Source organism: Anoxybacillus suryakundensis (assembly GCF_001418025.1).
GTDB lineage: Bacteria > Bacillota > Bacilli > Bacillales > Anoxybacillaceae > Anoxybacillus > Anoxybacillus tengchongensis.
Genome location: NZ_LIOK01000015.1, coordinates 1 through 56932, shown reverse-complemented (window position 1 = coordinate 56932; position 56932 = coordinate 1). Strand labels below are relative to the sequence as shown.

The 56932-nt window shown below is 41.8% G+C and carries 42 protein-coding genes; 28 read left to right on the top strand and 14 right to left on the bottom strand.

Features of this window, described 5'->3' with window-relative positions; genetic code table 11:
- The first annotated feature begins 41 nt into the window (after nt 1–41).
- From ASC42_RS10515 to tagU, 7 genes are all read left to right on the top strand, one after another.
- Nucleotides 42–1481: a PTS fructose transporter subunit IIC gene (locus ASC42_RS10515; protein ID WP_280790533.1), complete on the top strand. Its 1440-nt coding sequence runs from the start codon at nt 42–44 to the stop codon at nt 1479–1481.
- A 74-nt stretch (nt 1482–1555) separates the two neighbouring features.
- A complete protein-coding gene (locus ASC42_RS10510; RefSeq protein ID WP_055441720.1) occupies nt 1556–3505 on the top strand; it encodes a BglG family transcription antiterminator in 1950 nt (649 codons plus the stop codon).
- Nucleotides 3506–3519: 14 nt separating this feature from the next.
- On the top strand, nt 3520–3978 hold the full coding sequence (locus ASC42_RS10505) for a PTS sugar transporter subunit IIA (RefSeq protein ID WP_055441719.1): 459 nt from the start codon (nt 3520–3522) through the stop codon (nt 3976–3978).
- A 19-nt stretch (nt 3979–3997) separates the two neighbouring features.
- The gene (gene manA, locus ASC42_RS10500) at nt 3998–4957 is read left to right on the top strand and encodes a mannose-6-phosphate isomerase, class I (protein ID WP_055441718.1); all 960 of its coding nucleotides are present in this window, start codon (nt 3998–4000) and stop codon (nt 4955–4957) included.
- 27 nt (nt 4958–4984) lie between these two features.
- Entirely contained in the window at nt 4985–5863 is an 879-nt protein-coding gene (locus ASC42_RS10495) for an ROK family protein (protein ID WP_055441717.1), read from the top strand.
- A gap of 239 nt (nt 5864–6102) precedes the next feature.
- Nucleotides 6103–6345, top strand: a complete 243-nt coding sequence (locus ASC42_RS10490; protein WP_141653520.1) for a hypothetical protein — start codon at nt 6103–6105, stop codon at nt 6343–6345.
- Nucleotides 6346–6851: 506 nt separating this feature from the next.
- Entirely contained in the window at nt 6852–7763 is a 912-nt protein-coding gene (gene tagU, locus ASC42_RS10485) for a polyisoprenyl-teichoic acid--peptidoglycan teichoic acid transferase TagU (protein ID WP_425339076.1), read from the top strand.
- 74 nt (nt 7764–7837) lie between these two features.
- Here the strand turns inward: tagU and amyS are convergent, their stop codons facing one another.
- Nucleotides 7838–9679 carry an alpha-amylase gene (gene amyS / locus ASC42_RS10480; RefSeq protein WP_055441714.1) on the bottom strand — a complete coding sequence of 614 codons (1842 nt, stop codon included), beginning with the start codon at nt 9677–9679 and terminating at the stop codon, nt 7838–7840.
- A gap of 219 nt (nt 9680–9898) precedes the next feature.
- On the bottom strand, nt 9899–10489 hold the full coding sequence (locus tag ASC42_RS10475; RefSeq protein ID WP_055441713.1) for a plasmid pRiA4b ORF-3 family protein: 591 nt from the start codon (nt 10487–10489) through the stop codon (nt 9899–9901).
- Between the two features lie 142 nt (nt 10490–10631).
- Here ASC42_RS10475 and ASC42_RS10470 point away from each other — a divergent pair, with 142 nt between their 5' ends.
- From ASC42_RS10470 to ASC42_RS10460, 3 genes are all read left to right on the top strand, one after another.
- On the top strand, nt 10632–11933 hold the full coding sequence (locus tag ASC42_RS10470) for a UDP-glucose dehydrogenase family protein (RefSeq protein ID WP_055441723.1): 1302 nt from the start codon (nt 10632–10634) through the stop codon (nt 11931–11933).
- A gap of 70 nt (nt 11934–12003) precedes the next feature.
- The gene (galE, locus tag ASC42_RS10465) at nt 12004–12975 is read left to right on the top strand and encodes a UDP-glucose 4-epimerase GalE (protein WP_055441712.1); all 972 of its coding nucleotides are present in this window, start codon (nt 12004–12006) and stop codon (nt 12973–12975) included.
- Nucleotides 12976–13068: 93 nt separating this feature from the next.
- A complete protein-coding gene (locus ASC42_RS10460) occupies nt 13069–16125 on the top strand; it encodes an efflux RND transporter permease subunit (protein ID WP_055441711.1) in 3057 nt (1018 codons plus the stop codon).
- Nucleotides 16126–16242: 117 nt separating this feature from the next.
- Here the strand turns inward: ASC42_RS10460 and ASC42_RS10455 are convergent, their stop codons facing one another.
- Nucleotides 16243–18939, bottom strand: a complete 2697-nt coding sequence (locus ASC42_RS10455) for a DEAD/DEAH box helicase (RefSeq protein ID WP_141653521.1) — start codon at nt 18937–18939, stop codon at nt 16243–16245.
- The gene (locus tag ASC42_RS10450) at nt 18939–20579 is read right to left on the bottom strand and encodes an SWIM zinc finger family protein (RefSeq protein ID WP_055441709.1); all 1641 of its coding nucleotides are present in this window, start codon (nt 20577–20579) and stop codon (nt 18939–18941) included. The genes ASC42_RS10455 and ASC42_RS10450 overlap by 1 nt, the downstream gene beginning before the upstream one ends.
- Before the next feature lie 139 nt (nt 20580–20718).
- Between ASC42_RS10450 and ASC42_RS10445 the strand changes: the two genes are divergently transcribed.
- A complete protein-coding gene (locus tag ASC42_RS10445) occupies nt 20719–21138 on the top strand; it encodes a VanZ family protein (RefSeq protein WP_055441708.1) in 420 nt (139 codons plus the stop codon).
- A 29-nt stretch (nt 21139–21167) separates the two neighbouring features.
- Here the strand turns inward: ASC42_RS10445 and ASC42_RS10440 are convergent, their stop codons facing one another.
- The 3 genes from ASC42_RS10440 to ASC42_RS10430 form a co-directional block, all read right to left on the bottom strand.
- The gene (locus ASC42_RS10440) at nt 21168–22217 is read right to left on the bottom strand and encodes a Fic family protein (RefSeq protein ID WP_055441707.1); all 1050 of its coding nucleotides are present in this window, start codon (nt 22215–22217) and stop codon (nt 21168–21170) included.
- Nucleotides 22218–22316: 99 nt separating this feature from the next.
- Nucleotides 22317–23309: a Gfo/Idh/MocA family protein gene (locus tag ASC42_RS10435; protein ID WP_055441706.1), complete on the bottom strand. Its 993-nt coding sequence runs from the start codon at nt 23307–23309 to the stop codon at nt 22317–22319.
- Nucleotides 23306–24163 carry a CvfB family protein gene (locus ASC42_RS10430; RefSeq protein ID WP_055441705.1) on the bottom strand — a complete coding sequence of 286 codons (858 nt, stop codon included), beginning with the start codon at nt 24161–24163 and terminating at the stop codon, nt 23306–23308. The genes ASC42_RS10435 and ASC42_RS10430 overlap by 4 nt, the downstream gene beginning before the upstream one ends.
- Before the next feature lie 126 nt (nt 24164–24289).
- Between ASC42_RS10430 and ASC42_RS10425 the strand changes: the two genes are divergently transcribed.
- On the top strand, nt 24290–25399 hold the full coding sequence (locus tag ASC42_RS10425; protein WP_055441704.1) for a YecA family protein: 1110 nt from the start codon (nt 24290–24292) through the stop codon (nt 25397–25399).
- A gap of 19 nt (nt 25400–25418) precedes the next feature.
- Here the strand turns inward: ASC42_RS10425 and ASC42_RS10420 are convergent, their stop codons facing one another.
- Nucleotides 25419–26171 carry a hypothetical protein gene (locus tag ASC42_RS10420; RefSeq protein WP_055441703.1) on the bottom strand — a complete coding sequence of 251 codons (753 nt, stop codon included), beginning with the start codon at nt 26169–26171 and terminating at the stop codon, nt 25419–25421.
- 208 nt (nt 26172–26379) lie between these two features.
- Here ASC42_RS10420 and ASC42_RS10415 point away from each other — a divergent pair, with 208 nt between their 5' ends.
- Complete coding sequence (locus ASC42_RS10415; protein WP_055441702.1) at nt 26380–28638, top strand: S-layer homology domain-containing protein; 2259 nt, start codon at nt 26380–26382, stop codon at nt 28636–28638.
- A 23-nt stretch (nt 28639–28661) separates the two neighbouring features.
- On the opposite strand, the gene ASC42_RS10410 is transcribed toward ASC42_RS10415, so the two are convergent.
- On the bottom strand, nt 28662–29219 hold the full coding sequence (locus ASC42_RS10410) for a hypothetical protein (protein ID WP_055441701.1): 558 nt from the start codon (nt 29217–29219) through the stop codon (nt 28662–28664).
- A 138-nt stretch (nt 29220–29357) separates the two neighbouring features.
- On the opposite strand from ASC42_RS10410, the gene ASC42_RS10405 reads away from it, so the two are divergent.
- The 10 genes from ASC42_RS10405 (at nt 29358) to ASC42_RS10360 (ending at nt 40675) form a co-directional block, all read left to right on the top strand.
- Nucleotides 29358–30092, top strand: a complete 735-nt coding sequence (locus ASC42_RS10405) for a WecB/TagA/CpsF family glycosyltransferase (protein ID WP_055441700.1) — start codon at nt 29358–29360, stop codon at nt 30090–30092.
- Nucleotides 30089–31621, top strand: coding sequence for a putative polysaccharide biosynthesis protein (locus ASC42_RS10400; RefSeq protein WP_055441699.1), 1533 nt, complete (start codon nt 30089–30091; stop codon nt 31619–31621). Before ASC42_RS10405 ends, ASC42_RS10400 begins: the two co-directional genes overlap by 4 nt.
- Nucleotides 31618–33486 carry a DUF5693 family protein gene (locus tag ASC42_RS10395; RefSeq protein WP_245191189.1) on the top strand — a complete coding sequence of 623 codons (1869 nt, stop codon included), beginning with the start codon at nt 31618–31620 and terminating at the stop codon, nt 33484–33486. The genes ASC42_RS10400 and ASC42_RS10395 overlap by 4 nt, the downstream gene beginning before the upstream one ends.
- Nucleotides 33483–34565, top strand: coding sequence for a polysaccharide pyruvyl transferase CsaB (csaB, locus tag ASC42_RS10390; protein ID WP_055441697.1), 1083 nt, complete (start codon nt 33483–33485; stop codon nt 34563–34565). The genes ASC42_RS10395 and csaB overlap by 4 nt, the downstream gene beginning before the upstream one ends.
- Nucleotides 34566–34670: 105 nt before the next feature.
- Nucleotides 34671–36767 carry a methyl-accepting chemotaxis protein gene (locus ASC42_RS10385; RefSeq protein ID WP_055441696.1) on the top strand — a complete coding sequence of 699 codons (2097 nt, stop codon included), beginning with the start codon at nt 34671–34673 and terminating at the stop codon, nt 36765–36767.
- Between the two features lie 88 nt (nt 36768–36855).
- Complete coding sequence (locus ASC42_RS10380) at nt 36856–37332, top strand: competence protein ComK (protein WP_055441695.1); 477 nt, start codon at nt 36856–36858, stop codon at nt 37330–37332.
- Between the two features lie 46 nt (nt 37333–37378).
- Nucleotides 37379–37807, top strand: a complete 429-nt coding sequence (locus tag ASC42_RS10375) for a DUF1284 domain-containing protein (RefSeq protein ID WP_055441694.1) — start codon at nt 37379–37381, stop codon at nt 37805–37807.
- A 49-nt stretch (nt 37808–37856) separates the two neighbouring features.
- A complete protein-coding gene (locus ASC42_RS10370) occupies nt 37857–39203 on the top strand; it encodes an aspartate kinase (RefSeq protein ID WP_055441693.1) in 1347 nt (448 codons plus the stop codon).
- A 60-nt stretch (nt 39204–39263) separates the two neighbouring features.
- Nucleotides 39264–40187, top strand: coding sequence for a processed acidic surface protein (locus ASC42_RS10365; protein WP_055441692.1), 924 nt, complete (start codon nt 39264–39266; stop codon nt 40185–40187).
- Nucleotides 40169–40675 carry a class D sortase gene (locus tag ASC42_RS10360; protein WP_055441691.1) on the top strand — a complete coding sequence of 169 codons (507 nt, stop codon included), beginning with the start codon at nt 40169–40171 and terminating at the stop codon, nt 40673–40675. The genes ASC42_RS10365 and ASC42_RS10360 overlap by 19 nt, the downstream gene beginning before the upstream one ends.
- A 6-nt stretch (nt 40676–40681) precedes the next feature.
- Here ASC42_RS10360 and ASC42_RS10355 read toward each other — a convergent pair whose 3' ends face one another.
- Nucleotides 40682–41089: a YwpF-like family protein gene (locus tag ASC42_RS10355; RefSeq protein ID WP_055441690.1), complete on the bottom strand. Its 408-nt coding sequence runs from the start codon at nt 41087–41089 to the stop codon at nt 40682–40684.
- Between the two features lie 370 nt (nt 41090–41459).
- Here ASC42_RS10355 and ASC42_RS10350 point away from each other — a divergent pair, with 370 nt between their 5' ends.
- Nucleotides 41460–41852: a coiled-coil domain-containing protein gene (locus ASC42_RS10350; protein ID WP_055441689.1), complete on the top strand. Its 393-nt coding sequence runs from the start codon at nt 41460–41462 to the stop codon at nt 41850–41852.
- Between the two features lie 241 nt (nt 41853–42093).
- Here ASC42_RS10350 and ASC42_RS10345 read toward each other — a convergent pair whose 3' ends face one another.
- A complete protein-coding gene (locus ASC42_RS10345; protein WP_055441722.1) occupies nt 42094–42507 on the bottom strand; it encodes a helix-turn-helix domain-containing protein in 414 nt (137 codons plus the stop codon).
- A gap of 191 nt (nt 42508–42698) precedes the next feature.
- On the opposite strand from ASC42_RS10345, the gene ASC42_RS10340 reads away from it, so the two are divergent.
- Nucleotides 42699–43148, top strand: coding sequence for a hypothetical protein (locus tag ASC42_RS10340; protein ID WP_055441688.1), 450 nt, complete (start codon nt 42699–42701; stop codon nt 43146–43148).
- 173 nt (nt 43149–43321) lie between these two features.
- Here the strand turns inward: ASC42_RS10340 and ASC42_RS10335 are convergent, their stop codons facing one another.
- Together ASC42_RS10335 and secA2 are read right to left on the bottom strand one after the other, a co-directional pair.
- Nucleotides 43322–44191 carry an accessory Sec system S-layer assembly protein gene (locus ASC42_RS10335; protein WP_055441687.1) on the bottom strand — a complete coding sequence of 290 codons (870 nt, stop codon included), beginning with the start codon at nt 44189–44191 and terminating at the stop codon, nt 43322–43324.
- A gap of 17 nt (nt 44192–44208) precedes the next feature.
- The gene (gene secA2 / locus ASC42_RS10330; RefSeq protein ID WP_055441686.1) at nt 44209–46545 is read right to left on the bottom strand and encodes an accessory Sec system translocase SecA2; all 2337 of its coding nucleotides are present in this window, start codon (nt 46543–46545) and stop codon (nt 44209–44211) included.
- Between the two features lie 237 nt (nt 46546–46782).
- On the opposite strand from secA2, the gene ASC42_RS10325 reads away from it, so the two are divergent.
- Nucleotides 46783–50223: a S8 family peptidase gene (locus ASC42_RS10325; protein ID WP_055441685.1), complete on the top strand. Its 3441-nt coding sequence runs from the start codon at nt 46783–46785 to the stop codon at nt 50221–50223.
- A 111-nt stretch (nt 50224–50334) separates the two neighbouring features.
- Nucleotides 50335–51927: an S-layer homology domain-containing protein gene (locus tag ASC42_RS10320; protein ID WP_425339075.1), complete on the top strand. Its 1593-nt coding sequence runs from the start codon at nt 50335–50337 to the stop codon at nt 51925–51927.
- Nucleotides 51928–51950: 23 nt separating this feature from the next.
- Here the strand turns inward: ASC42_RS10320 and ASC42_RS10315 are convergent, their stop codons facing one another.
- A complete protein-coding gene (locus tag ASC42_RS10315) occupies nt 51951–52916 on the bottom strand; it encodes a C40 family peptidase (RefSeq protein WP_055441684.1) in 966 nt (321 codons plus the stop codon).
- Between the two features lie 377 nt (nt 52917–53293).
- On the opposite strand from ASC42_RS10315, the gene ASC42_RS14280 reads away from it, so the two are divergent.
- Nucleotides 53294–56740, top strand: a complete 3447-nt coding sequence (locus tag ASC42_RS14280) for an S-layer homology domain-containing protein (protein WP_055441683.1) — start codon at nt 53294–53296, stop codon at nt 56738–56740.
- Nucleotides 56741–56932: the final 192 nt, after the last annotated feature.

Genomic DNA, 56932 nt, shown 5'->3' with positions numbered 1-56932 from the left:
AAAAGTTTAGGCACTTTCAATCATAAGGGAGGTAATGAAAATTGGAAATCAGGTGGCTCATTTTTTATGTGATCGAACCCTTCAAAAGTGGCTCAATTTTAAATTATCAAATACATACGTACATGGCTGCAGAAAAGTTAGCGGAGGCAGCTGAACGGATGGGACATGAAATGAAGGTGGAAACTCAAGGTTCCATTGGTGTGGAAAATGAGTTGACACGAGAAGATATTGAACAAGCCGATGGGGTGATTATTGCGGCGGATAAGCAAGTGGATAAAAGTCGCTTTCGAGGGAAACGGGTGTTGGAAGTGTCGGTTACGGATGGCATTCGTCGTCCGGAGGAGTTGATTGCACGCTTTGAGCGAAACGAAGTGCCGGTATATGAAGTGGTAGAGAAGCTGAAGAGTGTAGCGGAAGCGAAAAAAGAGCGAAATGAGAAGCAAAATCCTATATATCGAAATTTGATGAATGGTGTTTCATATATGATTCCGTTTGTTGTGATCGGCGGATTGCTTATTGCGCTTTCGCTTGCGATCGGAGGAGAGCCAACGGCAAAAGGGCTAGTCATTCCCGAAGGTTCGATCTGGAATCGTATTTTAGACGTCGGTGTAGCGAGTTTCACATTTATGGTACCAATTTTGTCAGGTTTCATTGCGGTTAGTATTGCTGACCGGCCAGGGCTTGCGCCAGGGATGGTTGGCGGTTACATTGCGGCGAACGGTAGTTTTTATGGTAGTGATGCAGGAGCTGGATTTATTGGCGGTATCATTGCAGGATTTTTAGCAGGGTATATCGTAAAAGCCATTAAGCGTATTCGTGTTCCACAAATGATTCAGCCGATTATGCCGATTTTAGTCATTCCTATTATATCTTCACTGCTTGTAGCGGCTTCATTCATTTTTGTTATTGGGCAACCGATTGCGGGAATCATGGAAGGATTAACGTCGTGGTTAAACAGTATGCAAGGGGCAAGTAAAGTTGTTTTGGCGATGGTTTTAGGTGCGATGATTGCTTTTGATATGGGAGGACCAGTAAATAAAGTGGCGTTTTTATTCGGTTCAGCGATGATCGCAGAAGGACATGCGAACATTATGGGGGCGATCGCGGTAGCTATCTGCATTCCACCTCTTGGCTTAGGTTTGGCAACGTTATTAGGGAAGGCGAAATATACAGACGAAGAACGTGAGGCAGGCAAAGCAGCGCTTGCGATGGGACTTGTAGGAATTACAGAGGGAGCAATTCCGTTTGCGGCACGTGATCCGTTGCGGGTTATTCCGAGCATTATGATTGGTTCTATGGTTGGGGCAGTCGTTGCGATGTTAAGCAATGTTGCAGATCATGTGCCGCATGGGGGACCGATTGTTGCTGTGTTTCGTGCGGTAGATAATGTGCCGATGTTTTTCATTTCGATTGTTATTGGTATGATCGTGACAGCATTGCTTGTAAATGCAGTGAAAAAGCCGGTAGATGGAGAAAAGTGATAGAGGAAAGGACGGAATCTCTCGCATGAGCATTCCTCCTTTCTTTGTAAATTTTAAGGGATGGTGGTGACAGGATGATTGCTCGGTATAAAAGAATAATAAAAGCGCTATTAGATGCGAATGATTATGTATCTGTCACTTCACTTGCCGACGATTTGCATTGTTCCGAGAAAACCGTCCGTAATGATTTGAAGGTGTTAGATCAATGGTTGAAACGGTATCCGACTTTAACGATCGAACGAAAGCCGAGTGTAGGGGTGTGTCTGAAGGGGGATGATGAAGCAAAAGAGAAGTTGCTTCGAGATCTTTTACATATAAGCGATGAGGAAGAACGGCAACTTCAGTTGTTGAAACGGTTATTAATGACGGGCAAGCCGATTACGATGCAACAGTTGGCAGATGAGCTGTATACGAGCAAGTCTACTATTCATCAAGATTTAGAGCACATTGATCGTTGGTTGCGTCCGTTTCATTTACAACTTGTTCGTAAGCCGAATTTAGGCTTGAGGGTTGAAGGGGAAGAGAAAAATTGGCGTATGGCGTTGGCAAAGTTGGTAGAGGGATTAGTTGACCACGCTTATTATATGTTAAATGAGCAACAGTTGAACATGGTCGCTGATGTATTGCAGCCGTATGAATTAGCTTTTATTGAAAAGGAAGTTCAAGAGATGGAAGCTGTGTTACCGTTTCCGTTAACCGATGAAGCAAAGATTAGTTTAGCCATTCATATTGCTATTGCGGTAAAGCGCATAAAACAAGGATGTCGTATTCAAATGAATGCAACCCAATTGCATGAGTTAAAGAAAAAGAAAGAGTATGAGTTAGCTAAGCAGTTAGCGCAAAAAATCGAGGTATGGTTAGCGATTAAAATTCCTGATGCAGAAGTGGGATATATGGCGTTACATTTATTAGGCGCACGCATTCGTTATGACCAAGTACATATAAAGGACGGGGTTGAGCCATTTTTCCGTGAAATAGATGAGGAAGCGTTGCGATTGGCGCGTTTATTGATCGAGTATATGTCGAATCATATAGATGATCGATTACTCAATGACCAAGAGTTACTATTTGGATTGACAATTCATCTCCATTCTACGTTGAATCGTTTGCGAAATGGATTGGCGATTACAAACCCGATGTTGTGGGAAATTAAACGGATGTATCGCTATGCATTTGAAATGGTGCTCTCTTTTATGGAACAAATGGAGAAAGATATACAGTTAACAATTCCAGAAGATGAAATTGCGTATATTGTTTTGCATATCCAAGCAGCGCTTGAACGCATGCATCATAGAAAACACGGGCGCAAGAAAGTACTTATCGTTTGTACGACGGGATCAGGGACGTCACGTTTTGTAGAGGCAAAATTTGCGGCTGCTTTTCCTGAAGTGGATGTGGTCGGGATTGCTTCCATTTCTCAGTTATATAAAGCGATGGAAGAAAAAAAGCCTGATCTTTTAGTTAGTACGGTGCCGTTGCCATCTCATACAAACGTACCAACGGTCATCGTAAGTCCTTTGCTTCGTGAGCATGAGTTAGAAATGGTTAAAGATCAGCTGTTTCATTTGCGAGTCAAACAAAAAGAAAAACCATCATACAGAACGATTAAAGCGTTAGTGGATGAACAATTGATTTTTCTCGATTTACCATTTAAAACGCGTGAACATGTTATTACTTATTTAGGGGGGCAGCTGTATGAACAAGGATATGTAGATCAGTTGTACAAACAAAGTGCGAATGAGCGAGAAAGTATCTCTTCCACGTATATTGGTAACGAAATGGCCATTCCCCACGGAGAAGTGCGTTTAATTCACCAATCGGCTATTGCGATTGGACGTTTGCAAACGCCCATTGATTGGGGAGGAGAGCGTGTGAGGCTTGTCTTTATGATGGCTAATGGTATACAAGACAAAGAGCGCGTGAAGCAATTATTTCAAGAGTTAGTTGCCCTATCGGAAGATGAAGAGCTGCTGAAGCAGTTGAAACAAGCGAAAACAACGAGTGAATTTTATCAATGTTTATAAAGGAGTCGAGTAGGATGACAGTGACACAATTAATGACGAAGCAATTAGTAAAATTACAGTTAGATGGAACAACGAAAGACGAGATTATGGAAGAAATGATTGGATTGATCGATGGAGCAGGGGGGTTAGTTGATCGAGAACAATATAAACAGGCGTTATATGATCGGGAAAGAGAGGGGAGTACTGGAATTGGATTTGGAATTGCGATTCCTCATGGGAAAAGTGATGCAGTTAAACACCCTTGTTTAGCATTTGGTATGAAGCATGAGGGGGTAGATTGGGATAGTTTAGATGGGGAGAAAGTGAAACTTATTTTTATGATTGCAGTGCCTGAACAATATGCAGGAAATGAGCATTTGAAAATTTTGCAATTGTTAGCGAGAAAGCTGATGGATGAGACGTTTAGGGAACAGATATTAACTGTACGAAAAGTGGAAGATGTTTTACAATTATTTGAGACGTTTCAATCTTAATGGGGGAAGGAGATGAATCATGAACATACCTCTTTTTTTCGCACCTGTGTTTCAAGAACGAATTTGGGGTGGAAATCGTCTTCGTGAGCAGTTTGGATACGATATTCCTTCAGAGCAAACGGGGGAATGTTGGGCAATTTCTGCACATCCGAACGGGCAGACGACTGTCATAAACGAACCATTTCGAGGTAAGACGTTAGGTGAGTTATGGGACGATCATCCAGAGTTATTTGGTCATTTTCCATCGGATCGTTTCCCATTATTGACGAAAATTTTAGATGCGAATGCTGATTTATCGGTGCAAGTGCATCCAGACGATGAATATGCTCGTACATATGAACATGGAGAATTAGGAAAAACAGAGTGCTGGTATATCATTGACTGTAAAGAAGGAGCAGAGTTAATATACGGGCACCATGCCAAAACAAAAGAAGAGTTACAACAAATGATGGAAGAAGGCCGGTGGCATGACTTGCTTCGGAAAGTGCCGATTCGTCCTGGGGACTTTTTTTACGTCCCAAGTGGTACGGTACATGCGCTTTGCGAAGGAACGCTCGTACTCGAAACACAGCAAAGCTCGGATACGACGTATCGGATGTATGATTACGATCGTGTAGATGAGCATGGAAACAAACGGGAATTACATTTAGCAAAAGCGCTCGATGTTATTACCGTTCCACATGTCGATATGTATTATGAACCACATGTGATCCAAACAACAGGGGCAAAAATTACAACATTTGTTCAAAACGAGTATTTTACCGTACAAAAATGGGATATTGAGCATAAATGGAATATTGAACAAACGGATTATTTTTTATTAGTTAGTGTTCTGGATGGAAAAGGGGAGCTTTGTACAGCACAAGAGACATATCCGTTACAAAAAGGAGACCATTTTCTCATTCCCCATTCGTTCGATCGTTTTACTATACAAGGGAATTTGCAATGTATTGTTTCTTCACCAACATGGGGGAAATAATGTTGATGAAAAGCAAGGTGAAAAGAAATGTATTTAGGGGCGATTGAAGCGGGTGGCACGAAATTTGTTTGTGCTGTTGGTGACAGTGGAGGAAATATACATGAACGTGTCCAGTTCCCAACGACTGCGCCAGAAGAAACGATGCAAAAGGTTATTGACTTTTTCAAGAGCTATTCACTAGACGCGATTGGGATCGGAACATTTGGTCCTGTCGATTTAAATCGGAAAAGCCAAACATATGGCTACATTACAAATACACCGAAACCCCATTGGACCAATTTTAATTTTGTTGGCACGATTCAAAAATATTTTCACGTCCCTATCGGATTTGATACGGATGTAAATGCAGCAGCGTTAGGAGAATTGTTTTGGGGAAGAGCAAAAGGAAAAAACAGTTGCATTTATATGACGGTGGGGACAGGCATTGGTGTTGGGGCGATCGTCGAGGGACGTCTCGTTCACGGATTATTGCATCCGGAGATGGGGCATATTGTTGTACGTCGTCACCCAGATGACACGTTTGTAGGTAGTTGCCCGTTTCATGGCGATTGTTTAGAGGGATTAGCTTCGGGGCCTGCGATCGAAAAGAGATGGGGGAAGCGAGGCGCTGACCTTTCTGAACAAGATGAAGTGTGGGAACTCGAAGCTTTTTATTTAGGGCAAGCGATCGCACAGTACATTTTAGTTTTATCTCCGGAACAGGTGATTATTGGGGGAGGGGTAGCGAAACAATCCACCTTGCTACCTCGTATTCACCGTCACGTTTTAAATCATCTAAACGGATATGTACAACATGAGGTGATTTTAAAACATATTGATCATTACATTACGCTCCCAGGATTAGGAGATAACGCAGGGATATGTGGAGCTTTAGCGCTTGCGAAACAGGCGTTGGGGGATAAATAACAATGTTATTCAAAAGATGTCCTATACAATGGGCATCTTTTTTGAAATATATACTTGATTTGGAGGCATATGTTTTTTGGATAAAATAAACTGAATATTCAATATTTTAAGTTAGTAAAAACCATATTATACAAATAAGTATCATATTTACAAAAAAGTCATTTATCCAGAAGAAATAGAGAGAAGAGTTATCGAAATGATAAATGAGAAAAAATTTTGAAGATCGGATGGTGAAGAAAGTGAAGGCACCTCATTGGACAAGAGAAGAAAATCTTTGCATTTATTACTACCTCGATTGTTTCTCAGAAAAAAGTGATAAAGAAATTGCAGAGCTCATTAAAACGCATGAGCAGTCTAGTACCATTGCTCGTCGTAGTGAGAGTGCCATTTATCAACATGTTGCTCAATTGAGGGATCGTCAAGCAGATTTAAACGTACCAGACCCTGTGCATAATCCTAATCGGGGTTTTAATCATTATTAATTACGAATTGGAATTTGGGACATTGGAGAATTTAGCGATGCAATTTATGCATGTTCGAGATGAATGACAGGGGAACGCTTCTTGTCTCCCAACCATAAGTATTAATTTAGTTAGTAGTTCTGAAACTGACTTTATAAAATGTTCAATTGTAAAATTAACATGCGTTTTTCTTCTAATTGTAGGAACTTACTCACACTACTTCTTCCTCTTAATGAATAATGGTTATAATCAATATGTACCGCTCCATCCTAAAAATCAATAATTTAACAAAACAGACCGATGCTTGTATCCTGTCCACAAGGTGATTGAAACATGTGAAAAAGTCATAACGCCCCTTGAAATACACCAATGTTGATCTGTTTTATCGCATGCTCACAAAAAATGTTTGCCGAGTTGATTTGGAGAGTGAAATGTTTTCTTGAGGAAATGACAAAACATTCCTTGTCTTTTTTCAAGCTGTATGCTACGCTTCACATGAAAATATCCATGAATAAAGGAAGATGCAAATGACACCGAAGCGAAAAAAACGTATATGGATCGGAGCAATTGTCTTATGTCTTGCGTTGGTAGGGACATACGTGTTTTCCGTTTATTACAAACTACAACAAACGATGAATGAAATGCATGAGCCGATTGGGCGAGAGAGGTCAGAGAAACGCCCAGAGGAGCTATCGTTTACAGAAAAACAACCGATCTCGATTTTGCTTATTGGGGTAGATGAACGAAAAAATGATCGCGGTCGGGCAGATTCGTTAATCGTTATGACAGTGAACCCGAAAAAGCAGTCGATAGAAATGGTAAGCATTCCGCGAGATACACGCACATTGATTGTCGGTAAAGGGAAAGAGGATAAAATTAACCACTCGTACGCTTTCGGTGGAGTAGAAATGACGCTTGCGACGGTCGAACAATTTTTAGACATTCCAATTGATTATTACATTAAAGTGAACATGGAAAGCTTTAAAGATATCGTAGATGCCGTTGGCGGTGTAACGGTAAATAATTCTTTTGCATTTGAATATGAAGGAGAGTCGTTTCCGAAAGGAGAAATTACGTTAAATGGGGAAAAAGCATTAAAGTACACTCGTATGCGCTATGATGATCCACGTGGCGATTTTGGCAGACAAGATCGCCAAAAACAAGTCATTGAAGCCATTATTAAAAAAGGAGCTAGCTTCTCTTCGCTTACAAACTATGGTGACATACTTGAAGCGATAGGAAAAAATATAAAAACAAATTTGACATTTGACGACATGAAACAAATTCAAGCGAACTATAAAGAAGCACGACGTCATATCGAGCAGCTACACATACAAGGAAAAGGTCAAAAAATAAACGGGATCTACTATTTGATTGTACCAGAGGAAGAACGTATAGCCATTTCGCAACGGTTGAAGGAGCATTTAGGAATAAAGTAAGGATGTCTCGGGGGACATCCTTTTTCTTTACAACTACACAAAAATGTATGTTTTTCATGTGAATGAACATATGCTTATGGCACATTCCAACTAGCGGTGTATGATCCGGTTGATGAGAAAGGAACAGTATACGTTCGATTAGAAATGCTTTCCCATATCACATTTCCAGCTTGGTCTTTCTTAATAAACTTAAATTCAATTGCTTTTCCTTGTGGAAGCGCTATCGTTGCTTTCCACGTCGGATAGGAAGATGGATTCATTTTAATCGCATTGGCGGTGTTCCAATTGCCTAGCTCTGGAATGTTGCCGACAACGTATACACTTTGGCCACTAGTTGTTGTTGCATTATTAACTGTAAAGGTAACTTGTGATGTTTTAGCCACCCAAATAGAAACGGAGCCGCCGTTTACTTTAAACTCTCCCCAGCCATCAGCGTTAATCGTTACTGTGTCACTTCGATTGCCAGTTAAATCATAAAATACTTTTCCGGCATGTTTTTTGCCGACATACATCCATTTACTGCCACCAGGACCGTCGGTAATTAAAGCCGCAAGCCCCGAATTTGGCTTCGCGTCAATTCCTTCACGTGTCCATCCGATAATATCTTGATGATCAATATAATCACGTTGCGTTCCATATGCGTAGTCCCGACGAGCAATTAAAAGCGGGTCAATTTTACTTTTTAATCCCGAGATATTGTATTTCGGGATTCCGTAATAGTCACCGTAAAATACGCAAGGATATCCTTCTTGTCTCGTTAAAATAAAGGCATAAGCAAGTGGTTTGAACCAAGGTTCGACCCACGATTGTAAAGATTGCCCTGGCTGCGTATCATGGTTATCGACAAGTGTAACAGCTAATGAAGGTTGATCTTTCATTAACGTATTGTTTAATAAATAACGCATGTCAAAATATCCAATTGATTTGGAAGCGATATAAAAATTGTTATGCAAAGGAGCATCAAATAACGACATGGATCCGTTTGTTTTTGTAATATAGTTATGCAACTTATTGACGTCATAGCTCCAAAATTCTCCGACTGCAAACAAATTTTTCTTCGTTTGGTTGCGTACGTATGTTAGCCAGTCAGGGAAAAAGCTATATTTAATATGTTTCACGGCATCTAAACGAAATCCATCGACATTTGTCGTATTCACGTACCATGTTCCCCAGTTTTTCAATTCGGTTACAACTTCAGGGTGATCCATATCTAAATCAGCGAACATTAAATAATCGTAGTTTCCGTTTTCTGTGTCGACCTCCCAATCCCATGCTTTTCCTGTGCCGCGGAATTTGTAAATACGATTTAATTTTCGGCTTTCATCCCAATCTGTACCGTCAAAATGATACCAGCGCCATTTAAAGCTGGAGTATGTGTTCCCACGACTAGGGAAATCAAATTTTGTCCATGCTTGAATTTGATATGTGCCTGACACTTCTTGGTTTCGATTAGAGGCGTTTACTTCAACCGCATCGACAAACTCTGTACCGTCAGCCCCAGCTTTATGGTTAAACACGACATCAGCATATACTTGCATACCAGCGCTTTTTGCCGCTTGAATGGCTTGAATATATTGTGTTTTTGTTCCGTATTTCGTTCGGATCGTTCCTTTTTGATTAAATTCCCCAAGATCATATAAGTCGTACACGCCATATCCAACATCGCTTTGGCTCGTTCCTTTGTATGCAGGTGGTAACCATAACGCAGTAACACCTAAAGAAGAAAGAATGCTTGCTTCATTTTTTACTTTTGTCCAAAGCGTTCCGTCATTCGGTAAATCCCATTCGAAATATTGCATCATTGTTCCGTTAACAGGTGCAGTATTGGCTTGTGCTGTTGAAAAAGGCGTAAGAAAGGAAATAATTAGCGCTGCAATGAGAATGTAATACACCCAAGCTTTTTTCCAATTCGCCATCGTCAAACACCCTTTCTTTTATAAAAAATGACAACATTCATGCAAACGTTTGCATTCTTGTATAAACGCGTTTGAGGTTATTATAATGACAAATGTTAACGCTTACAAATATATTTTTTATTTTCATATGTTTAAACAACGAAGAATGATTCATGATCATTTTATATGGAGAAATGTATAAAGGGCTGCTTTCTTGCCAAGCAGCCCTAAAAAATGCATTTATTTTAATTTGATCGTCGCCAATCGACTATTTACTTCCTCTATGTCAAAGTGTTCTGGATTAAAATCATCTCCGTACCATTCATCATACCACTCGAGAAACTCTTCCCGTTCTTGTTTTCGTGTATCGTTTTGCATGATGTCGATGACATCTTGGTATCCCCAAACGCCGCCAACATCTTCTGGGGGGCACGCTCGTTTTCCTTTGATGCAAATAGGATGTGTCAACGGTTCCATTCTTTTTTCAATCTTTTCTAATGTAATGATATGATCCCAATTGTCTCCAAAGTCATACGTATATAAAACTTTGTCCTTTTCTTCGCTTAAATATGCTTTAATCCGTATTTTTCGAGAATCGAGCATATCTTTCCGAGGGTGTGAAAAATCATCCAGAGGATGTGGTACATCGATGATCGCATCGCCTGTTTCGAATTGATATAAGTGATAGTTTTTCCAACCCATCGCTTCTTGAATAATGAGGTGGAGTTGATCAAATGTAATGTTGCTTGGAACAAGTACACGTCGCCAAATGGGTGGTCGAATGCCTCGTAACGTAATTTTTAATTGATAAACAGTTTCATTTTTTCGCAAGGTGTTTCCTCCTTTCTTTACTATAATGATAGACAAATTTCTATGTTTTTATAAGAGGGATGTTTCCTTTTCTTTCGATAGTTGTATCGTGCAAAAATGCTCACATTTGTGTAAACTGAAAGAAAAAAGCACGGAGGTTGTTATGAACATTGTCGTCGTCGGAACAGGATATGTCGGTTTAGTGACGGGTGTGGCGCTTGCGCATATCGGTCATCGGGTCGTATGTGTGGATGTCGATGAGGCAAAAGTGGAGCGGATGAGACGGGGCGTCTCGCCGATTTATGAACCGGGCATTGAGCCGTTAATGAAAGAAAATATGGAAGCGAATCGTTTGTTTTTTACGACAGATGGTGCGCGTGCGTATCGAGAGGCGGATGTCATTTATATTGCGGTCGGCACACCTGAAAAGGAAGATGGTTCTGCGAATTTGACGTATTTGAAACAAGCAGTCAAAGATATTGCTTCATCGGTGACGAAAGATGTGATCGTCGTGACGAAAAGTACGGTGCCGGTCGGAACGAATCACGAAATAAAGCGCATGTTTGAGCAGCTGGCTCCACATGTGCGCATCGACGTCGTATCCAATCCTGAATTTTTGCGTGAAGGGTCGGCGATTCATGATACGTTTCACGGTGACCGCATCGTCATCGGTGCGGATGATGAGCGAGCAGCGGCCGTTGTGGCGGACATTTATCATCCGTTTGGCATTCCGATTTTTCAAACGGATATTCGCAGCGCAGAAATGATTAAATATGCGTCAAACGCTTTTTTAGCGACGAAAATTAGTTTTATTAACGAAATTGCGAACATATGTGAAAAAGTAGGCGCAGACATTGAACAAGTAGCAGCGGGGATGGGGATGGACGAACGCATCGGTTCCTCGTTTTTACGTGCAGGCATCGGTTACGGGGGCTCTTGTTTTCCGAAAGATACGAAAGCGTTAGCGAAAATTGCGGCAAATATTGATCACGATTTCGAATTGTTGAAGGCGGTTATTGAAGTAAACAATAAACAACAACGCAAATTAATTGAAAAAGCGAAAAAAAGATTTGGGCATTTAGCAGGAAAAAAAATCGCCCTTCTCGGTTTATCGTTTAAGCCAAATACGGATGATATGCGCGAAGCCGCATCGCTTGTTGTTGCACGTGAGCTTGTGGCTGAACAGGCCATCGTTGTTGCTTACGATCCGATTGCGATGAACAAAGCAAAACGTGTGTTACCGAAAGAAGTAATATATGCAAGCCATGTCGAAGAGGCGCTAAAAGATGCCGATGCGGCGATGATTTTAACCGAATGGGATGAGTTTCGCCAACTTGACTTATCTGTATATGTCAAACAAATGAAAACGCCAATTATTTTTGATGGGCGCAATTGTTACGCCCTTGACGATATAAAAAAATATGACATCGAATATGATTCGATCGGGCGAAAGCCGATAAAATAAGGAAAAAGTGATTCTCGATTTTTCCATATATGTTAATATGGTAGTATATTCGACTGAAAGGAGCTTCTATATGATTTTAGTCGTTGGTGGAGCGGGATATATCGGTAGCCATGTCGTCAAACAATTAGTTGAAACGAAACCGGTCGTTGTGCTCGATAATTTATCGACAGGGCATCGGTATGCAGTCGATAAACGAGCGGTGTTTGTGCATGGTGATTTAGGCGATCGGGCGACGCTTGTGCGCATGTTTGAAAAATATCCGATCGATGCGGTGATGCATTTTGCGGCAAATAGTTTAGTAGGTGAGTCGGTTGCCGAACCGATGAAATATTATAAAAACAACGTTGCTGCGACGTTAACGTTGTTAGAAACGATGATGGAATATGGCGTAAAGCGATTTATTTTTTCATCGACAGCTGCTGTGTACGGTATTCCAAACGTTGATGTCATTACGGAACAATGTCCAACGAATCCGATTAATCCATACGGCCGTTCGAAATTGATGATTGAACATATGCTTGCTGATTTTGCGTCAGCGTATGATTTACGCTACGTCGTCTTGCGTTATTTTAATGCGGCCGGTGCGCATGAAAGCGGTGAAATCGGGGAAGATCATCACCCGGAAACGCATTTAATTCCACTTATTTTGCAACATTTGCTCGGATTGCGTGATAAAATTTCGGTGTTCGGTACAGACTACGATACACCAGATGGCACATGTATTCGCGATTACATTCACGTGACGGACTTAGCAGAAGCTCATATTGTTGCGTTGCAAGCTCTTCTTTCTGGCGAGAAAAAGACGGCAGTATACAATTTAGGCAATGGGCTCGGCTATTCGGTTAAAGAAGTGATCGATATGTGCGAGCGCGTCACAGGGAAAAAAGCAACGATTGAATATACGGCGCGCCGTCCGGGAGACCCTGCGCGACTTGTTGCGTCATCGGAAAAAATTGCGCATGAGCTCGGTTGGCAAGCGACCCGTTCGTTAGAAGACATTATCGGAAGCGCATGGCGTTGGCATGCATTCAAAAGGGGTTGATTATCAACCTCTTTTTTCGTTTGTTTCCAAATTTGACAACGAATTTAACCCTTCGTTACTCTATTATTAGAACAAACATGGGGGGACAAAGTGATGAACATTAGTCATTTTTCGATTCGGCGACCGGTATTGACGTTTGTTTCGATGATCATCGTCATTCTTTTAGGAGTGGTATCGTTATTCAATATTCCGATGAAACTCATCCCCGATATTCAGCCTCCTGTTGGCGTTGTTGTGGCGACATATCCGGGAGCGGGGCCAACAGAAGTGTTTGAAAAAGTGACGAAACCGTTAGAAAGCAGCTTAGCGACGCTACCGGGATTAAAGTCGATGACATCGACATCGCAAGAAGGATCGACGCTTATTTTACTCCAATTCTCATGGGCGACCGTCATTGATGACATGCAAAATGACGTCATGCAGCGAATCGACCAAACCCCGTTGCCAGATGATGTACAAAAACCGAGATTTTTAAAGTTTGACCCGTCGCAGTTTCCTGTCATTCAACTGACATTAACGAGTAAAAAAGGAACAGACGAGTTACAAACGTTAGCGGAACAGTTAAAAGCAGAGCTGGCCAAAGCGGAAGGTGTAGCGAGCGTGAATGTATCAGGAACGTTGACAAAACGAGTGCGAGTGCTCGTGGATCAAAATAAACTGCGCACGTATCGGCTTTCCCAACAAGACATCGCGAATTTCATTTCAGCGAATAACGTATCGTTGCCGGGGGAAACCGTTGTCATTGATGAGCGACAACTATCGACGCGCATTTTAAGTACTGTGCAATCAGTCGATGAATTAAAAAAACTCGTGATTACGATTAATCCATTGACAAATGAACGCATTCGCCTCCAAGATGTAGCGAAAGTTGAACTCGTTTCAGACGAACAACAAACGATTACACGAACGAATGAACAGCCGTCTGTCTTAATGAGTGTACTGCAAAAAGCAGATGCCAATACAGCAGAAGTGTCAAAAGCGTTTCAAAAACAGTTAGACAAGTTATTGAAAAAAGAGCAGTTTCAAAATGTCCGTGTAAATATATTATTTGACCAAGGGGAGTTTATTGAACGAACGATTCGCAATATCGCACAGTCGCTCGTGTTAGGCGGGGCGTTTGCGATGGCGGTGCTGTTTATCTTTTTACGGAACATCAAAAGTCCAATCATTATTGGCATCGCCATTCCGTATTCTGTTATTGTGACGTTTGTGTTAATGTATTTTTCCGATTTTACGTTAAACATTATGACGCTCGGTGGACTAGCGCTCGGAATCGGGATGCTTGTCGACAATTCCATTGTCGTTATTGAAAATATTTCCCGCCATTTAGCGATGGGGAAAGAGCCGAAAGAAGCGGCAAAAGATGGGGTAAGCGAAGTTGGAAGTGCTATTGTTGCTTCCACGTTAACAAGCGTTGCCGTATTCATTCCTGTGTTATTTATTACTGGATTAATCGGTGATTTATTTACCGAATTTGCGATGACGATCGCATTTAGTTTACTTGCGTCATTATTTGTGGCGTTAACGGTCGTACCGATGCTTGCGAGCCGTTGGTTGCGTCCGCGCAGACGTTATCGTGAAGAGGCGCGGTTATCTTCTGCCCCGATGCGCGCGCTTGAACGAAGTTTACGTTGGTCATTGCGCCATCGTTTCGTTGTGTTGTTGGTGGCCGTTAGTTTGTTCGGTGTTGGCGTTGTCGGGTTAACACATGTCGGGATGCAGTTTTTGCCGAATACAGATGAAGGATTTTTCTCCATTCGTGTGCAAACAGATGACGGTTATTCTTTACAGGCGACAGAGCGTGTCGTCAAGGCGATTGAACATGAATTAAAACGAGTCGATGATATTGAAACGTATGTAAGCCTCATCGGTTCGACGCAAGAACAGTCGTTTCGTGGAACGACACAAAGTAACGTAGCTGAAATATATGTAAAAATGAAGCCGAAAGATGAGCGCAATCGCTCGGTGTTTGTCGTCGTTGATGAATTAAAATCCCCTGTGCAACAAGCGGTGAAAAAAGTGAACAAAACTGCAGAAGTGTCGTTTAACTTGCAAGCATCGACAGGAAGTGCGCCAAATACGTTAACCTTTAGTGTAAAAGATACGGATGAACAACGGCTTAAACAAGTCGTTCCTCAAATTGAAAAACGATTAAAGTCGTTAAAAGAAGTGAAAGAAGTGACAACAGATTTGTCGGAAACAGTTGATGAAATTCAAGTCAACATCGATCAGGAAAAAGCGTTGCAACATGGGCTTACACCAGCGCAAGTCGCCATCGTTGCGGAACAAATGACGCGCGGAATGACAGCGACACGTATGATTGATGCGAGCGCAAACGTGTACGATGTGACGGTAGAATACGATCGAAACGTGAAAAATTCCGTTAACGATTTAAAACAATTGCTCGTGAAAAAACCGGACGGATCGTTTGTGAAACTTGGCGATATCGCATCTGTTTCAATCGGAAAAAGTCGCGTCCAAATTCAACGGGTGAATGAACAAAGCGCCGTTCAGTTTACGGTGAAATATAAAAATTCTGTTACGCTTGGCGACATATCGGCGCTTGTTGATCGTGAAATCGAAAAGCTCGATCTCCCGTCAGAAACAGATATCGTCTTTAGTGGCGATCGGGAGTTGCTTGAGTCGTCCATTGATGACTTAGCATTAGCCTTTGCGTTAGCGGTGACGTTCGTCTATCTTGTCATGGCAGCGCAATTTGAATCGTTTAAACATCCGTTTATTATTATGTTTACAATTCCACTCATGATCATCGGTATTGCAGGTGGATTATGGCTAACACAAACGCCGATGAGCGTCATGGTCATTATCGGTGGCATCGTTCTTGCGGGGATTGTCGTCAACAATGCGATCGTTCTTGTCGATTATATGAATCAATTGCGTGTCCGCGGAGAGCGAGATATGATTGTCACTGCGGTTAAACTTCGCCTTCGTCCGATTTTAATGACGGCGTTGACGACGATTTTAGGTTTATTGCCGCTCGCCTTTGGCATCGGTGATGGAGCAGAGCTTAATCAGCCGATGGCGATTACTGTGATCGGCGGATTAATTAGCAGCACCTTTTTAACGTTGTTCGTTATTCCGATTGTGTATAGCTTTACGTTATCGAGAAAGTTTTATATCCAAAAATAAACAGCCGACATTAGCGGCTGTTTATTTTTCGTTGTTCTAGCTTTTTCATCATTTGCTCAAGTAGTTTTTCCCATAATGTTTGTTGTTTCGTTCCTTTTTTCTTCGCCATGTGTCACCTCATGAAAGGGTAAATAGTTCGCGCAATTGTTCGTTCGACAGTTCGGTAATCCACGTTTCGCTTTGAATGAGCTGCTCATTGAGCGCTTGTTTTTTCTCAAGCATATCATCAATTTTTTCTTCAATTGTGCCAGTTGTAATGAGTTTATGCACGTGGACGAATTTTGTTTGCCCGATGCGATACGCCCGGTCTGTCGCTTGGTTTTCAACGGCCGGGTTCCACCAACGGTCGAAATGAATGACATGGTTGGCGGCTGTTAAATTGAGCCCTGTTCCCCCTGCTTTGAGCGATAAAATGAATATATGAAACTGACCATTTTGAAATTGTTCAATCATGTCATCACGCGTTTGTTTCGGTGTGCTTCCGTTTAAAAAGACGACGTTTTCTTTCAAATGTGTAGAAAGAAGATATTGCATCATTTCGCCCATTTGGATGTATTGTGTAAAAACTAAACAGCTTTCTCCATTTTCGCGAATTTGTTCGACAAGTTCAAGCAACTTTTCGACTTTATGGGATCGTTCAACAATTTGTTTTGGCTCTTTTTCTTTTAAATAAAGGGCAGGATGGTTGCATAGTTGTTTTAAACTATTTAACATTTGTAAAATGATGCCGCGACGCGCCAATCCGTCCACTTGTTCAAGCTTTTCAAGTGACTGTTGTACAATTTGTTCATATAATGATGCTTGCTCGACGGTAAGCGGGCAATATTCTTTTTGTTCGAGTTTATCCGGTAAATCGAGCGCAATGCGTTCATCTGTTTTCGTTCGGCGCAGTAAAAATGGGCGAATCAATTTTTGTAGTTTTTCGGTTGCTTGTGCGTCTCCGTTTTTCTCAATTGGCGTTCCAAAACGGCGTTGAAAATCTGTTTGCGAACCTAAATAGCCGGGATTTAAAAATTGAAAAATGCTCCAAAGTTCATTTAGTCGGTTTTCAATCGGTGTGCCGGTGAGCGCAATTTTATGCCGTCCTTTTAGTTTACGAATGGCACGCGCTTGTTTCGTTTGGGCATTTTTAATGTTTTGCGCTTCATCTAAACAAATGACATCCCAAGCGATGTTTGAAAGGTCGTCGAAATCTAAATGTGCTAAGCTGTATGATGTAATGACGACATCGGCTTCGTTTACAGCAGCAAAAAACGCTTCTTCTTTTGCCCGCGCTTGTCCGTGATGAACGTAAACACGTAGCGATGGAACGAATTGCTGACATTCTTTTTGCCAATTGCCGATGACGCTCGTTGGACAAATGAGCAGGGCAGGTCCGTTTCGTTTCTCGTTTTCTTTCACATAGGCGAGATAGGCTAGCATTTGTACCGTTTTTCCAAGCCCCATATCGTCTGCTAGACAGCCGCCAAAGCCGAGTTGGCGTAAAAAGATGAGCCAATCGACGCCTCGTTGCTGATATGGGCGCAACGTGCCGTGAAACGTTGTTGGAACAGTGACCGTTTGGATATGGTCAATGTTTTTCATTTTTCGTACGAGTGTGGCAAACGAGCGATTTAGTTCAATGTCAATCGCTTCATCGTCTTCATGTTGTTCGTTTGTTTTTTCCGCGAGCGTTTGCATAAGTACGTCGCGAATCGATAAACCTTCTTGTTTGGCTTGTTTCATTAGTTTTTGCACGTGTTGAATCACAGCTGGATCGAGTTGCACCCATTGGTCGCGAATGCGGACAAGACGACGTTTTTGTTCAACAAGCTCCGCAAATTGCTGTTCCGTTAGTTCGATTCCATTTGTAGCGATGCGCCAATCGAAATCGACGAGCGCATCAAGTCCGAATACAGATGTTGCGGATGATTTCACACGTGCTTTCACGCGAAGTTTTGTTTGTTTGACGATTTCCCACCATTCTGGAACAATAACGCGCACACCCGCTTCGGTGAGTTCGGTTGTCGCTTCCACTAAAAAGCGCCATGCTTCTTCTTCGTTTAGTTGCGTGCGCAACGTATCGTTTTCGCTTAGCCATGGAACGATCGTTTGCCATCGTTGCTGTGCTCGTTCGATATGGCTAACGTACGCCTCCCAAGCTTTTGGCATATGCGGATAAACGGTGAAGTCGTTTGTTGTTGCGTCGATGAGCACCGTTTCAAGCGACCATGCTTTACCATCTTCCTCTGGTTCATTTAAGCGGATGGCGACGATAAACGGTGGGCGGTTTTTATCCCAGCCAATTTCGGTGAGCCAGTCATGCTCGTCCATGAATGAAGCGCTGTCGCTTGTCAGTATCGGATACGTTTCAGCGATTTGCTGCCACGTTTGTTTGAGTTCCACGTCCAATTGAATCCAGTCGTTTATTGCTTCAGATCGCCAGACGGAAATAAACGGATGCTCATCTTCTGTCGTTCTTTTCCATCCGAACCATCCTTGTTTCCACGCGTCAAAATCAGGCATGAATTGTTTTTGTTCAATGTCCGCTATGATTTGTTTTGCCCATATTTGAAATTGTTTACTTTGTTCGTCCCATATCGTGTCGATGAATGCGCTTGTCGATGGATAAGCAAAAAACGTAAGCGCCTCCCAAGGCGAAAGAAGAACGCCAATATGGTTTCCGATCGTATCGACTGTCGCAAATGTCCCGTAAAACGTTTCTTCATGCCAACAAAAGACGAGCTCTTTCCACTCATCTGGGTCCGCATCATCACTATAAATAAAAAACTGTTTTTGTTCATCGAGCCAACGGCTTTTTAGTTCAAGTTGCATCATATGAATTTTCCTTTCCGTAATAAATCTTGAAAGGCACGTAACCGTTTCGTTTGTTCAGCTAATGTTGCGATATATGCTTCCCAGCGAGGCATTTGTTTTAATGCTCGGTAATGGGCGCGCAGTTTTCGTAAATGTTTCATTGCTTGTTCGTATGCGCTGCGATTTTTTTGTTCAATATAATGCATAATCGTTTGGTGATACAAAGGAAGAACGAGCGAACGGTCCGCTTGTTCGACTGCTTTTAAATGGAACGGATGAATCATATCGACGTTTGCTTTTTCGAGCATATATAATTCAATAAGTTCTTTCCATTTTTGCTCGTCGAACAAGTAGTCAATGTACGTATAAAAACTATACGGAAGCAACCTTCGAAGAAGCTGTTCGTATCGTTCGGTTTGTTCGTTTTTTGTAGCGATACGATATTGGACATAGGCAGATAATACATGTTGAACAAACCACTCACGGTCGGTGATATGAAGCGAATATAAGTATGTTTCCACATTTTGTTCGAGACGATGAAACCACTCTACTCCACGTTGAATTTGTTTTTTTGCAAATGACATATGCATGAAACGGACGATATGTTCCGTTGCTAAGTATGGAAACGGTTCAATGAGCTGATATGCACGATGATCGTTTCCAAGCAAAAACGACACGTACGAAGCTGCGCCGATAAATGGTATTTTTTCTTCTACGGTTTCCTTTTTATTTAACTGTTCAATCGCCCACTTACATTCTTCTTGGCGATATGTTTCGTCGGTCAATACGGTTGTCCATATCATTTCATATACATCTAATATGTGTCTAAAGTACGTTAATTCGCCTGACAATACGTTTCTTACGTATGGAATGGTAGCGTATAAAAGCTGTTCATGCATTTTTGTACGCGGCTTTTTTGCTAAATTTGTGAGCGCTTGTTGTACAGTTGAAGAAAATTGTTCTACATGCCGCTCTTGCATGATAGCGAAGTAGCCCCATGATTGTTTCGGAATGTGAACTAGTTTAATAAAGGTAAACAAGGCGGCATGGACATAATATAAATGATCTAAAAACGGTGCTTTTGACTTCGGTCGCTCAAAAGTTGGGAAGAATGATTGAATGAGCCTACGCATATGTTCTTCTTCTGTTACATTGTATAGCGGGATGCGACGATATTTCTCTTCAAACAATTTCCACCATGTGTCAATGATATTTTCGTTGTTTGACGTGTTGCTCCCATCTTTCTCGTTTGGCTTCTGCTGATGAACGGCTTGTTGTTTTACTTGTATGTCTTTTTGTTTTTCATTTTGTTTTTTCGCTGGCTCTTTCCATGTTCTAATCAAATTCCCGACTGCATCAATTTGATTGTATGCATATAAAAATAACGCAACATTGTGCGGACATAGACCGACGGCTGTGCAAGTGCATGATGAACCCGCCGCCTGCTTTAACCGAAAAGATGGCTCATATGTATGTCCCTTATCTGTTACTTTCCCTTTTAGCACATTGTCCTCAATTGTCACGTTATACACATGCCCAGTACGGTACAATTGCCATGCTCGTTTAATGATGTCGCTATGTTTTTTGTAAGGCAACAGCTTCATCAAGCGTTCAGCCGCTTTTGTCATCACTTCGGACGATAGCATCGTCTGCAACATATGTAAATTACCCCTTTTCGTTCATTTGTTCTCATTTTAGCATGCTACCCTTTTGTTTACAAATAGAACAAATCACTCGTATAAAAGGGACGAAAGTAGTAAAATGATGTGTAGATTTCCATATATAGAAAGGATTTAAATGATGAAAACAAATCGTGTCATATGGTGGGGGCTTGTCGTTGCATGGTGTGCACTTATTTACTATTTCACCGAGTCTCCGCTATTTACCGGGGAAAAAACGGCACAATGGATTCGCTATTGGCTTGAATATGTTGGCATTCATACGAACCGTCCGGTGAGCGACGGATTATTTTCATGGAATTTTATTGTTCGAAAAAGTGCGCATATGACGGTATTTGGAACGTTTGCGTTTTTTGCATGGAAAGCGACAGCTTCCTACCGCTTCGCTTGGTTATTGACGCTTGGTTGTGCGATGTTTGATGAATGGCATCAATCGTTTCAACCGAATCGAACAGCATTGTTTTCTGATGTCATCATCGATATGATCGGGGCGACCATTGTGTTATGGATGGTTTGGAAGACGAATAAGCGAGCATAAACGACGAATAAGCGAGCATAAACGCTCGCTTATTCGTTAGTTTTTTTCCACTTTGCGCTTCTTCCTTTACCAATTGGGATGATTTTTTTTGCTTCTTTTAATTCGTTTAATACGCGATTGATCGTTGCTTCACTAATGTCAGGACAGGCATGGCGAATATCTTCTTTTGTAAAGTATCCCATGCTCCCTTCAATAAAATCTTTAATGCGCTTTCGTTTATTTCCGCGACTTGTTTCTACATAGCCGACACGTTCTTCAAGTTTTTTATAGGCGGCAACAATAACTGATAAAAAGTAATGTAACCAGGGGAAAATGTCGTTTTTCCCTTCATGCCAGTGGATCGATGAGCGTTTGAGAACGTCGTAATATGTTTCTTTACTTTCTTCGATAAGCGTTTCTATACTAATATAACGGCCGACTTCGTATCCAAATTTGTATAATAAAAGAAGCGTTAATAAACGTGACATCCGTCCATTGCCGTCGTGGAATGGATGAATGCAAAGGAAATCTAAAATGAAGATTGCAATTGCGATCAATGGATGTACGTCACCTTTTTGAACTGTATCTTGAAAAGTCATACAGAGAAGACGCATGTGCTCATCTGTTTGAAAAGCAGGTACGGGAATGAAACGAATAAACTTTTCCCCATTCGGCAACGTTTCGCTAATATAGTTATCTTGATTTTTCCATTCTCCTCCTTGTGAAGGGACATACTCGTATAAATCACGGTGTAGTTGTTTGATGATAGAAGGGGATATCGGAATGGCATCAGATGAGGCGTGGATCAGTTTTAACACGTTCCGATACCCAGCAATCTCCCCTTCTGATCGATCCATCGGTAACGTCTGTTCTGCCATAATGCTTTTCAGCCGTTTATTTGTAATGATAATTCCTTCAATCGCGTTTGATGATTTTGTTGATTGAATGATGGCTACATTTTTAAGTGTTTCGAGTATTTGGGGGGATTGTTTCTTATACAAATCTTGCTTCCCTTTGTATTCATCAATTTTCGAAAGTAATTGAAGAGTTTCCATCGAATAAGAGAGATGTTTCAGCAACTCGTAATTATAGATGCGCATTATATCACCTCATGTGCAAATGATTATATTAAATTATAGCACATCCAATTATTTTTTATAAAAATATATTCATGAAATAAAAAAAGAGAACATTCCGCTTTAGGCGAAATGTTCATCGGCAGGAAATACAATTCTCGTTTGTTTTCGTGCTTCGTCCATAATTTTCATTGTTGCAAGTGAACGGGCGTGTGAATTGATCGTTGATTGTTTCTCACCATGTTCAATGAGCGTTATAAACTCGAGCGCTTCGTAATACATTGGCTCATACGGTTGCGGAACAGTAATATCTTCCATACGTCCGTCACGGTAATGAATATGTACACGCGTTGGAGTATGAATCGCATCGATGACAATCGTTCCTTCTTCTCCTTGAATTTCCGCAGGAGCATACGAGTTGGTGATTTTTGAATACATGACAACGGCATCCATATCGCCATAATCGAGCATGATGCTTCCTTCGCCGTCAACTCCTGACGATAAACGGACGCTATGCGCTTGAATGGCTTTTGGCTCACCAAATAGGACGACGAGCGGATATAAGCAATATACGCCAAGGTCCATCAATGCACCACTTGAAAAGGCAAGGTTAAAGGCGTTTGCGATCGTTCCTTGTTTAAACGCATCGTAGCGTGAAGAATATTGGCAATAGCTTGCGACGTAGCGACGAACGCGTCCGATTTTTGCGAGATGACGTTGAATCGCTTGAAAATTTGGTAAACATGTTGTTTTCATCGCCTCCATCAACACGACACCATTTTTTTGTGCCGCCTCAATCATTGCTTCCACTTCTTTGACATTAGAAGCGAGCGGTTTTTCACATATGACGTGTTTACCGCGATTCATGAGCATGATCGCTTGTTCGGCGTGAAAACAGTTTGGACTTGCGATATATACGGCATCGATATGTTCGCTCGCTGCAAGCTCATGTAAGTTTGTAAACGTTTCGGTTGCGCCTGTTTTCTCCGCAAAGGCGTTTGCGGTTTCTTGTTGACGAGAATATACAGCTTGTAAATGAAACGAAGGCACTTGTTTTGCGGCGCGAATAAACGCCTCCGTAATCCAATTCGTTCCGATTGTCGCAAAGCGAATCATTCATGTTCTCTCCCTTTGATATATGTCCAACCGTCTTGTTGGTACACTTTCTTTTCTTTCATTAATCGTCCAAGCGCTCGTTTAAATGCGGCTTTACTCATATGAAACCGAGCTTGAATGTCCTCGGGATCGCTTTTGTCGCTATACGGCATCGCGCCACCACGGCTTTCAATATAACGGAAAATGGTTTCTGCATCTGTTTGTAAACTTTCTTGTTTTCGCGGAAGTAGTGATACGTTGATCGTTCCGTCTTCTTTCACCACGATGACGCGCCCTTCGATAAGTTCGCCAAGGCGTGGCTCACGTCTTCGTTGCGATTCGTGAATAAATCCGACATAGCCAACGTCTGTAATGAGAAACGACCCCGCTTTAATTAAACGATAAATGCGTCCGCGCACGTTCGTGTTAAACGCAGAAGCGGGGGCGGGAACGCTTATTTGTTTCATTGTTTCTTCGTCCGCAAGTTTCGCAAGCAGTCGCCCGCGTTTATCTACTTGAAGCGAACAGTACAATTGATCGCCTTTTTCCGGCCAAAGCGTCGGAAGCGGCGGTAAGTCATCCATCGATAATAACACGTCTTTTTCAATGCCAATATGAACAAAAACGCCGAGTTGTGGAACGACATCGACCACTTCAACCCATCCGTACGATGATGTTGTGATGAGTGGTTGTTTCATCGTCGCCCGCATGCGTCCGTCGTGGTCGTGATATAGAAAGACACGTACGTCTTCACCCACTTGTAATGCACCTTCACATTGACTTTCATGAAGCAAGGCGCTTTCTTTTCCATTTGTGACGATGTAACCGAACGGTTTTTGTTCTTTCACTTGCCATGTAACTATTTGTCCAATCATGTATCTCTTCCTTTTTTATCAGTAGTTTATTTTTCATTGTACACGATAAAAATGAAAGAAACAAAGGATGTATCTTCTTTCATTTTGGCGTGTTACAATGGAAGAAAAAGCATGGAGGTGAAAAGGATGAGCAAAGTAGCACGAAATGCGTTATGTCCTTGCGGAAGTGGGAAAAAGTATAAACAATGTTGCGGCAATAATGTCGTTTCCATTCATGAACTTGTCGATCAAGATGTCGTCCAACATATGCATGATTTCATTCGTTACGCAGCATTTGAACATGAGTCGTTTTTATATCGAACGGTTCAAGAACATATGATTGTTGAACAAACGGATGACGATGAAATATCTGTTTTCCGCTTTTTCATTAGCATGTGGGTCATGTTTTTTAAAAAAGATACAAACGGAATGACCATTTTCGATTATTATTTGCGCACAATTCGTAAACAGGCTGTTCGTCCAACCGTCTATAGCATCATTCAGTCGTGGCGTCAAGCGTTCCCAACGTTCGTTTGCATTGATGAATTAAGGGATTCGTATGTCGTTGTAACAGATTTATTAACTGGGGAAACGAAACATATGAAACTACTCGATATGCCGGACGAGTTCGATTTGGAAGAAGGACAAGCGTTGGCAGGAATTTTTGTACCACATGGTCAATATATCGCTTGCTTCGGGACATTTTTCCCTCTCCCTGTCGTTTTAACTCATCCGTTGTACGTATACATACAAGATGTTTGGAAAGCATGCGACGAACAGTATGAACAATGGATTGAGGCGTATCCAGAAACGTTTCAAAAATCATTACGTTTAACGATGTTTGACGTCGAAAGTTTATCGCCAACACAAGAACAAGTGTTTACATTATTCGAACAAAACTTTCCACAAAAAGATTTGTCCATTTTAGATACCGCTCGTCTCATTTGGGTGGAATATTGTCGGCTCAACAATCCGACGATTCGAAAACCTGAAGTGTATGCGGCGGCACTTCATTACATTATGGCTGATGCGATTTTACATGAATGGATTCCACAAAAACAACTCGCTGAGCAATACGGCATATCAGTTAGTGCACTATCGAAACGAATCGATGTGTTTTACGATATATTTGAAGACATTGCTGGGCGAATTGATGAGCAATTAAGCGAACTGTTTGACGACTGGGATGATGACGACGATTGGGACGATACGGATACGATATTTGAAGTATGCGAAGACTGTGATGAAGAGGAGTAAAGGGAGCTGCTGGCTCCCTTTACAGTTTACTCAATGCTTTTTTTAGCAACGTATTTCTTTGTGCAGATTTTTGTTGTTCATATGTTTCACGAAATTCTTTTGCATGACTTGGACTAAAGCCGTTTTTTTTCAGTTCGTTTTCTAGGGCGCTATAAATGATGTTAAATGCTGCATCTGTTTTCGCTTCAAGCTCTTGCGCTGCAGTGTTGTACTTGGCGAAGAAATAATTAAACGATACAGATTGTCCACTCTCTTTTCTTTCACGATATTCTGCAATGGCATGATCGACGAGAGCATCAATTTTTGCATTAGCTTGCTGTTGCAGATGCTCAAACGACGGGCGATATTTTTCTTTAATGCTTGCAACGGTGATCTGTTCGACCGGCTTGTTTGATGTGTTTGTTCCGTCTTGCTCAGTTTTTACAGTTTGTCCAGTTGTGTTATTTTGTTTATTCGTTTCACCTTGATGATTTGTTGCTTTTTCATTTGGTGAAGACGACGGTTCGTTTGTTTTGTTAAGGTGTGTCTGATTGCTACTTGTTTGATTTGTATCGTTTTGTTTTGTTGAAGGTGTTTGTTGGGCTTTCTCTGATTGAGTAGATCCATTGTCATCAGGCAATAAAATCTCGTACTCTTCTTCCACAATTTCAGCTACTTTTTCATCTTCTTTTTTCAAGTCTACTTTTTTATTTGTAAGAAAATAATAATAGCTCCCTGCACCTCCAAGAAGCAAAACAACGATGCTAAGCGAAATGATAAGCCACTTCTTCACTCGAATGATCTCCTTTCTATTGGTTCCCTATGTTTTATCATACACGATTCCATAGGAGAATGAACATAGGAAAATGAGATGAAGTGAAAAATGGAAATGCATCTTGATATCGTCATAGAATTGAAGTACTATGAACTTATGGAAATAAAAGAGAGATTACATGAGTGTAAATTTTTTATATTTACATATATTCAAATGAGGTGATGGAATGAAAAAGTATCCATGGAGTCAAAAGGCGTTACGTGCTATGATTGCCACAGCGGTTGCTTTCACACCAGCCGTTGCAATTGGTGGAAAAGCTACACATGTTGAAGCAGCACAAACAGTTGATCAAAAAATTGATCAGCTAGCTAATCGATTTTATATTTTTTACAAAAATGCTGATGCGACGACTTTGCAAAATGCAAAGAATAATATTAGTACTATTCAATACTCTCATATTTCAAACGCTGTTAGTGGGCTATCATTAAGTGAAACGAATAAACAAAATGCACTTGTTGAACTTATTAAAGGTGTAGCCAATGTCATTTATACGAAACATGCGACTTCGGCTGATCTTGCGCAGGCGGTAAAAAACTTCCGTGCAAATTATGCGGATGAGTTTAATACGTTATTTGATGAAACAAACAACGTCACAGCAGATCAAATCATTGATTTCGTATTAGCCATGGAGTCTAATTTAGAAACTGCTATTATACAAAATGCGGCGAGACCAAATGTGTCGTATTCGTCAATCATTCAAACTGCTGTGCAGAACACATTAAACACAGGGAGTTTTTCTACTTTACAAGGTAAGCTTAATTCTGTTGGTTTGTCTGTTGAAAAGTTATTCCAATTGCAATCGAATTTGAATGATCAAGTTATTGATACAAATAAACAAGCGCGTTCCACGATGCTTCAAAGTGCATTTACAGAGAAGGGCGCGACAATTGCTAATATAGGAAATGAATATGAACTGCGTGTTCCAATTGTTCAAGGAAGTACCACAACAGTTAGCTTAACAACATCTATTCAATGGGAAACATCGAACCCAACGATTGCAACATTTAGTGGTAATGTCTTGACTGTTCGTCAAACAGGGACGATTGATGTTTTTGCTAAAATTGACGGGATAACAATCGCCAAAAGGATAGTTTCAGTTACAGCTGGTAGCACAGGCGGTGGTGGCAGCACAGGTGGCGGTAATACAGGTGGTGGTTCTGTTGTAACCCCTCTACCAACTACAGGAGCAGAAAATGGTAAAGTGATCGTTGGCCAAGATGCGGTAACGACAAGGGAACAAACAAACGACAAAGGTCAAAAAGAAAAGGTAACAGAAGTGAAAGTAGAGAAGATTGCGGATATTGTCAATCTTGTTTCAGCGCAAAATAAAGAAATCGCGTTAGGTGTTGGTACGCTTGTAGCGAATGAAGTTGCGAAAGCAGTGATTCCGGCAAAGTTATTTGCGGATGTATTTGCGAAAGAGGCAAAGGCAGTAGTGAATGTTCAAACGGATCGGGCATCATATAAGTTGCCAGTGGCAGAAATCCAAGCGAAACTTGCGCAAGTTGCACAAAAATTAGGTTCAAGCATAGACAACGTTAAAATTGCAATTGAAATCACAAAAGTAAATCCACCTCAAGGAATATCTGCGGTATCGGATGCGTTGGAGTTTCACATCGTTGCTACAGCGAACGGAAAAAGCGAGGCAATTACACGGTTTACACAATATGTGGAACGTGAATTAAAAGGTTCGAAAGTGTTTATTCCGCATCGTTCGGTCGCGGTACGGGTTGATGCAAACGGCAAGCTTGTATCTGTACCAACCGTATTTAACGGCGATCAAGCAACGGTAAAATCATTAACAAACTCCACGTATGTCGTTGTTGAAAATAATAAAACATTCGCGGATGTAGATGGTGGAAAAACATGGGCGGAAGCGTATATTGAGGCACTTGCATCGAAATACATTATTAAAGGGAAAACGGAACAAACCTTTGCGCCGAGAGAAAATATGACACGTGCGCAATTTGCTGTTTTACTTGTTCGTGCCCTCGGTTTGCCAAGTGAATCGTATGATAAACGGTTCAAAGATGTCAAAGGAACAGAATGGTTTAACGAAAATGGCGAGCTTGCTGCTGCAGTGAAATATGGCATTGTTCAAGGAAAAGGAAACGGTCTATTTGCACCAAACGCACCAGTTACTCGTGCAGAAGCGGCAGTCATGTTCAAGAGAGCACTAGAGCTTTCATTCTTGAATTATGATCAAACACAGTTAAATACAGCGAAAAAAGTGACAGATTTTAAAGATGCTGCCCAAATTCAAGCATGGGCGAAAGACGGCGTCGAAAAAATGTACCAAGCTGGTATTTTCACAGGACGGGAGAATAATCGTTTTGTGCCAGGTGGCTACATGAAGCGTGCAGAAATCGCAAAGGCGTTGGCGGAGTTTTTAACATCTGCCAAATTAATGAATAAAGTACAATAAAAAGGGAGCTGCTGGCTCCCTTTTTATATGAGTTCGATGCCTTCTAAAATCATGCTAGAGAAAAAGCCGCTAATATGATGAAGCGCTTCTAGCACCGCTTTTGGATCGGCGTCAAAAAAGTCTTTCATCATCGGTTGGTTTTGTTCGTGAATGAAAGCGAAAATGAAATCTGTTTTAATTCGATTGCTTAACAATACCGGGCAATAGCTTAGTTCAAGCTTTCGTTTTATATTTTCCTCGTCACCGAAATGTTTGCGATACACCTCACGCAACGTTGGCAATTGTTCTTGAATTTTTTCATGCGCATCTGTTAACCATGCTTGCACGGCTTCAGCAGGTGGAAATTGTTTATGAAGTAAAATGAGTTCAAAAATTTTGTTTAATGCAAAGCTTGACTCTGTCGCAAAAGCAACGTTCGTTAGTAGTAACGAAACATACTCTTCCTCCGTTTTCGTTTCTAAACGCATGTTCATAAAAATTTCCAATATTTCTGAATGTACTTTTGTTTTCGTCCAATCTTTTGTTAATTGTTGAACGAGCGCCATGACAGCTCGATTAACCGTATCGTTTGTCCATTCCATCGCGAATACAATCCTTTCTTTTGCGTATATGATACCATTAGTTTACCAATGTTATGACGAAGAAGAAATAGTCAATGTTATATTCATGTGATATGATTAATAGTGTTGTCGAACAATTGAATTAAAGGAGCGTTTTGTATGTCGTTTCAAACGGTTCACATACTTGGAGTTCCGTTTGTACGTGCGACGATGGATGAAGTGGTTTCTGTCATTCACGCGCACGTCAAACAACAAAAGCCGTGCTTTATCGTGACGGCTAATCCTGAAATTGTCATGAAAGCAAATGAAGAACCTACATATATGGAAACGATCCAACAAGCCGATTATGTCGTTGCCGACGGCATCGGGGTTGTGAAGGCGGCTGAATGGCTCGGAACACCGCTGCCAGAGCGTGTCGCTGGTTACGACGTGTTATGTCGTTGTTTACAACTTGCTGATGAGCATCAATATCGCGTATATATGATTGGCGCGAAAGAAGAAGTCGTACAAGCGGCAGCACAACATATTCGCCATCGTTATCCAAATGTTCGTTTAGTCGGAGTACGTAACGGTTACTTTGACTGGAACGACAAGACGATTGTAGAAGAAGTGAAGCAAGCCGCGCCGGATTTTGTATTTGTTGCGCTCGGTATGGGAAAACAAGAACAATGGATCGCTGAACATATGCATACAGTCGGACGCGGTGTATGGATGGGCGTTGGCGGAAGCTTCGACGTGCTTGCTGGAGTGGTTAAGCGAGCACCAGAACTATGGATTCGCCTAAATCTCGAATGGTTGTATCGCTTAGCAAAGCAACCGACGCGAGCAAAACGAATGTTAGCATTGCCACGCTTTGCGTGGACCATTTTAAAACAAAAGGTTGTCGGAAAATGAACCAGTCATTCGTAAAAGGAACGATGATTTTAACGATTGGCACGATCATTTCGAAAGTGCTCGGCAGCATTTTTCGCATTCCGCTACAAAATATTGCAGGAGATAAAGTGCTCGGCATTTTTAGTCTCGTTTATCCGCTTTATATGGTCGCGTTAATTTTATCTGTTGCAGGCATTCCGATTGCCGTTTCGAAATTGATTTCTGAAGCGCGTGCGCAACAAAAAGAAGATGAAGTGGCGCGCCTCGTGCAGACGGCAAGCATATTGGCGTTTAGTTTCGGAGTGCTCAGTTTTTCGCTTCTTGCAGGTGGTTCGTCGTGGATTGCGAAAGCACTTGGCGGTACGGAAGCGCAATTTGCGATTATCGTCGTAGCGACAACGTTGCTCATCTCGCCATATATGGCGGTATATCGCGGTTTTTTTCAAGGGCTTGAAGATATGAAGCCGACTGCCGCATCCCAAGTGCTCGAACAATTCGTGCGCGTCGCTTTTATTTTACTTGTCGCTTTTTATATGGTACAAGCTGCATATGCCGATGATATGATCGCTGGAGGAATTATGATCGGGTCACCGCTTGGGGCACTTGCTAGTCTCATATACTTACGTGCCTTGTATGCTCGCTCTCCTTACCGTCCGAAGCGCGTAAGGCTTTCGCGTGTGCAATGGATGCAGACAAGTAAAACGATTTTATCTTTGTCGATTCCGATTGCGTTTGGTGCGCTTGCGATGCCATTTTTAAATTTAGTCGATTCACTCTCCGTGCCACTTGCTCTTCATTGGCATGGGACAGAAGCAGGTGAAACGAGCTATTTATTCGGACTATATAGTCGTGGAACTGCGCTTGTGCAAATAGCTACGGTGTTTTCATCGTCCCTTGTTCTTCCGCTTATTCCTTTGTTAAGTAAACAAATGGCAAAAGGGGAAGCGAGTTTAGCGCAGCAAACGATTCAAAAGTCGTTCGAGCTATCGCACTTTTTATCATGGCCAATCGCAGCTAGCTTAGCCGCTCTTGCTGTTCCGTTAAACATCGCTTTATTTACAAATAATGAAGGAAGCGCGACGATGGCAGTCGTGTTGGCAAGCTCGGCATTTACGTCCCTTGCATTGCTTGGAACAGGCATTTTACAAGGGATTGGCGATTCGAAACGCGCTGCAGTCATCATTTTAATCGGCTGTTTCGTAAAATGGGGAACAAACGTCTTGTTTATTTCATGGTACGGATTAATTGGTGCTGGTATTTCGACGCTTGTGACATACGCGTTCATTACATGGATGAATCATGTTGCCATTCGCCGTCGTATGTCGCTCGTCTTTTGGAATCGGAAAGTGTTCGTTTATTTGTTTGCCTCTTTTGTTATGGGGGTAAGTTTATTTTTCATTTCTCCGACGTGGGGAAGAATGGCTTCTCTTGTTTATGCAGCTATCGCAACGATCGGTGGCGGTTTGTTTTATTTTGGAATTGTACTCGCGCTCGGTGGGGTAACGCTTCAAGAGCTTCGCCAATGGTTGAATCAAAAGAAGAAAGGATGAAACGTGTGAAAAAATGGTTGCTGATTATCATCGCCATGTCGCTTATGCTAATCGCCCCTGCACTGAGTAAACGGCATGAAGCAGAGTGGAACAATCGAACGTATGAAATGATCATGCCATACGATGAAATCGAAGTATGGCTGCAAGAAGAAAATGAAACAGATGTATGGAAGCAACTGAAAGAAGCAGGTTTGACAACAGTTAGCGTGGAAGCAGAAACGCTCGATTCACTTGAAAAATCAGGTCATGTCCTGTTGTTAAAGATGGATGAATTTAAACATACACTCGTTTTATTGAATGAAACAGTCGATCATATTCCATCGCGTGGGCTTGTCGTTTATCCGCTTGATCAGACGTTCCCGATCGTTTCATCGCTACAAGCAACGTTTGGTGACGATGTCAAAGCCGTACAAGTAAATGGAAAAACGTATTATATAATTGAAGGAAATGCGAAAAAAATTGAACGCGTTCCACTCGGATACGATGAAATGAAAATGGCTCGTCTTATTGGACAAGGCTTGATGGTCGTGCTCCGTATTCCAGATGCGCGTGATATGAACGAGGCGAATGTGCGTGTACTCCAACAAATTGAAACGCTCAAAAATGAACATACATTTAAACTGCTGCCGACGGGAGAAGAAGTGGCTGGGTATCCGACCGATGTCGAAAAATGGGGAAAAAGATGGAAGAAAGCAGGATATGCGTTGTTGTCCACCGAGTTTTATGAAGCAAAAGGATTGACGACATTAGCGAAAGCAATGGATGTAAATGTCGTTCGTTTACATAGCTTGAACTTAGAACAACGAAAACCAAATGAAGCGGTGGATGTCGCTATTCGTGCAATCAAAGAACGAAACATTCGCGCGTTATTTATTCGTCCGTATACATCCGCAGAGACAGTACAAAATATTGAAAAAACAGTCGCTGTGATGAAACAAATTTTTCAACATATGCCAAGTCATTATACGCTTGGAAAAAGTGAACCGTTTGCGCCAATTGAACGTTCACCGATCGCAACCATTGGCTTTATTGTTGGAGCGACCGCTTTTATTTTTCTTGCTATTCGCTCGCTCGTTTCACCGCTATTGGCATTTGTTGCCGCAGGAGGGGCATTCGTTCTTGGGATCGCTGGCACGGTGTTATCCATCGATTTGGCATTGAAAGCACTAGCCTTACTTGTAGCGATTGTCACGCCGATTTATGCTGCCAAACCTTCTTCCGTTCGGGAAGGCTGGCGCGGAACGTTTATGGCATACGGTCGCGCCATCGCTATTTCATTCGTTGGAATCAGTTGGATTGTCGCGATGTTGTATGGCAATGAGTATATAGCTTATGTCGGCGAAGGGTTTCGAGGAGTGAAACTTGTTTATGTCGTTCCACTTGTCGCGATGGTTGTGCTCGTTTTACCTTCGATCATTCAAGAGTCGCTTCTTCCGTTTATAAAGCGGCTATGGAAACACCCGATTACGATCGGACATGTCGTTGTTAGTTTCTTTATTTTTGCTTTGTTAGCGTATTACGTGTTACGTTCTGGCAATACAGGTACGGCGAGTGCGCTTGAACTAGCCGCGAGACAAAAATTAGAAGAATGGTTATATGTACGTCCACGTACGAAAGAATTTTTGCTCGGTTTTCCAGCGTACATGCTTGCTTTATTCGTCATCAATAAACAAAAAAAATTAGGATCCATTCTTCTTGTCGTTGGAACAATTGGATGGTTGTCAATGATAAATACATTTACACATTTGCACATCCCACTTTTTATTTCATTCATTCGCACGATGTATAGTCTTGGGCTTGGGTTATTGATCGGTATCGTGCTTATTTATGTATATGAGTGGGTATGGAAAAAGGTGATACGATGAACATTGTCATTTCTGGATATTACGGCTTTCATAACGTTGGTGATGAAGCGATTTTATATGCCATCATTCAAGCACTTCGGGCACATGATCCAAACGTGCAAGTGACGGTGCTTTCAAACGATCCGACATTTACAAAACAAACGTATGGGGTTCATGCGGTCAATCGTTGGCGAATCAGTGACGTCATTCAAGCCCTTCGTGAAAGCGATGGTTTAATTAGCGGTGGGGGAAGTTTGCTTCAAGACCAAACGGGATGGCGCAGCATTCCGTACTATACAGGCATTATGCAAATGGCCAAATGGCTCGGCAAACCGGTCATGGTTTACGCACAAGGAATGGGCCCTGTAAATAAAAAACAAAATCAATGGCTCATGAAATGGACGCTCAATCAAGTTGATCGCCTAACGGTGCGCGATGAGCCATCTGCCGAGTTATTAAAAACGTTAGGGGTAAAAAAGCCGATTACGGTTGTGCCTGATCCAGTCATGGGACTGAAGCCACCGACATCTCCAACAACATGGTGGAAAGAACAATCGTTTACACGTCCTGTCATTGCTGTTTCGGTGCGCGAGTGGGCGCGCGGTCGTGATTTTGAAAGAAAAATAGCCGTTGCACTTGATCGCTCGGTTCAAGCAGGCTTTGATGTCGTATTTATTCCGATGCATGGGCATCACGATGATGAAACGTCTCGTCGCTTATTAGCCATGATGAAAGAGCATGCCGTCGTTGCACCTTATGATGCCAGCATACAAGAAAAAATGGCGATGATTGCAAGTTCCCGATTGCTTGTCGGCATGCGCTTGCATGCGTTAATTTTCGCAGCGGTCGGTCATACACCTTTTATCGCGTTATCATACGATCCGAAAATTAATGCATTTGCCAATCAAGCCAATCAGCCCGTATTTGCGCATGTCGAAGATGATCGTTGGGATGGGGACGCGCTATTTTCATATATCCAGCAATGTATGGCTCAACATGAAGAACAAAAAGAAATCATGATTCGTGCTGTTGCACCGCTCCAACAAACCGCCCAACAAACTGCCAAAGAAGCGCTTGCATTGTTTCGAAATAAAAATTAGGTCTAATGGCCTAATTTTTATTTTTTTTATATAATTTTCATGAATCGTCTGATAAAATAGAAAACAATATATACATATTGTTTTCGTAAGGAGCGTGGATGCGCGATGTTTACGTTCGGAAAAAAGCTGCTCAATCGGTTGCCTTTTAGTAAAAAATTCGTGTTGTTAGCAACGATTTTTATGTTTACGTTGTTTGCAGTCAGCGTGTTATACCTTCGACTGTTAATACATAAAGAAACGTTTATTGAAAAAGAACAACAAGGCATCGCATACATCGCTCCGATGATGGATGCGATGTACGGCATACAAAAACATCGGGAATATACGACGACCGTCCTTCTTGGTCATGGGAATGAAGCGAACGTTGCTGAAGCGCAAAAAATGATCAAAAAATCCATGACCATGATGCAAACCGTTCATAAACAACAACAAGCTTCATTTATTGAAGAAGAACAATGGAAACAGCTTTTACAACAAATGAACGACATACAAGGAAATTGGAAAACATTCACTGTGTCAGAAGCGACAAAACGTCATAATGCACTCGTTTACGACTTGCAAAAAATGTTACTTCACATCGCTGACCGCTCAAACGTCTCGCTTGATAACGATATGAACAATCATTATTTAGCTCGTCTTGTGGTTGAACAAGTTCCGTTACTGACTGAAACGATCGGGGGAGCGCAATCGTTTGCGGCAGAGCTAACGTTAAAGAGCGAATTGTATGAAATCGAGCGGTCGAAAATGACGTATTGGACAAACGTGTTAGAAACAGCGATGCAAACCGTCAGCCGTTCAACAGCACCCCTTTTTGTCGATGATGAACCGTTGCGTAAAAAAGTGCAACAATATAATGATGTCATTTCGACAGATTTATTAAGCATGGTAAGCTTACTTCAACGTGAATTTTTACAAACGAATCAAATTTCGTTAACGTCGGTTGAGTTATATGAGAAAACGAACGACGCGTTTGAAAAATTACATGAGCTTGCCCGCTTTTCACTAGATGCGTTTCAAAACCATTTACAACATGAATATGAAGCAGTCATGTTTGAAAAATGGGTGACAATTGGTGCCGGTGCGCTTGCGGTGGCGGTCGTTATTTACTTATTTATCGCTTTTTACATGGCGGTACGTGAACAAATTGCAACGATTGAACAAGCGAGCATGCAAGCAGCAAGCGGTGATTTGACGGTGCAATTGTCCGTCACATCAAACGATGAATTTGCTCGCATTGCTCAGTCATTTCAATCGCTTATTGCTTCATTCCGTTCCATGATCGGCGCGAACCAACAATTGACCCACGACGTATCTGCATCCGCGCACGAATTAACCGCCATTACAGAAGAAGCGGCGCATGCCATGGAACAAGTGGGAGCGACGATGGAAGAAGTGGCGGCGGGTTCGAGCAAGCAACGCATGTGGGCGCAACAAAACGTCGAAGCTGTTCATACGCTCGTCGATGATACGAACTACATTTTATCTCGCTCACAGCAAGCGGCAGAAGCGGCGCGGGCAATGACGAGCGAAGCGGAAAAAGGAACGGCAGCGATGGATAAAATGATCGAACAAATGAAAACGATGAACGATTTCATTACGCAATCGAGCGAATGGATTCAAGCGTTGCATCAACGTTCCGCCCATATTGCTCAAATGGCGACAATGATTACAAATATTGCCGATCAAACGAATTTACTTGCGTTAAATGCGGCGATTGAGGCAGCGCGCGCAGGCGAACACGGACGTGGATTTGCGGTCGTGGCAGATGAAGTGCGGAAGCTAGCGGAACAATCGTCTTTATCAGCAAAACAAATACGTGAACTATTGCAAGAAGTACAAACAGATACGTCGCAATCCGTTGAAGCGATGCAACAAGTGCGTCATGAATCGGAAAAAAGTATGACGTTAGCACGTGAAGCAGATCAGACGTTCGACCGCATTCAGCAAACGACAAACGAAGTGATGGTTCAAATGGACGATGTCGCTCAAAAAATTGCAGTCATGACGAGCGCATTTGACGAGCTTGCCTTGACGATGAAAGAGACAGAAACGATTGCACAAGAAGCGGAAAGACAAACACAAACGGCCGCAGCAGCGCACGAACAGTTGCTTTCTGCCGTTCAAGAAATTGCTGCAAATGTGCAAACGTTAAGCGACAAAGCGCAACATTTAGCGGAAAAAGGGAAGCAATTTACCGTTTAATCTCGGAGTGATCCGAGATTTTTTGTTGTTAAAATTATGAACATTCATTATAATGAAGGCGAACATATATTTGTGAGGGGGAGTTTGGATGGAACGGATGGAAGAGTATATTATTATGGAGGAAACGGCTGCCCTTGTGCCAAAATACGATGAATACGGTCGGCTTGGCACGATTGTTTACGAGTTGTACAATACGTACAATGTCGAGCGATCGCCAAAAGAAATTATGCAACAAAGTTGCCGTTACTACGGAAGTACATATGAGGGGAAAGTGCATGCAGCAAAACATATTCTCGGCATTCGGCAAATGGTTCCCGTCTCCGTGTGTGAAGCACTTCAGCTCTATTTCTTTCCAACATGTTCTCCTGACAGCGATCGATGCATATGGATTGCACAATCCCACATCAAGACGATACAACGGTATGAAAAAAAGAAAACGAAAGTCATTTTAAAAAATAAACAAGAACTCATTGTTGATATGCAAAAAGGAACGTTGGAAGGAAAAATGTATAAAACGGCGATGCTTATTTTCACATTGCAACAAAGAATGATGAATAACTATTAAAAATATTGTATAATATTTCGAGAGTAAGAAAGAAAAGAGGACGATTATGCGGACGTTGCGAGGACATCATTTATTATGTGTGCACGGATTTCAAGGGATGGGGTATAGCGAATCGTTCGTGGAAAAGATGACGGAAATCGTTGCGTTTATGCGCGATGATGATACGGATGGTCCGATTCGCGTCATTGCGGCTCTCGATGAAGCATGTTATGCATGCCCGCATCATGGAGTAGACCGCTGCGAAGCGGACGAGGAATCAAATGATCATGTATTAGCGATGGATCACCGTGTACTAAAACATTTACAGCTCGAAGAAAACCAAGTATATATGAAATCCGAGTTAATTGAACGAACGAAGCAAGCGGTTGAACCGGATGACTTAGATGTACTTTGCGCAGGATGTTCGTGGTTATCGTACGGAGTTTGTAAAGAAGGGATGCGAAAATTGAAAAATTTTTCTGACAAAAATAACTGAAGATGTGCTATGATAATGAAATAAAAATAGAAAGAAAGGGTTATGGCATATGAAAGTAGCAAAATTCGGGGGAAGTTCTGTCGCCAATGCACAGCAATTTCAAAAAGTAGCCAACATCATCACATCAGATGAAGCGCGCAAATTTGTCGTCGTCTCTGCACCGGGGAAACGATGTAAAGACGATACAAAAATGACCGATTTATTAATTACATTAGCAAAAAAAGTCATTGAACAGGACTTATATGAAGGGGTGCTTGCTCAAGTGGTCGCGCGCTATGATGAAATCGTGACGGATTTACATTTGTCGCGCGACATTTTAGACGTCATTTCGGCGAGCTTGCAACAAATCATTGATACGTATCACGATCAGCCTGAACGTTTACTTGATGCGTTAAAAGCAAGCGGCGAAGATAACAATGCGAAATTAATGGCTCATTATCTCCGTCAGCTCGGTTATGAAGCGCATTATGTGAATCCAAAAGATGCTGGTATTTTCGTGACAGATGAGCCGGGCAACGCACAAATGTTGCCAGAATCATATGAACAACTTGCAAAATTAAAAGAAAGAAGTGGCATTTTAGTCATTCCAGGCTTTTTCGGCTATTCTCGTTCAGGGCATATCGTGACCTTCCCACGTGGCGGTTCGGATATTACGGGTTCGATCGTTGCCGCAGGTGTTGGTGCTGAGCTATATGAAAACTTTACCGATGTCGACTCGATTTACTGCGTCAATCCATCTATTGTTGAGCATCCGTGCCAATTAAAAGAATTGACGTATCGCGAAATGCGCGAATTGTCGTATGCAGGGTTTTCCGTCTTTCACGATGAAGCGCTTGAACCTGTGTACCGCCGTGGCATTCCGGTATGCGTCAAAAATACGAACAACCCTGAAGCGAAAGGGACGATGATCGTCGCAACGAGAGACCATCGCGAGCGTCCTGTCGCGGGCATTGCCAGCGATACAGGCTTTTGTAGCATTAACGTCAGCAAATATTTAATGAACCGCGAAATCGGATTTGGACGTCGTCTACTACAAATTTTAGAAGATGAAGGCATTTCATACGAACATACGCCATCAGGCATTGATAACATGTCTGTCATTTTACGTGAAGAACAATTAGCTGGCGATGTAGAACGCCGCGTATTAGACCGCATTGTGAAAGAGTTGCGCGTCGATGAAGTATCGATTGAACGCGATTTAGCGCTTATTATGGTCGTTGGAGAAGGGATGGAGCGTAGCGTCGGTATTGCCGCAAAGGCAACAGCTGCGTTCGCTCGCGCAAACGTCAACATCGAAATGATTAACCAAGGTTCATCGGAAGTGAGCATGATGTTTGGTGTCAAAGCGGATGCGGTGGAAAAAGCGGTGCGCGCCTTATACGAAGTGTATTTCTAATCGTATAAAAATGGAATAATCGAACAAAATAACCATAGCACACATAAGGGAGGAAAATACATGCGCGTGCTATGGTTATTGATTTGTTTATTATGTGCGACACCTGTGCAAGCAGCTATTTCTGAAGAAGCATTGCGACAATATGTACAAGACATCGGTTGGACGATGGACGATTTAACGCGTTATTTAGCGAAATGGAATATGACGATCAACGATTTTTCTTCGTTGGAAGCATTGAAAAAACAATTAGGAACACCGATCACTCCGGAGCGTCTTGATGAGTTATTGCTCCGCTATGAGATGACGCAAGAAGAAGCTGAAGCGCTTCTCGGACAATTTGGCGAACAACTCCAACAATATACGTTTATTGAAGATTTAGCATATGCCTTATCGTTTTATCGTGATCGTTACGATGCGATGCAAGCAATGACCGACATTTTAGCAACGATCGGGTTAACTGAAGATGAAATTCATCGGTTAGTGGAGCGGACGCCTCCGTCTGCGAAACAAACGCTTGCGCGTCTTGATGAACAAATCCAAACGCTCGTATTGCGCGATTCATCTGCGCCGCTAACAAAAACAGAACAAGAAACCGTTCGACATCTTTGGAACGAATGGCTGTCGCTTTACCGCCTTCAAGCAAAAGTATATGAAGTAAACGAACAAGGACGAAAACCCATTTCGTTTGAGCGATTCCAAACCGCCACGGTGCCTGTTGTGATGGAATGGTACGATGACGACGGCACATTGGTAGCTGATTTATATATTCCTTATGAGCGAATCGGATCAAGTGCGCTCATTGATGCAAGCGAACAGCTCGCGCATATCGGCATGATGGCGCTTGATTTAGAAAGCGGCTTACTTGTTGCGCGCATGCCAAAAACCGCTTCTTCGTACGGAACAAACATATTGATTGGTATCGCTTTACTTTTTGCAAGCTTCGTGTTATGGAAGAAGGGAAAACGATGCGAGCCGTTGCGATAGCGTTATTTTTATTTAGCGCTTCTTTCATTTGGGCAAACGCTATCGGTTGGCATGAAGCGTATGAAGCGGTCCAACAAAGTAACTACCCTATTGTCCATCAAGGCGACGCCATCGGAACGTTATTTATTCCGAAACTAAATGTAGCGATGCCCATTTATGAAGGCATGCAACAGTTAAATAAAGGAGTGGCGCACGATGAACGAAGTGCACTTCCTGGTGAGGGCAATCATACCATTTTAGCAGGACATCGCGATACAGTATTTCGTAAGCTCGAGGACATGCGATTAGGGGATGAACTCGTTATTCGAACGAATAATCGAACGTGGACGTATGTCGTTCAACATATTCGCATCGTCAAGCCCGATGACAAAACGGTGCTCATCCCAAAAGCGCACCCGACGCTAACATTAATTACATGTTATCCGTTTCGCTGGGTAGGCGATGCGCCGAACCGATACGTGGTAGTTGCCAAACAAAAAAGAGGCTGAAAACAGTTAGCCTCTTTTTGTATGCATTTGTTGTTTAAATTGTTGCAGGAGCGTTTCGCCATGTAGTCCACGTTGAACTAAATCTTCTAACACGACTTCAGCTAAATTCGAACGTTGAATGATGACGGCATCCATTAATACGCTCATTCGTTCTCCCATCATCGTCACCGAGCGAACAGTTGCACGTACATGAGCAGGATCGTTCGTTTTGCGCGAAATGGTTACGAGCGCATCAAACGGTGCCTCGCTCTCTTTTAATGACGTAAATAGCTCGCGATATGTTTGCTCGACATACGCCTCGATAAGCCAACGTTTATTTTCATCTTCTTTATTAATCATTAACCCGTCAATGAGCGAAATGTCTTGTTTTTGCCCATGCAATAGTGTAAGAGCAACGAGCTTAAAAGTTTTCACCACATCCACCTCGCAACAGTAGTTGTCTTTATTATACCATATGGGCGAAATGTAACAAAAAAAGAAAAGAAAAAGTGAAAATTGAATTTTCAGGCGCTTTTTTTGTCAAAAATGGCCGAAAAACGGCAAAAAAACAAAAAAACTAGTTTGAAAATTGAAAAATCCAAATTTTACACCATTTTTTTATTTTTGTATCATATGAATCGAGGAGGTGATCAAAAACAATTCCTCTCAACTTCCTTCCAAAATGTGTCCTCTTACTGCTCCCTCATTATTTGGCTAGCATCCTCTTCGCTAGCCTCTTTTTTCAATTGACCGGCTATTGTGGGAGTGGTATGCTAGGGGTAAAAATGAAAGGGGTGAATGAAAAATGGAAAGCCAAGTTTTACAAGCGGTGAAAGAATTGCTTTATGAAGTACGTGAAATGCGTGGGGAAATAGAAAGCTTAAAAGAAGAGATGAAAAGCTTTAAGCAAGAAATGCGCGCGGAAATGGAAAGTTTCAAGCAAGAGATGCGCACAGAAATGGAAAGTTTCAAGCAAGAGATGCGCACAGAAATGGAAAGTTTCAAGCAAGAGATGCGCACAGAAATGGAAAGCTTCAAACAAGAAATACGTGAAGAAATAAAAGAGTTGCATGTGCGCACCGACAAGTTAGAAACAAAAGTGGACAAGCTACACGACAAATTTGAACTGCACGCACAAAAACAATGGCAAACAGAAGCAGACGTGTATCGCTTAAAAAAATTAATTGGCATTGAATAACGGGCAAAAAGTGCCCCTTTTTTATTTTTTTAAAAGATAAGAAAGTATAAAATTTTAGATTTACGGAGCTGTCTAGCTCCAAGCGCCATCGGCTCGAGTCGCTTCGCCCCACACTGCGGCGGCGACACAATGAGTTTGCCTCTTTGGAATATCCCACGCAAGCCAAAGCTTTTGCTTTGGCTGAGCCTCCTCGGTGGGGCTTGTGCGCTCTTCGCCGATAGGCGGGCGCTTTGCGCTTTTCTTATTTCAACGCCTCAATCATTTCATCAATCATCTTGATGACGACTCCTTCAATTCGCTTTCGCTTATGTAAAGGTAATGACTGTAGGGCATATAGTCGCTTCGCGAGCTCGCGCTGTTCATTCATGTAACGAATAAGCGATAATTGCTCATCGCTCATTTCGTTCGTTCCGTACGCTAATCGCACTTCTTGTAACAGCTGTTCATCTGTTGGATGTTTTCCAAGCAAAAAGTCGACGCTGACACGAAACATATCACTCATATCGATAATGGATTGTAAATCAGGGAGCACCTCACCATTTTCCCATTTACTTATTTTAGAACGAGATACATTTAATCGTTGGGCGAATTGCTCTTGCGTCCAATCGTGAGCGTTTCGCAACCGTCTAATTTGTTCGCCAATACGTTGTAACATCATCTTCCACCAAATTCCCTTTTTCTTTTTACGATAGAAGAAGAGAGGGGTTTATTTTGTTCTTTTTGTGAACGAAATGACAAAATGTTCATTTTTAGAACAAGAATCGACGGTTTGTTTGTCGAAAAAAGTTGATTGAATATTCATAAAATGTAAAAATATACATTGGAAAAACTTGAAGGAGAGGATGAATCGTGAATATTTATTTTTCAAATTACATTGTTCATCAAGCGAAACAAGGAGGAAAAATGTGCGAAGTACTTATTAAAGAGAAGCCGAATCCTCCGTTTCACGAATCGCGAACGATTGAGCCCATTCACTTTTCTGATTCACTTCAGTTTATTTCACCAAGCGATAAACGACCGCCAGAACCGATTCGTTATCGGATGATTACGTGCACAACAAAAGATGACTTGTTTTTATTTTTTAAAACGATAGACGATCAATTAATGATTGTCATTACGTTTTTCTTCGGAAGAGGAAAAGCTCAAATATGTGTGAAACGTTGGAGTGACCTCGAGAAACGTTACATCCCCGCACCGATGAATGACCTCACAGCTGCTGAAGAACGAGCCATCTTATGTACATTCCGCTCAGTTTCCATTCGTTCTGGGCAGAAAATTCAATATTGCTTATTTTAATGTCAAATTTGTCAACGAAAAATTTATGCCAAAAAAACTAAAAATATGTTTGTTAAACACGAAAAAAGATGCTAAAATATAACTGTAGTACTATTTCCTTCTGTTTACAATAGAGAGCGGTTGGTGGCCAGAGGCAAAGAAAAAGAGCTGATGACAACATCAGCTCTTTTTCTTTATGGGTGTGGGGAGTAAACTTGCCATTGCCTTAGATCAATTTTTTCTTTCAGGATAAGTGATTTTGGAAAGATAAACGTCCACGGTTTACTTGTATTCGCTTTTATTTGTAAATCCAATGTAAATAAGCCGCGAGCAATAACTTCTCCTGATGCATCTTCCACGACAAGAGGTAACTTTTTGAATTGAATATCCTTTTGGTTTCCATTCCGAATAAGTAGACCTACAACTAGGTTACCTTCTTCATCAGTTGTCGCTTGTAATCCTACAATATTCACCTCATTTTCACCCAGACGAGGAAGAGAGCGGACAAGACGTTCTAATTCCTTTTTATCTTCCTCAGACAATGAGTTTTCCCAACTATCATCTAGTTCTAAAGAATGCTTTTTCCTTAGTTCAAAAGAGAGTTTCCATCCGAATCTAGGTATTTTATCTAAAAGTAGTTCGTGTTTATTAAAAACAAAAAACCAAGGTCGACTACTTCGAGGTGGAATTTCCCCCATTTCGCTCAGTTGAAATGTTTTTCTGCTAATAATTTCATCGTTGGTTCCAATAAATAAAAGTCTAGTTTGATCGAATCGAATAGCTTTGTCTAAAGCATTACGGATAAGTGCTGTAACAATATAACGATCATCTTCTTTTTTCCATTCAATTCCTGATAGTGATACTTGATTTTTTTTCAATGGCGGCAGTTCGTTATTTACGTATTGAAAATAATATTTTTGTTCTGCCGTTAGCGACATCAGTGGATGAATCGATAACGTGGTATGCACGTCTTCATCTTGTTGTTCAGCTGCTCCGTCAAATAATTGTCCTGCTTGGACGGTACTATCTTCCCCTTGTTTTTTCTTTTTGAAAAATGGAATCATCGTTCCATCTCCTTTCTTCAATTCGAATTAAGTAGCTGGGCAAGTTGTTGGGAAGCATCTTTTTCTAAACGATGATACATGAGTGTAAAGAGCTCCAACCCTTCTTTTGCATATTGGCGCATCGGATCCTCTTGTCCGTAATAGCGCAACCCAATTCCTTCTTTCAATAACTCCATTGCTTCTAAATGTTTTGTCCAGTGAAAATCGATAAGCGAAAGTAAAGCACGTTTCAATGCCCATTGATGTTCTTCAGTGTATTCCAACGCATGAACGCGCTCTTTCCATGCCGAAATCGCTTGTTGGACGATCGCTTCCACTTCTTTTTGATCGACAATACCAGTTACATCGATGTGTTCGTTTGTCACTGTTTGAACGGTCTGTACTAGCCGAGCCATATCCCATTCTTCTGGAATGACTTCTTCTGGACATGTATAATGAATTTCTCTTTCAAGAAATGATGGCACCATATGAGCGACAATTGGAATCACATCGTTAGCTTCAAGAATGCGATTACGGAGCGTATAAACGGTGCGCCGTTGCTCGTTTAATACGTCATCGAGCTTTAAGTTGTATTCTCGTACAGAGAAATTGCTTCCTTCACAAATGCGCTGCACACGGTTGACGAATTCATGTACCTCTTTGTTTAATACTTCGCCTTCTTCATTTACTTGTAGTGATTTTTTCATTTTTTCTAACTCATCTTTAGCAAAACGACGGAACATGTCGTCTTCAAGCGAAATGAAAAATTGCGAGCGTCCCGGATCTCCTTGACGGCCAGCTCGTCCTTTTAATTGGTTGTCGATTCGGCGGCTTTCATGGCGTTCTGTACCGAGAACATATAAACCGCCAAGTTTTGCTACGCCTTCTCCAAGCACAATGTCTGTTCCGCGTCCCGCCATATTTGTCGCAATTGTAATTTGTCCTTTTTGACCAGCGCGTGAAATCAACTCCACTTCTTGCTCGACACTTTTGGCGTTTAACAATTGAAACGACAATCCTTCTTCTGCTAAATATGTCGCCACTTTTTCTGACTGTAAAATAGATGTTGTTCCAATGAGCATCGGTTGTCCTGTCTCATGCACGCGCTTTGCTTCTTTTGCGACTGCTTTATATTTCGCATCGATTGTCGCAAAGACGCGGTCTGGCAAGTCTTGACGGATGACAGGGCGGTTTGTTGGAATTTGTACGACATCCATGCCGTATAAGGTTTGAAACTCTTTTTCTTCTGTTTTCGCCGTCCCTGTCATTCCGGATAAAATCGGATAAAGGCGGAAATAATTCTGGATCGTAACCGATGCTTGAATTTTATTTTCTTCTGTTAACTCTAATCCTTCTTTCGCCTCAATGGCTTGATGAAGACCATTGCTTAAACTGCGTCCTTCCATCGGACGACCAGTGAACATATCAATGAGCAACACTTTTCCATCTTTCACGATATAATCGACATCACGTGTAAACATGACGTATGCGCGCAACGCTTGAATGACGTAATGATACAACACTTGGTGTTCTAAGTCATATAAGTTGTCGATGCCGAACCCTTTTTCAATTTTTTCAATACCTTGTTCGGTTAAGTTGACAGTTTTTGTTTCTTCATCGTATTCGTAATCTTCATCTCGAACGAAATGTTTTACGATACGGGCGCATAAATAGCTTAACTCCGAACTGACACCTGTCTTACCAGCGATAATAAGCGGGGTTTTTGCTTCGTCAATTAATACGCTATCGACTTCATCGATAATCGCGTAATGAAATGGACGTTGGACACGATCAGCGCTGCTGTACACCATATGATCGCGCAAATAGTCGAAACCAAATTCGTTACCGACACCGTACGTAATATCGGCATTGTATGCTGCTTTTTTCTCCTCTAGTGTCATTTGTGGCAAATTTAAGCCAACGGTCAGCCCTAAAAACTCGTGAATTTTTCCGATTAAGTCACGGTCGCGCTTCGCTAAATAGTCGTTGACCGTAATGACGTGCACCCCTTTTCCTTCGAGCGCGCGCAAATAGCTTGGGGCGGAAGCGACGAGCGTCTTTCCTTCTCCTGTCGCCATTTCTGCAATATTCCCTTCCGCAAGCACAAGACCGCCGATGAGCTGAACGTCAAAATGGCGCATGCCAAGCACGCGTTTCGATGCTTCTCTGACAGTCGCAAACGCTTCGACTTGTATATCGAATACCGATTCACCTTGCGCTAGTCGCTGTTTAAATTCGTTTGTTTTGGCGCGTAATTCGTCATCTGTCAACGCTTCAAATGTCGGTTCAAGTTCATTGATACGCGCGACGATTTTATTGTAGTTTTTCAGTTTGCGTTCATCACTGTTTACGAGTTTTTTTATGTAAGACAACATGGGGAACCTTCTCCTTCGCTGTAAATCAAATCGTTTCAACGTACAGTATACCATTGTTCCCAAAATGTTTCACGACCTCGGAAAATATTTCTTTACTTTTTGTTTGTTGGGTGATATTGTAAGTTTATTAGAAAAAATTATCAAAATATGAAACTTTTTTGTCTTTTTTCGTTATAGTAGGTGTATTTGCCTTTTATGGCGAATACATATGCTACATTCTTTTGAAGGAGGCTCTTTATGAAAAAATGGAAGAAAACCGCATTATCGATTAGTTTAGCCTCATCGCTTATCGTGCCGGCAGTTGCGCAAGCATCGACGGAACCGCCGATTGCGCAGTGGAAGAAACAAATGACGAAAACATCGGCGCCACTCGCTTACAAAAAGTTTGAAGATGCACAAAACCAAGTGAGTACGGATACATTGATCGTAAAGTACAACGAGGCCATTCCAGCTGCTGTGCATCGCAGTTTAGGAGCGACATTGAAGCAGTCGTTTCCGCAATTAAAATACGATGTTGTGACGGTGCAAAAGGGGAAAAGTTTACAAGACGTAATGAGAAACTATGCAAAATTAAAAGCCGTAAAAAGCGTGACACCAAGTTTTACATATAAACGGCTCGGTTCTGCTGATCCAAAATCAGACCATATGTATTTATTATCGCTTTTAAATATGGATAAAGCGTTAAAACTTGCCGGGAAGTCTAGCGTCACGGTTGCTGTCATCGACACAGGGATGGATACGAAGCATCCAGAGCTTAAAGGGCGTGTTCTCCCTGCTTACAATGCGATCAATCCGGCAGGGGCGCCGATCAAAGACGTGCACGGGACGCATGTTGCTGGCATTATCGGAGCAAATGCAAACAACGGCATTGGTGCACATGGTGTCAACCCGAATGTTAAAATTTTACCCATTGACGTATTCGGTGGCGGTTGGGGTGCAAGCGACTATACGATCGCCCAAGGGATTTTATATGCGATTGAAAAAGGCGCAAAAGTCATTAATATGAGCCTCGGTGGCTACTTTAGCTCGCCAATTTTAGAAGAAGCTGTTCAAAAAGCAATCGATGCAGGGATTACGGTCGTTGCTGCAGCAGGAAATGAAGCGACGGACATGTACTCGATTCCAGCTTCCTATGAAGGAGTCATTAGCGTGGGGGCGACCGACAGCAAAAATAAGCTCGCTGAGTTTTCAAACTACGGTCCATCTGTTGACCTCGTTGCACCGGGGGTTGATGTATACAGCCTCATTTATGACTATACAAAAGGATCTTCATTTGCTGAGTTAAGTGGAACGTCGATGGCATCGCCAGTTGTCGCAGGCGTCGCTTCGCTTCTTTTATCGAAGTACCCGAATTTAAAGCCGTATCAAGTTGAATGGATTTTAGAGCGCACCGCAACAGATTTAGGTGAAAAAGGATACGATTTAACGTACGGCAACGGTTTAGTCAATCCAGTTGCTGCGCTGCAATATAATATCAAAAACGTGCCGCAAAAAGAAAAATGGAACGATGAAACAATTTTAGCGAAAGCGCCTGTGATTGATGCGAAAGAACCGTACGTGAAAAAAGGATCGCTGACAAAACCGGAAGAAGTGCATTGGGTAAAAGTAAACGTTCAACAAGGTGAAAGCGTTCAAGCGCTACTCGAAGGGTCTGAAGCTTACGATTACAAACTTGTGTTTCGCTTTTATCCAGAAGGAAAAACAGCGTCTGAAAAGCCTATTCAAGTGAATGACGGTCGAGCAGGCGAGATGGAAGCGAAACTATTTACAGCGAAACAATCTGGCGTGCTTGCGATCGGCGTTACAGATGCAAATGGCAACTATAGCTTACAAGGAAAATCAACGTATACGTTAGCTGTTCAATCGTTTACCGAGCTTGCCGATGATGGCATTACAAAAGAAAATCCAGCTGTCATTGAACAATTGCCGTTTGCCTTAGAAAACTTAACGTTTGTGCCAGAAAAAGATGCGAAAGAAGGCGACCGCGACTATTTCCGCTTTACTGTCGCAGAGCCGACAACGGTAAAGTTTGAATTGTCGCCTGTTCCGGGCATTGATTCGTCATTAAACGTTTATTTAGCTGAAGAACTATATCGTCCAGTTGATCCGAATGCGAAGCATAAAGAAATTCCATTCCCAATCGTGTTTGGGAACAATAACGGTGTCGGTAAAGGAGAGACGGTGACGTTTGAAGCGCAACCGGGCGTAGAGTATGTGCTCGAAGCGTCAAGTGAACCACTGAGTGGATTTTATCCGATGATATTAGACTCTTTTATGTCAGGCAATCAAGTGAAAGAAGGAAACGCATCAGCCATTCCATATCAGCTGAGCGCAAAAGCCATTACATTGCCACAAGACGAAGACAACTTCCCAGCGCGCGAGCCGATGCCAACGGGCGATGGTGCTGTTGAACAAATGGAAAAAATAAAAGAACAAATGCGCAAGCCAAACGATATCATCATCATTGGCGATGACGGAAGCTGGAGCTATTTTGAAAAAGAACAAATCCAGCAAATTAAAGAAAATGCTCGCCCTTACAACATCGGTGATCGGACGGAAGCATTTATCCAGTTTAGTGGTGACCAAGACTTTTATCGCTTCACTGTTCCGAACACAGCGATATATCAGTTTTCGTTTGCGACACCTGACGATATGATGCCGTCAGCAATGTTGTTCGAATACGATGAGAAAAAAGATGATCTCATTCCTGTTAACTCGTTCTGGTCGTTTGATTGGATGACAGGAAAGAAACAAACGAACTGGACGCTCATTTTGGAAGAAGGAAAAACGTATTACATGTCGGTGCAAAACGACAATTATCAACCGGTAGCTGATCCGTATGTCATGACATCGAAAAAGCTCGTCGATGCCCCGAAAGATGTGAACGAAAAAAATAACGAGCCAATTCAAGCGACAGTTGTAAATGTCAATGAATCGAAAACAGGGAATTTCGTGCTTCCGAACGATGTTGATTACTACTACTATAAACATCGTCAAGCGAAGGAGCTGTTGACGTTTTTTGCGAAGCCAAGCAAAACGAACGCATCGTTGCCAAAACAATTGCGTGGTACATTAATTCCAATTATATCTATTGTTGAAGATACGAACGGAAATATGACGATTGATGAAGACGAATACGGAAAAGCTGTCACATTTTATCCGAGTGGATGGAGTCCGTTATACGATGTAAACGGCTCGTTCCAAGCGAAGAAAAATGTTGGTTACTTCTTTGTCGTCAACTCGTTTATGTGGGATGGGCTATCGCTTCAGTCGTACAACTTTAGTATTCAATCGCTCAATAAAAAAGACGAAGATGCGTCTTCCGTCGTGAAAAACAATGTGCCATCAAAACCGCTTTCTTTCAATAAAAGAGGAAATGTGTATGAAGCACGTGGCTACATGAACATCATTGATTACGGCGATAAAGATTATTACAAATTCGTCGTTGAACAAGATGGGACATTTACATGCAAGCTTGACGTACCGGGTACGATGGACGGTGTGATGTCCATTTACGACGCGAAAGGTCGCCTCGTTCAAACGTATGACCATTACGGCGATGGCGATGCAGAAATCGGCATGCTTTCTTTGAAAAAAGGAACGTACTATGTCGTCGTTGAAGAATCGCTTGCTCGGTCAAATGCCAACCCATACACGCTCTCGATTATGAAAAAATAGATGAAAATAAGGCTGCCTATGCATACAGGCAGCCTTCCTTATTTTTCTTTTCCACCGCCACGTGTGACGTGTTAACATAAATGTAGATTAATAGATAACGAGGTGATTGACGTGCAGCGCATGCGATTCATTTGGCTTTCATTCGTTTTTTTATTCTTTTTTCACGCGCCTGTCCACGCCCATGTCGTTGATTTAACGAAAAAAGCGCAGGCGCAAAGCTATGAAAACTACTATTCGCTCATCGCTAGCTATAAAGGGGAAAGCGGCGTCACGTTTGAAAGCTATAGCCCTTATTGGACGAAGACGAAGCTTATTCAGCTGGAACAAGAACTATTAAAAAACAAACATGGCGCTGAGCTTGCTTTGTTAGGAAGCATTAAAATTTTTCCTGATTATCCTGCCGGTGCAAACATCCTCGGGAAATATTTTACTCAATATCAAATAAGTCCAAAGCCCGCGTTACTTCCAAATCGGTACATTCATTTATACGGTGGCAACGAATGGACGACGGTGGAACAAATGGCGACGACGCTTGCGCACGAGTACGGACACCATTTTACATTTTATTACTTGTTAAATAAAGAACAGCGCCTTCCGAACGAATGGCTCCAGTCGCGATATGCGGCGGCGCGCGAGCTTTTTCGCTATCCGTCTGTTCATGTGGACGGAAGAGGAGCGTACGAATGGTATATGCCTGAAATACTAGCAGAAGACTACGTACAATTATTCGGATCACCAAATGCATTAAAAGGACATATGCAAATGAACGTTCATCTTCCGACACCATTTGAACTTCCAGCTTTACAAACGTATTGGAAAAACGAGCTTGGTGCCCCGTATGAACCGATGCCACCGCTTTCACTATTTCTAACAAACTATACGGTGAAAAATAACGTATATGCGCTCAAGCTTTACACATATGCTGATACAGCCGCATACGTGAACGCGCAAGAGGGGAATGGGCGCTACGCCTCCGTTTATATCGGAAGTGTGCCAAAAGGAGTAAAAGAAACGACATACGACGGGACAACGTTAAATCATGAAGTATCATGGTTGTTCCGTTCAACCATTGTTGATACTGCACTATTTCGTGTCGTTCAGCCGACGACAAAAGGATTTAATCGTGGTTCAGCGACGCTACGTGTCCAATATGGAACGATTGACTCGCTTGTTTCTCCTCCTCCACTTTTCCCAGATGTCGTCGGGGAGGAGTTGCAAGGAGCAGCAAGATTATTATATGAACGGAGTGTCATTTCGGGATTTCCAGACGGAACGTTTCGTCCAAATGAACGGTTGCTTCGCCGCCATGCTGCGCTTATGCTTATTCGTGAGTTAAGGCTGACGCTGCCTGAAGGATATGTCGTCAAAGCAACAGATATCAAAACGACCGATCCTTGGTATAAAGAAATGGCAATTGCCGAAGCATACGGATTGCTTACAGGATATAACGGAAAGCTGTATCCGAACGATTACATTACCCGCGCCCAAATGGCAACGATTTTAACGCGTGTATATGCGGATATATATGAACGCCCGACGGTAAATCAATCGTTTTTTGATGTTTCTCCTTCTCACTGGGCGTATGAGCCGATTCAGACGTTGTTTTATAATCGAGTGACGATCAACAATCCGTATCGTCCAAATGACGTTGTGACACGCGGGCAGTTTGTGCTCTTTTTAAAGCGAACGATCGATAAAAAATAGCGAGAAAGGCTTGTCCTTTCTCGCTATTTTGCGTTGATTGCACGATAGAAAAATACCGCAAATTGTGCACGTGTCACTGTCTCTTTCGGTCGAAACGTTCCGTCTTCATAGCCGCTTGCAATGCCTGATGCGACAAGTTTTTCAATCGCATCATATGCTGCATCTGTTTCTTTTACATCGGTAAATGGCACATCCGCTCCACGCTTTAACTTCCAAGCTTCCGCAAACCACATCGCTAGCTGTTCGCGCGTTAACGGTTCATCGGGTTGAAACTGCTTATTGTTTTTATCGACAATATTTTCTTTCGCAAGGGCGTTCACCGCACCGACAGCCCAATGATCGCTCGGTACGTCAGAAAACGTTTCTTTTCGATTGTTCATGTTGAAGTTAAAATATGCTGCGATCAACCCGGCCGCTTCTGCGCGCGTCATCACTTCATCAGGCTTAAAGTAGCTTTTCGCATATCCAAGCACCATTTCTTTTTTACCTAACGCCTCAATTTCTTTACTTGCCCAAAAATCGCCTCCGACATCTTGAAACTGCCCAGCAGCTTGCACGTATGCAAGCACGCGTCTTGCTCCTATGTATCGCTTTTTATAGTAAGAGTCGTCTAATGAGGTGACCGTAATGCCTTTGGATGAGCTCGCATGAATAAATTGATTATCTCCAATATAAACACCTGCATGCGACGGTCCTTTTTTATACGTCTCAAAAAAGACGAGATCACCGATTCGTAAATCTTCTTTCTTTACTGCGCTTCCTTGTTTATATTGTTCCGCTGTCGTACGCGCTAACGTCACACCAAGTCCGCTCATCACATGGCGCGTAAACCCAGAACAATCAAACCCCTTTTCCGAACTTCCGCCGAACTGATACGGCACACCGACATATTTTTTCGCCAGTGGAATGAGCCGATCGTAACTTTCGTTTGCATAAGCGAAAGAAGGGAATAGAAAAACCAAAAGCAATATTGCAACAAACCGCCTCACACGTCACACCTCACTCCGCCATTGTTCTTACAATCTCGACATTTTTCACACTATTCCAAGTGTATCATAAATAGGATAATCATAACTTTACAGTTATGTAACAAAATTTTTTGTTAAAACTTATAAGATAAGGTATTGAAAAAAGTCGAACATTCGGTAAAATGGTGAATAGGTGGAAGGCTACACATGAAAGAGTATTGTTATTCCAACAAAGAAAAGTCATTCAAAAAATGGTTGACTTTAATCATGGAAAAAATTATAATGTAGTTTGTAGTCGTTCACTCGCTAAGTTTAAGAGTTTCATAGAGAGAGCATACATAATCTCTTAAATTTAGCTGAACTAAATAGAAGCAGAAACAAAAGGAGGAAATATGTCGATGGCTTACCAACCAAAGTCTTATCGCAAATTTTTAGCTGGTACGGTCTCTGCAGCTGTTGTTGCTTCAGCGATCGCACCAGTAGCAAGCGCAGCTTCTTTCACAGACGTGGCAGGAAGCGTGCATGCAGATGACATCGCTACATTAGTAGCAAAAGGTTACATTAAAGGATATGCAGACGGTACATTCAAACCAAACAAACCGTTAACACGCGGTGAAGCTGCAATCATCTTCTCACGTATTTTAAAAGATGCAGGTGTCAAAGCTCCTGAGCAAGGTGCAGGCTTCCCAGACGTTCCAGCGAGCAAAGCTGAATTAGCAGAAGCGGTTGCGATCGTGAAAGCTGCTGGCGTCATGGGTGGAGACGAAAAAGGTAACTTCAACCCGAACGCAAACATCACTCGCGAACAAATGGCGAAAGTCGTTGTTGAAGCGTTCAAATTAACAAAACCAGCAAACCACACGACAAAAATTACGGATCTTGACAAAGCTGGTTCGTGGGCGCGTGAATACATCCAAACATTAGAAGCAAACGGTGTAACGAAAAACACAGAATTTGCACCAAAACAAAACGTTACGCGCGGTCAATTCGCTTCATTCGTCGTACGTGCGATGGCGGTGAAAGGAGAAGTTACTCCAGCTGTTGAAAAAGTAGAAGTTTTATCAAAAACAAAATTAGTAGTAACGTTTAATACAGCTGTTGATGCAGTGAAGGCCGAAAATTTTGCTATTGAAGGTGCAACTGTTGTCTCTGCTACATTAAGTGCAGATAAAAAACAGGCAACTTTAGAAGTTTCAAATCTTGAATATGGAAAAGACTATACGGTTGTAGTAAAAGATGTTTTAGTAAATGGTAAAACAGTGGGCTTTGGAACAAAATCTTTCAAAACTCCAGCTATTTCAGAGCTTTGGGGAGTTCGCGTGACTACAAAAGATGCTTCTTTAGTAGCAAACGGTGCAGACAATACAGTTGTTACGTTTGAACTTGTAAGCAAAGGAACAAATGAAGTCGATGCGAAAGCAGATAATATCGTATTAGATTTAAATATAACATACGGAACGTTATCACAAAAACGTGTAACGATTCAAAATGGCAAAGCAACTGTCATTTTAACATCTGAATTTAGCGCAAAAGAAGTTATCGCGAAAATTGATGCTCAAATCATCGAAGCTTCAGGAGACTACAAAGACTTAATTGGTAAAGTATCTGGAAGTGGAGTTATTGCATTTAAACCAGCTGCGAGTGGTGTAGTTGAAACAATTACTCTAGTTGGTGGTGAGTCAAACCAAGCCGATCGTGTTACATTGTTCTTTGATAAAACACCAACTGAACAACAATTAAAAGAAAGCCAGTTTGTTGTGAAGCAAGGAAGCAAAGAGGTGATACCTCTCGGATTTAAATTAGTGAAAGACAATCCGAAAGCTGTAGAACTTATTCTTAAAAGAGGTGAATACTTAACAGATAATAAAGAAGTTACTGTCATCGCAAATGTTCCAAATGCTATTGGAAAACCATCAACATCTTCAACAACTTTTGTATTGACAGACGCGCGTCCTGCTGAAGTGACATCTGTTCAAGTAGAAGGGTTGAACACGATTAAGGTTGTATTTTCTGAAGCAGTTGATTCTGCTCACTTTGTAATTGATGGTCGGTTTGTAGAAGGAAAAGGCTTTAAAGTTAACTATGGCGACTTTGATCCGATAACACGTAAGGATGAGCGTCATATTGTTACAATTGAGTTGGATGATAATTTCAAAGAAAATGATAAGGCGAAAGTAGGATACTTTACACCGGGGCAACATTCTTTACAGGTGTCTTCAGTGAAAGATTTTGCCGCGTTAACGGATCCTAAAAACATTGGTACGACGCAAAACTTAACATTTAATGTGATTGAAGATACAACAAAACCAACAGCAGAAGTAAAAGTAGAATCACCTGAGCAATTCCGTATTACATTTGACAAAGTTTTAAAAGAAGAGGATTTGTTAAATAAATTCCAGTTGGAATTCTATAACGAAGATACGAAGAAATATGAGAAAGTCACTTCAACAGTCAAAAACGGACGTTTTGCGGGTTGGTCAGACGATCCTTCAGACGTTTCAAGTGTTTTATCTGTGAAACGTGACTCTAACAAACCTTCTTCTTACGTTGTAGAATTGAAAAAAGACTGGACAGAAATTTACGATACTGCGAACACGAAACTTAACTATTACAATGATAAGTTCCGTATTGTTATTGCAGAAGGTGCAGTCACAAATAAAGCAAATGGTGAGAAAAACGCCGAGATTGTCCTTGATCTAAATTATGCAGGCTCACCACTTAACCAGCCAGATACAGAAAGCCCGAAAATTTTGGATATCATTCAAAGTGAAACAAACAAAACGACTTTCACTGTAAAAATGAGTGAGCCAGTAAAATTAGTTGGAAAGAATGGTGTTGTATTAGATGATTCTGATACAATTGCACAAGGACAAGGCGCTTTACCTAAAACGTTAGTAGATTTCATCGGTAAAGACGAAAAAGGAAAGTTGGTTACTATTAGTGGAGAAGTTGTGAATTATGCAGATTCTAGTGATATGTCGTTCAACGTGAATGCTTCTCTGCAAGACTTAGTTAATAAAGGATACGATGAAAATTGGACAGTTGTTGTCAAATCAATCTCTGATGACGTAGGAAATACTGCATCTTCTCTGACAAAAGAATTTAAAGTTCCTAGAACTTCTGTAAGTCAAGTCTTTAAAGTGAAAGAAGTTAAAGGTGATCTAGCAGACTCTTCAAAAGATGTTGTGAAAATTACGTTTACTTCTGGTGTTCAATACCGTGGTGGAGTATATGATGCGACAAATCCAGCTCAATATGCGTTGAACGGTAAGAACCTACCAGTAGGAACGAAGATTGAAGTGCAAGATATCGATAACAATGTTGAAAATGGATACGAAATGGTAGTTATCACACTTCCAGATAGTACGTTATTAGAGAAATCTAACACAATTACTGTGAACAGAAACTTACAATCTGCACAAGGTTCTGTGTTGCAAGGTGGTTATGAGTTTGTATTTAGTGTAGTGAACGCTACACTCGAAAGTGCCAAAGCTACTTATAAAGACGGTAGCCAGTTAGGCACTGTAGAAGCTCAAATTAAAGATGGAAAAGAAGTTTCTGTTGATGTATCAAGTCTAGCTGATTCTGTATCGTTTACTGGTGTAGAGATTAAAGCTAAGGATGCTACAAAACTAGCATTCTCTATCCCAGGAGTGCAAGGTACAAAAGAAGTGAATTTTACAGATGGGGTTGCAGTAATCTCACCTTCGCTTATTGGTGCATCGGGTGGAGATGTAGCGTTAGAGACATTGCGTGGTCTAGGTGACTCAATCAAGCTTGATGGTACACTTTACGACAAAGCAGGTAACACAACTGCTGTGACAATCACAATTAAGTTGAAATAATTGTGCCTGTCACTTCTTCTGAGATTAATAGAACCAGAGAGTCGAATGGCTCTCTGGTTCTTTTGTGCGCTCGGCATGGGTGCAATCTTTAGGGTGAAAGTCCCGAACTGCGAAGGCAGAAGTAGCAGTTAGCTTAACGCAAGGGTGTCCGTGGTGACGCGGAATCTGAAGGAAGCGGGCGGCAAACTTCCG

What these genes read in the sequence shown, in the direction of transcription:
- ASC42_RS10510 (WP_055441720.1), top strand. Translation starts at nt 1,556, where the DNA reads ATGATTGCTCGGTATAAAAGAATAATAAAAGCGCTATTAGATGCGAAT.
- ASC42_RS10505 (WP_055441719.1), top strand. Translation starts at nt 3,520, where the DNA reads ATGACAGTGACACAATTAATGACGAAGCAATTAGTAAAATTACAGTTA.
- manA (WP_055441718.1), top strand. Translation starts at nt 3,998, where the DNA reads ATGAACATACCTCTTTTTTTCGCACCTGTGTTTCAAGAACGAATTTGG.
- ASC42_RS10495 (WP_055441717.1), top strand. Translation starts at nt 4,985, where the DNA reads ATGTATTTAGGGGCGATTGAAGCGGGTGGCACGAAATTTGTTTGTGCT.
- tagU (WP_425339076.1), top strand. Translation starts at nt 6,852, where the DNA reads ATGACACCGAAGCGAAAAAAACGTATATGGATCGGAGCAATTGTCTTA.
- amyS (WP_055441714.1), bottom strand. Translation starts at nt 9,679, where the DNA reads ATGGCGAATTGGAAAAAAGCTTGGGTGTATTACATTCTCATTGCAGCG.
- ASC42_RS10470 (WP_055441723.1), top strand. Translation starts at nt 10,632, where the DNA reads ATGAACATTGTCGTCGTCGGAACAGGATATGTCGGTTTAGTGACGGGT.
- galE (WP_055441712.1), top strand. Translation starts at nt 12,004, where the DNA reads ATGATTTTAGTCGTTGGTGGAGCGGGATATATCGGTAGCCATGTCGTC.
- ASC42_RS10460 (WP_055441711.1), top strand. Translation starts at nt 13,069, where the DNA reads ATGAACATTAGTCATTTTTCGATTCGGCGACCGGTATTGACGTTTGTT.
- ASC42_RS10455 (WP_141653521.1), bottom strand. Translation starts at nt 18,939, where the DNA reads ATGCAACTTGAACTAAAAAGCCGTTGGCTCGATGAACAAAAACAGTTT.
- ASC42_RS10450 (WP_055441709.1), bottom strand. Translation starts at nt 20,579, where the DNA reads ATGTTGCAGACGATGCTATCGTCCGAAGTGATGACAAAAGCGGCTGAA.
- ASC42_RS10445 (WP_055441708.1), top strand. Translation starts at nt 20,719, where the DNA reads ATGATGAAAACAAATCGTGTCATATGGTGGGGGCTTGTCGTTGCATGG.
- ASC42_RS10440 (WP_055441707.1), bottom strand. Translation starts at nt 22,217, where the DNA reads ATGCGCATCTATAATTACGAGTTGCTGAAACATCTCTCTTATTCGATG.
- ASC42_RS10435 (WP_055441706.1), bottom strand. Translation starts at nt 23,309, where the DNA reads ATGATTCGCTTTGCGACAATCGGAACGAATTGGATTACGGAGGCGTTT.
- ASC42_RS10430 (WP_055441705.1), bottom strand. Translation starts at nt 24,163, where the DNA reads ATGATTGGACAAATAGTTACATGGCAAGTGAAAGAACAAAAACCGTTC.
- ASC42_RS10425 (WP_055441704.1), top strand. Translation starts at nt 24,290, where the DNA reads ATGAGCAAAGTAGCACGAAATGCGTTATGTCCTTGCGGAAGTGGGAAA.
- ASC42_RS10415 (WP_055441702.1), top strand. Translation starts at nt 26,380, where the DNA reads ATGAAAAAGTATCCATGGAGTCAAAAGGCGTTACGTGCTATGATTGCC.
- ASC42_RS10410 (WP_055441701.1), bottom strand. Translation starts at nt 29,219, where the DNA reads ATGGAATGGACAAACGATACGGTTAATCGAGCTGTCATGGCGCTCGTT.
- ASC42_RS10405 (WP_055441700.1), top strand. Translation starts at nt 29,358, where the DNA reads ATGTCGTTTCAAACGGTTCACATACTTGGAGTTCCGTTTGTACGTGCG.
- ASC42_RS10400 (WP_055441699.1), top strand. Translation starts at nt 30,089, where the DNA reads ATGAACCAGTCATTCGTAAAAGGAACGATGATTTTAACGATTGGCACG.
- ASC42_RS10395 (WP_245191189.1), top strand. Translation starts at nt 31,618, where the DNA reads ATGAAACGTGTGAAAAAATGGTTGCTGATTATCATCGCCATGTCGCTT.
- csaB (WP_055441697.1), top strand. Translation starts at nt 33,483, where the DNA reads ATGAACATTGTCATTTCTGGATATTACGGCTTTCATAACGTTGGTGAT.
- ASC42_RS10385 (WP_055441696.1), top strand. Translation starts at nt 34,671, where the DNA reads ATGTTTACGTTCGGAAAAAAGCTGCTCAATCGGTTGCCTTTTAGTAAA.
- ASC42_RS10380 (WP_055441695.1), top strand. Translation starts at nt 36,856, where the DNA reads ATGGAACGGATGGAAGAGTATATTATTATGGAGGAAACGGCTGCCCTT.
- ASC42_RS10375 (WP_055441694.1), top strand. Translation starts at nt 37,379, where the DNA reads ATGCGGACGTTGCGAGGACATCATTTATTATGTGTGCACGGATTTCAA.
- ASC42_RS10370 (WP_055441693.1), top strand. Translation starts at nt 37,857, where the DNA reads ATGAAAGTAGCAAAATTCGGGGGAAGTTCTGTCGCCAATGCACAGCAA.
- ASC42_RS10365 (WP_055441692.1), top strand. Translation starts at nt 39,264, where the DNA reads ATGCGCGTGCTATGGTTATTGATTTGTTTATTATGTGCGACACCTGTG.
- ASC42_RS10360 (WP_055441691.1), top strand. Translation starts at nt 40,169, where the DNA reads ATGCGAGCCGTTGCGATAGCGTTATTTTTATTTAGCGCTTCTTTCATT.
- ASC42_RS10350 (WP_055441689.1), top strand. Translation starts at nt 41,460, where the DNA reads ATGGAAAGCCAAGTTTTACAAGCGGTGAAAGAATTGCTTTATGAAGTA.
- ASC42_RS10345 (WP_055441722.1), bottom strand. Translation starts at nt 42,507, where the DNA reads ATGTTACAACGTATTGGCGAACAAATTAGACGGTTGCGAAACGCTCAC.
- ASC42_RS10335 (WP_055441687.1), bottom strand. Translation starts at nt 44,191, where the DNA reads ATGATTCCATTTTTCAAAAAGAAAAAACAAGGGGAAGATAGTACCGTC.
- secA2 (WP_055441686.1), bottom strand. Translation starts at nt 46,545, where the DNA reads ATGTTGTCTTACATAAAAAAACTCGTAAACAGTGATGAACGCAAACTG.
- ASC42_RS10325 (WP_055441685.1), top strand. Translation starts at nt 46,783, where the DNA reads ATGAAAAAATGGAAGAAAACCGCATTATCGATTAGTTTAGCCTCATCG.
- ASC42_RS14280 (WP_055441683.1), top strand. Translation starts at nt 53,294, where the DNA reads ATGGCTTACCAACCAAAGTCTTATCGCAAATTTTTAGCTGGTACGGTC.